A 56,940-nucleotide genomic window follows, 5' to 3' on the forward strand; every position below is an offset into this window, starting at 1 on the left:
CAGCGGCCGGAATTGTTTGATCGGCTTCACCGACGTGGCGCCCGTGAAATGCATCTTTGGCGCGAGCGATGCCGCCAAGACCGTGGTGCTGTTCGGGGATTCGCACGCCGATCAGTGGTCCACCCCACTCGCCTCTTTAGCGAGCGCGCGCGGCTGGCGCTTGGTCACCGTTCTGAAGGCCTCTTGCGCAGTCTCGGACATCCCCTCCTACAGCCCTCGGCTGCGTCGAGACTGGCCGGAATGTGCCGAATGGCGCGCGCGGGCCATTGAGGAGATTCGCCAGTTGCAGCCCACCATGGTGATCGTCTCTCAATACTCGAGCGGCTACGTCCGTGGCCCGTGGAGCGCTCGCGGCAAGCACGCCGTCACGCACGACGCCTGGGAAGCCGGCTTGCGCAGGACGTTGAGTCGACTGCGAGAAACGAATGCCTCCATCCTGCTCTTGCGCGACAGCCCGTCCCCCGGAAGAAACGTCGGTACATGCATCGCACGTTCGCGCTGGCGCGGGCTATCCGAGTCGAACTGCGACACGCCTCGGATCGACGCACTCGACCCCGCGATATCGCCGCTCGAGCGCGCCGTGGCCACCTCGATGGGGGCCCGCTTCGGCGATCTGTCGGCCCAGTTCTGCGATGACACGACCTGTCCGAGCATGCGTTCAGGCATCCTCGTTTATCGGGATGCGAATCACATGACCACGGCGTTCGCCGCGCGCCAGGCGGCGAACTTGGAACCGATGCTCGAGCCGATGCTCGAGGGCACGTTGATGAGTCAGGAAGCGCCGAGGTCCTCGGGGTTGCCGCGAGACTCGCATCCGCGAGCCAGGTGATATTGCCCACACCGCCGCCCAGGCTGTGCAACTTTCGCAATGCCTCGATGTAGACGGGCACGAGTTTCGAAATCCGTGTGCTCCGGCAGTAAGCCGCGTCCGCGCGCTTCTTCCCCAAGGAAACATACGTCAGCGGTCCTACCAGCACCGGACGCGTTTGAATCCCGAGCGCCCGCGCCTGCGAGTATTCGTCGAATACCTTGGACGACGACAGTTTGAATGTTTGATTGGCCGCGAACTCCGGCACCAGATAGTGATAATTGGTGTCGAACCACTTCGACATTTCCATCGCCGTCACATCCCGGGCGCCGCGAGCCATGGTGAATCCCGCGAGCAGGATCGGACCAAAGCGAGGATGCGACGGAGTGCCGGCGGAAAGAACGTATCCGCGAGCAAGACCCGCCAGCTCCACCCCTCGAGAGCCCGACAGCCGACATCGCGCAATGGTTGTTACGCGACGGCCAGGGCAGGTCTTCGGACTCTCAGGCGGAAATCATCGCGAGCATGATTCGATCTAGTGGCGGTCGCTTCCCAGGCGCTTGCGCCCAGTGCCATGACCACGGTCGTTCCTGAATACCGCTGCGGGGCAGTTCCGGCATTGGGTTCATATAACAACCCGCACCGGATTCCCTATTAAGTCCGCTCGTTGAGGGCGGACACCGCTGGCGGGAGGAAAGATAAAGTTGCCGTCGGGGCCGCGGCAATGCGCGCTCTGTTCCGAATCCGCGCGACGCCACGTTATGCCGGGCATAAAGAGTTTTCATCGCGCCCGGCCGGTACTTTGATTGACCGTCCCGCCCGCGGGTCGGTATCATTTTGGTCGCTGAGGTGCCGTCCGGGGTCTTCGACCCCGACGGTGAAACGGGAAGCCAGTGACGTCCATCGAGGGCCATTCTGGCGCTGCCCCCGCAACGGTAAGCGAGTCGATGCGAATCACGATGCCACTGCCCGGCCGCCGGGTGGGAAGGCGATTCGAATCCATACTCGCGAGTCCGGAGACCGGCCTCATGCATTGGCACTGATCTGCGGTGGGCAGGCGTCGGCCGGCGTCTGCATCCCGCGCACTTCGCCTATCCGATCTCCCCGCCTCCGAAGATTCAGTCGACTTGGCTGGTTCTGTCGTTCGGAGCGCTTCATGGCTTCCAAAGATCTCTTTGCCTCTCCCGCCGTCGGTCAACAGGCCACCCGGTCGCTGGCTCAGCGCAAGGTCGTGGGCCTGGTGTCGTTGTTTGCCGGCTTGTTCTGCCTGTATTTCGTGGGCTTCGCGCCGATGGCTGCGGTTCACAACGCAGCTCACGACACTCGCCACGGCGCCGCTTTTCCCTGCCACTGATTCGCCATGCTACGAGACACCCTGCTAGCGGCGGCTCTTTCCGGGCTGGTCGCCGCGCTGCTGCTCACTGTCGTGCAAGCGATGTGGGTCACGCCGTTGATCCTGGAAGCCGAGACCTACGAATCGGCGGGCGCAGCTCCACCGCACGGTGCCGAGTCGCATGATCATGAGCACGATCATGGCGACGCCGAGGAGTGGGAGCCTGCCAATGGATGGGAGCGCACGAGCTTCACGCTCGCGGCCAATCTCGTGATGGGATTGGGTTATGGCCTGGTGCTCATCGGCGTGTATTCATTGTGGCGTCAGCCGGGTGGACTCTGGAGTGGCGTGGCCTTCGGCGTCGCCGGCTTCATCGTTTTCTTCGCAGCCCCGTCGCTCGGCCTGCCTCCGGAATTGCCGGGCACCGTCGCAGCTCCAGTGCAGGAACGCCAACTGTGGTGGGCCATGACCGCGCTGCTCACCGGCGGCGCGCTGCTGCTGGTGTTCTCCAGCCCGTTTTCGTGGGTCAAGGCGGCCGCGGCTGTCGTGCTGGCAATTGCGCCGCACGTTCTCATCGTCGCACCGACACCCGAAGTGCACGCCGCGCTGGCACCGGAAGAATTGCAACATCGCTTTCAGCTTGCGACCACCTTCGCGAATGCCGCCTTCTGGATCTTTCTCGGCGCGGCATCGAGTCTCGCGTTTCACAAACTGACGTCGTCGCATGGACGGCTCAGCGAGGCCTGATCGCTCCACGGAGCGCGAACCGGTGGCTGTCGAGGCTGCGATCGAGCTCTTTGTCTGCGACACCTGCCGCTATCGGCCGGACCAGCGCGAATGCGAAGGCCGCAGCGGCGGCGTGCAGCTTGCCGAGCATCTCGAACGTCAACTGAGTGACGCGCCCATGGCAGGCGTCCAGCTCCGTCGCGTCTCGTGTTTGATGGCGTGCTCACGTCATTGCACCGTGCACATTCGCTCCGCCGGAAAGTTTGGCTATCTGATCGGCGACTTCCCGCCGGACGCGGCGAGCGCGGCGACCGTGCTCACCTACGTGGATCTGTATCGGCAGTCCGACACCGGGCAAGTCCCTTATCGATCCTGGCCTCAGGCCATCAAGGGCCATTTCATCGCCCGCACTCCTCCCTGATTCGAACCGGACGCGCCATGTCACAATCCGCCAGCGCCACGCGCATTCCCGTCACCATCGTCACCGGCTTCCTCGGCAGCGGCAAAACCACGCTGCTACGGAATGTCTTGCAGATGGAGCACGGCAAGCGCCTGGCCGTCATCATCAACGAATTCGGCGAGCTCGGCATCGACCGCGAAATTCTCAAGGGCTGCGATATCGGCTGCGAGGAGCGCGAGCGTGCCGGCACGCTGTATGAGCTGTCGAATGGCTGCCTGTGCTGCACGGTGCAGGAAGAATTTCTGCCGGTCATGCAGCAGCTGGCCGAACGGCGCGCCGAGATCGATCACCTGCTGATCGAAACCTCGGGACTGGCATTGCCCAAGCCGCTGGTGCAGGCGTTCAACTGGCCGACGATCAAGAACGCGTTCACGGTGGACGCGGTCGTGACCGTCGTCGATGGCCCCGCAACCGCCGCCGGTCAGTTCGCCGAGAGCCCCGCGGCCGTGGACCAGCAGCGGCGCGCCGATCCGAACCTGGATCATGAATCGCCGTTGCACGAGCTGTTCGAGGATCAGCTGATGTCCGCCGATCTGGTCGTCGTGTCCAAGTCGGATCTGATGACGGCCGATCAAGGCGCGGCCGTCGACTCGATCATTCGTGAAGAAATCCCGCCGACGGTGAAGATCGTCCGTTCCCAGAGCGGCCGGGTCGACCTGAACGTGTTGCTCGGCGTCGGCGCCGCCGCCGAAGAAACCATTCATCTGCGTCCGGATCATCACAGCGGCCACACGGACGAGAACGGCGAGCACGATCATGACCATGACGCGTTCGATTCGGTCGTCGTGCGCCTCGGCACAGTCGATCCCGAACAGCTCGTGACCCGGCTCAAACGGCTGGCCGAGCATCATCAGATCTATCGGATCAAAGGATTCGCTGCCGTGCCCGGCAAGCCGATGCGGCTGGTGATCCAGGGCGTCGGTCGTCGCTTCGACACCTACTTCGATCGTCGCTGGCGCGACGACGAGGAGCGTCGTACCACGCTGGTGTTCATTGGCGAAGATCTGGACGCCACCGCGCTCGATACTGCCGTCGCGGACGTCGCGCTCGCCAGCTGATGCATCTGTTATCTGCCAAGGCTGGTGGATATACCGATGCGACGGTCACCGTTCGCATCGAGCAAGAGCCTGCGGACATCGTCATTCTGAGCGCGGCCGATACGACACTGTCGTTGTTGGCCGCGGCCGCCCGGCGCTTGCCGAATGGCTTTCCGTCGATCCGCATTTGTAACCTCATGCATCTGCGGGCGCCGGCATCGGTCGATTTGTATGTCGACGAAGTGCTACAGCACGCGCGCGTAGTCGTCGTCGACCATGTCGGCGGCGAGTCCTATTGGGCTTACGGCCTCGAACGTCTGGTGACTCTGTCGAAAGAGCGCCCGCAAACGTTGGTGTTGTTCTCGGGCGATCGTACCGAAGACCCGAATCTGACCAGCAAGAGCACCGTTCCCTGGCAGCAGTGCGAACAGTTGTTGCGCTATCTGCGCGAGAGCGGACCGGAGAACGCGGTCGAGTTCTTTGTGAGCCTGGGACACGACTTTCTCGGCTGGCAGCAGCAGCCGCGCCCGCCCCGCCCGTTCCCGGAAGCGCTCGTCTACGTTCCCGATCATGCAGCGGCAGGGATCGACGCGTGGCGCGCGCGGTGGGTCGCAGGCGCTCCGGTCGTCGCAGTCGTCTTTTATCGCTCGCATCTATCGGCCGGCAATACCGAGGCCTTCGATGTCTTGATCGCATCGATGCAACGCGCCGGCTTGAATCCTCTGCCGCTTGCGCTGAACTCGCTCAAGGACCCGCTGTGCTTGCAGGTATTGCGCACGCTATGTTTCGAGCACGACGTCGCGCTCATCCTGAATACAACCGCGTTCGCCACTGCTGCGTTGGATGATCCAGAACCCGCTCCGCTGGCCGGCACCATTCCAGTGCTGCAAGTCGTGCTCAGCGGCGGCAATCGCGAGGACTGGCAGGCGAACGATCACGGCCTCAGCCCCCGTGACATCGCCATGCAAGTGGCGCTGCCTGAAGTGGACGGCCGTATCGTCACTCGCGCCATCAGTTTCAAAGGCGCCGCCTATCGTTGCGAACGAACTCAGTACGAGCTCTCGAAGTATCAACCGGATCTCGAGCGCGTCGAGTTCGTCGTCGAGCTGAGCCGACGCTGGTGCCGGTTGCGACAGCTTGCGAACGAAAAAAAGAGGGTCGCGCTGATCATGGCGAACTATCCCTCTCGGGAAGGACGCATCGGCAATGGCGTGGGTCTCGACACGCCGGCCTCGGTCATCGCGATCCTGCGCGACCTGCAATCTCAAGGCTACGACCTCGCAGATATTCCCGACGATGGCGAGCAATTGCTCGCTCGGTTCCGCGACGGCGTGACCAACGATCCAGCGAGCTGGAGCGCGCGTTGGGCCTTTCAGAGTGTCGCGCTCGACGACTATCTCTCCTGGTTCGCACAGCTGCCGACCGAAAACCAACGCGCGGTGACCGAACGTTGGGGCGATGCTTCGACCGATCCCATGCTTCGGGAGGGCCGATTCATGATCTCCGGCCTGCGGCTGCACAAGATCTTCATCGGCCTGCAACCCGCCCGTGGTTATGAGATCGATCCGCACTCGACCTATCACAGTCCGGACCTGGTCCCGCCGCATCACTATCTCGCCTGCTATTTCTGGCTGCGCCATGGCTTCGAGTGCGATGCCATCGTGCACGTCGGCAAACACGGCAATCTCGAATGGCTGCCCGGTAAGAGCGTCGCGCTCGGCAACAGCTGCTGGCCGGATGTGCTGCTCGGCCCGATGCCGCACTTGTATCCGTTCATCGTCAACGATCCCGGCGAAGGCAGTCAGGCGAAGCGTCGTTCGCAAGCGGTGATCGTCGATCATCTGATGCCGCCGCTCACTCGCGCCGAGACCTATGGTCCGTTGCAGGACCTCGAGCGACAGGTCGACGAATACTACGAAGCACTGGTCATCGATCCGCGCCGTGCGGATATGCTGCGATCGACGATCCTCGCGAATGTCATCTCACAGAATCTGCACCAGGATCTGGGCATCGGCCGACCGGAGAATGCAGAGGCCGAGCGCGCCCTGCTCGTCCGGACCGATGCCTACTTGTGCGATCTGAAGGAATCGCAGATTCGCGATGGCCTCCATATCTTCGGCTGCTCGCCTCACGGCACTCAGCGGCGCGACACGTTACTGGCGCTGGCCCGATTTGCCGTGGGCGACGGCAGGGGTCGCAATGCCGGCCTGCTCGCCGCGCTATCGGCGGATCTGGGCTTGGAAGGATTCAATCCATTCGACTCCGACTGGACTCGCGAATGGACCGGGGCTCGTCCGGAGCTGCTGATGCGGACGAGCGACAGCGCGTGGCGTCACAACGGCGACACCCGCGAGCGGCTCGAAAAACTGGCTGCGACGTTGATTGAGCAGGTCGCGCCTGAGACCGATGCCACACCGCTCGACCTTCAAGGCCAATTGCCTCGCACCTTCCAGGTCATGGAACGCTTGCGAACGCATCTGCAGCCGTCGCTCGACAATTGCGGCGCGAGCGAGCTGCAAGGCTTGCGCGATGGCTTGAACGGCCGCTTCGTTCGCTCCGGTCCGAGCGGCGCGCCCTCTCGCGGTCGACCTGACGTATTGCCCACGGGCAAGAATTTCTATTCCGTCGATACGCGCGCCGTTCCAACGCCCACCGCATGGCGGCTCGGCTTTGCATCGGCGGCGCAAATGATCGAGCGCTATCTGCAAGAGCATGGCGACTACCCTCGCACCATCGGTTTGTCCGTCTGGGGCACGGCGACCATGCGCACCGGCGGCGACGACATCGCTCAGGCGCTCGCGCTGATGGGGGTTCGGCCCGTGTGGGCTCAGGGCAGCCATCGCGTGGCGGACTTCGAAATCCTGCCCGTCTCGATCCTGGACCGACCGCGCATCGATGTCACATTGCGGGTCTCGGGTTTCTTTCGCGACGCCTTCACCAACGTCATCGAGCTGTTCGATGCGGCCGTGCAAGCCGTCGCCGAACTGCCGGAAAGCGAGCATGACAATTTCATCCGCGCTCGCATTCTCAAAGACACTCAAAAACTCATCGAGGCCGGCACCGACCGGGACGCAGCTCGCGCGCAGGCAGGTTGGCGGGTCTTCGGCTCCAAGCCCGGCGCTTACGGCGCGGGCCTGCAATCGCTGATCGACAGCGGCAACTGGTCGACCGACGCCGACTTGAGCGATGCCTATTGCACCTGGGGCGGTTACGCGTACGGCCGCGGAGTTGCAGGTGTGCCCGCAGTGGCTCGCTTCAGCGAACGGTTGTCGGCCATGCAGCTCGTGGTCCAGAACCAGGACAACCGCGAGCACGACGTGCTCGACTCCAACGACTACTACCAGTTTCACGGCGGCATGGCCGCAGCCGTGCGTCACCTGAGCGGCTCCGCGCCAAGCGCCTATCACGCCGACCACAGCAATCCGGAAGCGCCACGCATCCGCACGTTGCGTGAAGAAATCGGCCGGGTGATCCGCTCGCGCGTGGTGAATCCGAAATGGATCGCCGGCGTGAAGCGCCATGGTTACAAGGGCGCCTTCGAGATCGCCGATACCGTCGACTATCTGTTCGCCTTCGACGCCACCGCGCACGTGCTCAGCGACTATCAGTACGCGCTGGTCGCCGACGCCTTCGTGAACGACGTCGACACGCGCGAATTCATCCTGCGTCACAACGCCAACGCCATGCACGACATCTGCGAACGATTGCTCGAAGCCATCGATCGCGAGCTGTGGGAATCGCCCGGCGAGTTCGAATCGACCCTGCGCCGGCACCTGCTCGACGCCGAAGCGCAGCTGGAGACTGTTTCATGAGCGACGCCATCCGCCCGGTGTTTCCTTTCTGCGCCATCGTTGGACAGTCGCGGCTGCAGCTGGCGCTGACACTCATCGCCATCGACCCTCGCATCGGCGGTCTGTTGATCGACGGGCCGCGTGGCACGGCGAAGTCCACGAGTGCCCGCGCGCTCGCCGAGCTGCTGCCCGGCGGCGCATTCGTCACGCTGCCGCTCGGCGCCACTGAAGAAATGCTCATCGGCTCGCTCAGCGTCGACGCAGCCCTGCAGTCCGGCAAAGTGACGTTCTCCCCCGGACTGCTGGCCAAGGCTCACGGCGGTGTGTTGTATGTCGACGAAGTGAACCTGCTGCCCGACGTGCTCGTCGATCAATTGCTTGACGTAGCCGCCAGCGGCGTAAACTTCATCGAGCGCGACGGCGTCTCGCACAAGCATGCGGCCAGCTTCGCCCTCATCGGCACGATGAATGCGGACGAAGGCGAGCTGCGGCCACAGCTGCAGGATCGGTTCGGTCTGGCACTATCGCTCACCGACTGCACCGATTCAGCGATGCGCGCGGATATCGTGAAGTCGCGGCTGGCGTTCGATCTGGATCCCGACGCGTTCCGTCATCGCTTCGCCGAATCGCAGAGCCGGCTACGCGACACCATCGCGGCTGCGCGGGCAGCGCTGCCTTCGATCACACTGGGTGACGCGTTGATCACCGAGGTGAGCGAGCTGTGTCTCGCCGCCGGCGTCGAGGGTTTGCGTGCCGATCTCGTGATCGTTCGTGCCGCTTGCGCCCTCGCTGCCTGGCAGCGCGATCCGCAGGTCACCATCGAGCACGTAAAGCAGGTCGCGCCGCTCGCTCTTCATCACCGATCGAGCAAGGGAACATCGCAGCAACCGCAGTCGACGCAGCGACCGTCGAAGTCGCAGGAGCAACCGCGCTCGAAGCCGGACGATGCCAAATGGGGCGCGATGGCCCCCGCTCCGGTCTCGGCCCTTGCGGCGCCTGCCCTTCAGCCTCCGGCTCAAAAAAAAAGTTTCTGAGCAGCGGGCCGCGAGGCACGAAGAGCCGTACTGGCATGGCGCCCGCCACCCGACAACTCACATCGATCCGTAGGCGCGCCAGCCGGCGCGTGCACTGGGTGCGCACGCTGGCGAGCAAGGGCCCGGAGCCTCTGCGATGGGAGCATCTTCGGTTCCGTCCTGGCGCCAGACAGATTCGAACCTTGCATTGTCTGCTGATCGATTGTTCCGCCTCGATGCTCCTGTCCCAACAACTCGCTGCTGCCAAAGGCATGCTGATGCAGCTCATCCAGATGGCGTACGACCAGCAAGCGGATATCGCCATCATCGGCTTTGCTGGCGCTGAAGCCCGCGTGTTCGTCGGCCCGACGCGAGCGCGCCCGCCGACATCGATCCATGCCGAGGAATGGTTGAGACCGGTCCGTGGCGGAGGCGCTACTCCACTAACGCGCGGCATTGCCGCTGCTTCCAGGCTGCTCGCGCAGGCCAAGCAGTCGCGATCTCAGCAAAACACCTGGCTCTGGCTGCTGACCGATGGCCGAAGCACCGAGTCGCCGCCACGCCCGACCGCAGCGGACAACATCGTCGTCATCGATTGCGAACGCAGCCGGGTCCGATTGCGAGGCTGCCTGACGCTGGCCGAGCGTTGGGCGGCCCAGTACATCGATCTCGGCAACCGCCCTTCGCGGCAGACTGCCAGCGTCGAGGCACAGCGAGGCATCGAGTCTTGAGCGAGATGACCTGGCGCGCGGATGTCGACTCGCTGGCGTTTCAGCCGCCGGATCATGCTGGCCATTGTTTCATTCATCGGCGCGCATTCGTCACGCTGTGCGCGGCGGAGACGATCGAAGATTGTGCGCGCTACTACCAGTCGAATCGAGCCGCGATCTTTCAGGCAGCGGCGGCCAAGATACAGCGTGACAGTTTGAGTCTTGAGGCGAACTTCCATTTGAACAGCCGAGACATCGCTCGCGTCGTGCGCTCCACCACCGACATCGAAGGCGCGACATGAACATGCGCTGGCTCGCACTCGCGCTCCTGACGCTCGCCGCGCCCCTGGCGCTGGCGAATGATGCGCCGATGCGAATCGTATCCATCAATGCCTGTCTCGATCCGATGCTGCTGGAACTGGTTCCCAAGGAGCGCATCGCTTCGCTGAGCCGCTATTCGAGCGATCCGTACCGTTCGGCGATTGCAGACGCCGCCAGGGAATTCCCCGCGACCCGCGAGTCCGCCGAAGAAATCGTGCTGCTGAAACCCGATCTGGTGTTGGCCAGCCGGCATACAGCGATGTTGACCCGCAACGCGCTGGGGCGCGTCGGGGTTCGCTTGGAGCTCTTCGAAATACCGCGAACCGTCGAAGCCAGCCTTGCCCAGGTGCAGCGGCTCGCCGAGCTCGTCCAGGAACCCGAGCGAGGCCGCGAGTTGGTCGCTCGCATCCAACGAGCCATCGAGGACGCCAGCCCGCCGCCGGGCGCCCAGCCATTGAGGGCCGTCATCTATCAGGCCGCCGGACTGAGCGCGGGCAAAGGAACGATCACCGACCAGCTCATGAGCATCGCGGGCCTCACGAACATCGCGGCACAGGCGCAGTTGAAAGGCTATCGCGTGCTGCCGTTGGAGTCTTTGATCGGCGCCGAGCCCGACATCGTCCTGCTCGGCGACACTTTGGGAGGCGCGACCCGCGCGGAGAAGCTGGTTCATCATCGCGCCCTCCGCACGCTCGAGCCCCGGAGCAGCTTCGGATCGTTTCCCGCCAAATATATGAATTGCCCGGGCCCGGTCATGATCGCCGCGCTGGATGCGCTGGTTGCCGCCAGGGATCAGGCGCTGAGCCGGGCTCGTGGGGGCCAGCCTGTTCTGCGAACCATGCGAGCGTCGCCGTAATCAGCACGAGTTCGCCGGCACATCCATCGCAGCTTCGCCTGCCATCACGCTCTGCTGATCTCCGACGGGAATACGCGCGAACAGCGTGAAGCCCTGGCCGTGGCCGGTCATGACCTTCCATTCCCCGCCGAGCATGTCCACGCGTTCGCGCATGCCGATCAGTCCCAGCCCGGGATGAGTCTGGTTTGGATCGGCCCCCTCGCCGTCGTCGCTGATACTGACCTCCACGGCATCGGCAACGCCGGCACCCGGCTCGGTACGCACCACGCGAACCGCGACATGGCTGGCTCGTGCATGACGGGACACGTTTGTCAGCGCTTCCTGTGTGAGCCGGTAGATGACCAGATTGAGCGGCTCGCTGAGCGAGTCGAGATCGCCATCCAACGTGACGCTCAACTGCACCTGCGACAGCCGTTGCCGGCAATGATCCAGGTAATGCTCCAGGGCCGCTTGCAGACCGAGATCGTCTAGAGCGATCGGTCGCAGTTCCCGGATCAGATCGCGTACCACCGCATGCAGATGATCCGCGTGCTGGATGATCGCGGCCACCGCCACCGCCGGCGGTCCACTCATCCGGGCCTGAATCGATACCGCATCGGTCTTGATCGCATTCAAATACTGGCCGAGCTCGTCGTGCAATTCGCGGGCGATGGACTTGCGCTCGGCTTCCTGGGCACGCAGATACTGTTGCGCCAGGCGGCGATTCTCGAGCAGCAGCGACTCCAGGCGCTGTTCGGCGGCGCGCCGCTTGATGAGCTCGCCGAGCATCTCCCGATATCTTCGCCACGCAAACCAGCATAGACACGACGCCAGCACGATGAGCGTGGGAAAGGCTTCGTCGACTTGCATCGACTCCCAGGCGCGCGTATGCGCAAACAGCCACTCGTTGAATTCGAAGTGCGTGAACAGCAAAACTGCCGCGAGCACCGCGAATGCCACGCAAGCAAGGTCTCGCCACAGCGCCGTTTTGTCCCCGGAGAACTGCCGGTCCACGCCACGACCTGAATTCATTGCCGCGCCTCCCTTCGGATGGTGTCACCTGTGTCACGCCCGGCCGTGAGCCTTTCCCAAGCGGCTCAGGAACATTTCTACACCTGTCGAGGGCTGCGTGTGAAATTCCAGGCCCCGCGGCGCCGGCTATAGCGCCGGGCCGCCGTTTGGCACGTGGCTGAGCGTCCGGGCCAAACTGTAGGCGATCGGGAGCTCATGCGAGTACCCTGCGATTGCGACAGCCCCGAAGCGGTCGCCTGGGGGTACCGTTCATGCTCGAGGCGTTTGCCGCACTACTGAAAGCTCTGCTGTATGCGGGAGTTCTGCTCTGTGCCGGCGCCGTCTTCGCTCAGGCCACGCTGCGGCCGCCACCCAACAGCAGCCATCTTCTCTCGCGACTGGTACGCCCCGGTGCCGCACTCACGATTTTCTCGGCGCTGGCTCACGTTGGATGTTTGTTCCTGCGACTGGGCGCGGGATTCGATACGGTCACGCTCTCGGCCGTGTTCCTGTCCGGAGTCGGTGCCGCGATGTGCTTGCAGATTACTGGTGCAGCACTACTTCTCATCACCGACCCGAGCGACGAGACCGCTCGCGGCACACAACTCAGCAATGCCGCTCTCGTCACTGCATCATTCGCCTTCAATGGTCATGCCGCCGCGGAGGGCCTCACCTCAGGGCTCGTTGCATTCCTGCATGTATCGTTCGCAGCTTGGTGGTTCACCGCGCTGTGGGTCCTGCGGGATGCGTGCATTCGTATGGAATTCCCGGCGGTCACGGCGCTGGTGATGCGATTCAGCGCCATCGCTTTCGGACTGGTTGGCGGACTGGTGATCGCCGGATTGCTGCTGATAGGAATGCTGGTGGAGTTCGCCAACGATCCGTGGCTGTCGGGCTACGGCCGATTGCTGGCCCTCAAGATCTTCCTGGCCCTGCTCGCTCTGGCGCTGGCAAGTTATAACAAAGTTCGCCTCACCAAGCGCCTGGCAGCAGGCGATGCGAGCGCCATTCGCTCGCTGCGCACGACGGTTGGCGCGGAGCTCACCTGCATCGGCGCGGTGCTCGTCGTCACCGCAGTTCTCACGACCTACACCTCGCCGCACCAGTAGGCACATCGCGAAGGAGACCTCTCAAGGCGCCTTTGCGGCCCCTGTCGCCGGCTGCACGGTGAGGACGATCGTGCCGCTGATCGGGTGCCCGTCCCTGGATAACGCCCGCCATTTGATTTCATTGCGCCCGGGTTCCAGTTGCGGCACAGCGGTGGTGAACGATGTGGCTTCGGCTTCGGGCGCGAAGGTCAACTTCCGTTCCGGCGCGCCGGCGTGCACGACGCTCACCGACACCAGACGAGCGGGTTCGTTGAAATTGATGACCACCGCCGGCGGTGACGCCGGCAGCACCGCCTCGTTGGCTGGAACCGTGTTCTTGACGGTGGAGTGAGCCAAGGCCGTTGTCGCAATACCTAGCATCGCGAGCGCTGCAAACATACGGGTCGACATCGCCGTCCTCCTGTTCGAGTGCTGACAACCGCATTTCACGAAGAATCGGCAAAGCACGGTTGCTCGAGAAAGGCATCATCGGCCGAGGAGTGTAGAAATGCCAGCAGATCCCGGACATTCACATTCCGCTCGGCAACCCGACTTGCCATGCGAGAGCAAGGCGACTACGTTGTGGCCATGAGCGAAGCCAAACAAACATCCAAGCGTATGTTATTCGCCATTGCACTGGCGGCCTTGCTGCCAATGAGCGCCCCGGCGCGGGCGGCGGACAGCTACCAGATCTACGTCAGCAACGAGCGCTCCGGCGATGTCACGGTCATCGACGGCGCCAGCCTCAAAGCGGTCGCAACGTTTCCGGTCGGCAAACGGCCGCGCGGAATTCATGCCAGCCCGGACGGCAAGACGGTCTACGTCGCGCTCAGTGGTACGCCCATCGAAGGCCCGCCGGAACTGGATGCCCAGGGCAATCCGGTATTCAAGCGAGACAAGGATGACGACGACGATGACGTGGATGCCGATAAAACGGCAGACGGCGTCGGCGTCGTGGATGTGGCGACACGCAAGCTGGTCAAGAAGATCGCGGTCGGCTCGGATCCCGAAGAGTTCGACCTCAGCCAGGACGGCCGGCGTCTGTATGTCTCCAACGAGGACGTGAAGACCGCCAGCGCCGTCGATGTCGCCAACGGCAAGGTCGAGAGCATCGTCCCGCTGACTCAGGAACCCGAGGGCGTGGCCGTGTCGCCCGACGGCAAGACCCTGGTCGTCACCTGCGAGACCGGCGGCGATGTGTTCTTCATCGACCTCGCCACGTTCAAGGTGAAAGGTCACGTCAAGGTCGGTCCCCGGCCGCGCTCGGTGGCGTTCCTGGAGGGCGGCAAGCTGGCGGTCGTTCCTTCCGAATCGGCGGGCAATCTCTACGTCATCGATACGGCTCAGCTCGAGCTCGTCAAAACGTTTGCCCTGCCCAAAGGCTCGCGCCCGATGCGCCTGCGTGCCTCCGCCGACGGCAGCAAGCTATACGCGAGTACGGGCCGCGGTGGCACGGTCGCAGTGATAGATGCCAAAAGCTTTGCAGTGCTCGCCAACATCGCCGTGGGCAAACGGCCCTGGGGCATCGTGCTGTCACCGGACGGCAAATATCTGTTTTCCGCCAATGGCCCTTCCAACGACGTGTCGGTCGTGGACCTCGCGAGCAACCGCGAAATTGCCAAAGTGAAAGCCGGCGACAGTCCCTGGGGGCTGGCGGTCGTGAAGACCGGCGCTAAGGACTGATCACATAGATCTGCTGTGCGACGACGCTGCGTGTGAATCCTTCCTTGTACACACGGGCTCGCAGTACGGCCGGGCCGTCAATGTGAATCGGCCCGTCGTAACGGGCGTCTTTCGGGCCCGGCACGCTGCCATCCAGTGTGTAGCGAATCTCGGCACCCGGTTCGCTACTCGTCAGCATCACACTCAGGGAATGTTCGAAGTTACCGCCGCTCGGTGAAATCGACGGGGGCGGCAGCACGTCGCGGCCCGGCAGACTCTCGATCCACTGACGTATCAGATTCACGCCTTGGGCATCGATGACATTGCGCGCGAGCGGCGGCATCCGAATCTCGCCATTGGTATCGATACGCATCAGCGCGACCGATCGCCAGGGATCGTGTGGCGAAATCACACGCGCACGGTCGATGTTCTGATCGATCAATACTGGACCGTCGATGAGCTGCTGCTCCGACAACGGCGTCTGGTAGCGCGCGTCGAAATTCGCCACGGTGGCACCGGGGCGATGACAATTTGCGCAGTTGGCGTCGAGCCAGGAGCGCGCGCGGTCCTCAACGCTGCAAGTCGTGTCGTCCGGTCGCGCCAGCGTCGGGAACGATGCGATGTCGGGGTCATTCAATTTCGTATCGAACAGACCGAGCCGGTTCCAGTGACGCAGCTGGTTTTCGCTCGACCCATCCTGGTAGCGTAGATCGCGATTCATCTGCCGCGTCTTGGGCCCCAGCGCACCTGAAGTGTGACTGTTGTGACACTCGAGACAATCCTTGCGGCTGGGGTAGTACCACGATTGAACATGCGTTCCGGCAGCGTCGCGGATCGTGATGTCTTCGTGCAAACCCTCCTCGGGCACCAGATCGGCGTCACTCAGATCCGGACGCCACTTGTAGGTGACACCGTAAACGCCGCCTGCCCGATCGAACACCAGCAGGCGTGTTTCCAGTCGCCGCGCGAGGTGTGGCTGAGACGCGTCGGTCGGCAGTTCGAACGTTTTGACGAAGACCGTACCGGGGGGAAACGTCCAGTCGCCGGCCGGTGAGAAGCCTACCTTGCCCTCGGGAATGGCCACGAACCGCGTCTTCCGTGCGCCATCGGACCAGAAGGCGAGCACCAGATCATAAGGAAGCAACGTTCTGGCAGGCTCGAGTTGCCTCAAATCGGCCAATGCGCCCGTCTGGGACAGCACCGGCGGGATCTTGCCGCTGGCGGTATCGGGCATGCCGAGCCAGGGCTTCGAAGGGACGCGAGAGGACGCAGGTGACACCGCGTACGTGCAACCCGCGAACCAGACCGCCAGCAGACATGCGACCACTCGATGAAGCATTGCCCGGAATCATGCCACGACTGGAACAGTGTATTAGCGTCGCGAGACCGCACCAGTCAGCATATTCAGGATAACTCACTCATGAAAATCTTTTTTTGCACAGGACCGGCCCGCCTCGCCATTCGACAGCGGGCCTCGAGTCGGCAATCTCACATCGCGCTTGGCCCCGCGGAACTTGCGGCCGTTCGCCCCAAGGACCCGCAGGGTCCACTCCCTCAAAACGCTCGAAGCACACCGATGAACAGACGCAACGACTGCCCCGACTCCAGCAGCGGGCTGTCTTCGAGCTTGCCCGGCAACGCGCGATACTTCAGGCCGCTCATCAGTACCCAGCGATCGGCGAAACCGTATTGCAGATCCAGCCCCACCTCCGGAATGACCGCTGTTCCGGGACGATAGCCACGCACACCGCGCGCGACTTCTTCGTCGAGGATGCCGTAGTAATAATCGGATCGGTCGGCGGACAACCAGGTCGCGCCGAGACTGGGCGTGAGCACGATGCTTTGCCCCAACTGGACGGGGTAGCCGTATGACACGCTCGCCTCGTAGCCGCCGCTGGCGCCGAGCACATCGGCGAGCGCCTGGAACTTCAGCTCGCCGTATCGACCGCTGAAGCCCACCTCGAAACCGGCATCCGCGCTGTCCTTGCGATCGGCGAGCAGGCTGCGATCGATGCCGTTGCGCGCGAGTCTCGATGCGCCGAAATCGTCGGCATCGATGCCATCGAAGTTGGGCGCCACGATCAGGTCGATCTCGAGCGCGCGGGTATCGAGCAGATGCACGCCGCCAGTGATGCCTTGGAAGAACAGGCGTGGGCTCTCATAGGTAATCAATGGAAAAGGCGTATAGCGCACTCCCCGGCCGGCGTAGGGGTTGTCGCTTGCGACCGCGCCGAGGCCGAGCCCCCATCGCGATGAGTCTTCCTCGGCGATCGCCTCGCCCGATGTCAAAGCGGCCAGCGACACGGCGAATTTCAATACAGTCGAAACGATGGAAACATTGGATTTCAAGACCGGGCTCTCCATGATCGAAACAGCAGAGACACAAAATCTTCGGTTGGACGCGCCCTGTCCGCTGTTTCAATCGCACGCGCATCAAAAAACTAACAAACACGCGCGCGAACCATCGCTCCCACGGATTGCAGCCAGGGTTGCTCTTCCCAATGCTTGCGCTCGAAGGCTGCAATTGCCTCGACGCTGGCCAGCGAGGCGCCGACCAGATCCAGCCCGTCCAGAAACATCTGCCGATGCCGCGCGGACATCGCGAACTTCGCGAGGTGCGTTCGGCTGCGCACCTGTAACCGTGCCACGTCGATGTCGATGCGGTTGGTCGCCGGATTGCGCACGTCGTTCATGAATCGATCGACATCCAATTGCGCGACCACGATCAGCAACAGGCCGTTGTTCATCGCATTCGAGTAGAAGATTTCGCCGAAGCTCGGCGCGATCACCGCGCGAATACCCAACTGCACCAGTCCCCAGACCGCGTGTTCCCGGCTGGAGCCGCAACCGAAATTCTGTTCGGCCACCAGGATCCGGCAGCCGGCATACTCGGGTTGGTTCAGAACGAAATCACTGCGTGGCGCGCCGTTGGCGTCGAAGCGCAGATCGTAGAGAACCCCGCGATCCAGCCCCGCCTTGTCGATGCCGCGCAGGAACTGCTTTGGCATGATCTGATCGGTGTCGAGATTCGGGATTGGCAATGCCGCCGCGACGCCCGCGATCGATGTGTCAGCGGACATGCGATGACTCCAAACGGCGGACGTCGGTGATACAGCCCGCGATGGCGGCAGCGGCGGCCATCGCCGGACTCATGAGATGAGTGCGGCCGGCGCGTCCCTGTCGCCCTTCGAAATTGCGATTGGTCGTCGACGCGCAGCGCTCACCCGGTCGCAGTACGTCGTCGTTCATCGCAAGACACATGGAACATCCCGGCTGGCGCCATTCGAAACCGGCCGCGATCAATCGCGCGGCAATGCCCTCGGCCTCCGCCTGATCGCGAACCGCACCTGAACCCGGCACGATCATGGCGCGCACGCGCGGATCCACCTTGCGATCGCCGACGATCTTGGCCACTTCACGCAAATCTTCAATCCGTGCGTTGGTGCACGAACCGATGAATACGCGATCGATCGCCAGTCCGTCCAGCGACGCGCCCGCCTCGAGTCCGATGTATCGAAGCGCGCGGGTTGCGGCCTCTCGCTGCTGCGGACTTCCGGCTCGAGCTGGATCGGGCACACGCTCGTCGATCGGAACGGATTGATCCGGACTGGTCCCCCAAGTCACGCGCGGCCCGACGTCACACGCATCGAACGAGAGCTCCACATCGAAGCGGGCATCATCGTCGGAGCGCAGTTTGCGCCACTGTTCGATGGCTCGTGGCAGATGCCGCTTCATATCAGGTGCGCGTGCCGACACGTATTCGATAGCTACGTCATCGGGCGCGATCAGCGCCCCGCGAGCGCCCGCCTCCACCGCCATATTGCAAATGGTCATTCTGGCTTCGACGGACAGCGCAGCAATGCCCTCACCCACAAACTCGACCACGTAACCCCGCGCGCCCTGCGCACCGATGTTCGCAATGATGTGCAGGACCAGATCCTTGGCCGTGCAGCCTACCGACAATCGCCCATCGACTCGAATGCGCATGTTGCTCGCGACTCGATGCACGAGCGTTTGCGTCGCAAGGACATGCTCCACTTCTGAAGTGCCGATGCCAAAGCCAAGCGCACCCAGCGCGCCATAGGTGGTCGTGTGACTGTCACCGCACAACACCACCATGCCGGGCCGGATCATGCCCAGTTCGGGCGCGATGACGTGCTCGATCCCCTGCAACGGATCGTTGGTATCGAACAGAGGAATGCCGTGGAGCTCACAATTGCGCGCCAGGTTGCTTGCTTGCAGCGCCGACGCGGGATCCACGATCACCCGATGTTTCAACGGATGGGTAGGAATGATGTGATCGACCACCGCGACGTTCTGCCAGGGACGGCGCACCGGCAAGCCTCGCTGCCGCAGCCCGGCGAACGCTTGCGGACTGGTGTACTCGTTCATGAGGTGCAGGTCCGCATACAGCAGGACATGCTCTTCATCGAGCCGTTGCACGCAGTGACTGTCGACCAGCTTTTGGTACAAAGTTCTCGACATGAGGATCGCGGCGCCGTCAGGTCGCGTAGGAAGGATCGATGCGATCCAGCATGCGAAGCAACCCGGGCCAGGCCAACAACCCGCCCAGCGATTTCGTCGCCACCGCAGCCTGCGCTTGCGCGCCCGCAATCATCTTCGCAGGGATCGGTGACAACGGAGTGCCGCCAGCCTGTGCGCGAACCTGGATGGTGCAGGCCGCTTCGAAGATATACATCGCGAGGAAGGCGTCGGCGATGGTCAGACCGACGGTCAACAAGCCATGATTGCGCAACATGAGGAACGTCTTATCGCCCAGATCGGCGACCAGACGCGGCTTCTCCTCGTCGTTCAACGCCACGCCTTCGTAGTCGTGATACGCCAGACTCGACAGAACGAACATCGACTGCTGCGAGATCGGCAGCACGCCATCGCGCTGAGCGGAGACCGCCACTCCGTTCAGACTGTGGACATGCAGGACGCATTTCGCGTCGTGACGCGCCGAATGCACCGCGGAGTGAATGACGAAGCCGGCGGGATTGACCGGAAAGGGCGAGTCGTCGAGCTTCTCCCCGGATACGCCGATCTTGACCAGCGACGACGCGGTGACTTCGTCGAACATCATGCCGTACGGATTGATCAGGAACTGATTGTCGGTGCCCGGCACGCGCGCGGTGATGTGCGTGAACACCAGATCGCTCCAGCCGAAGCGCGCGACCAGCCGATAGCAGGCGGCGAGATCGACTCGGGCCTGCCACTCCTCGGCGGACACGCGGTGCTGAACACTGGGAATCGACAGCTTGTTGGCACTCATGGACGACTCACCGGGTAACTGTAGTTCGACCGTCGGCAACGACACATTCCGACGGCGGATTCTCACCGTTCAGAACAGCAACGACACAGCGCGCGGCAATCATGTTGGTACGGTCCAGACCTTCCCGGGTCGACGCGCCGGAGTGCGGTTGCGCTATGACATTGGGCAGCGACGCGAGTTCCTGTGTCACGGACTGGTAACCGGAATCGGATTCGCTCATGAACACATCCAGGCCGGCCCCCGCCAGTCGCTGGTTCTGGAGCGCATTCAACAGATGCCGATCTTCGACCAGGCCGCCCCGCGCCGTGTTGATGACGAACGCGGTCGGCTTCATCGCGCGAATCGTCTCGTCGCGAATCAGAAAGCGGGTCTGTGGCGTGAGTGGCGCATGCAAGGTCAGGTAATCGCTCTGAGCTAGCACGGCATCGAGATCCACATACTCGAAGCCGAGCCGAGCAGCGAGATCCGCATCCTCACGAGGTGCGTGAACCAGCACTTTGCACTCGAACGCGGCGAGACGTTTGACGACGCTCCGACCGATCCGGCCGAGACCGATGACCCCTACGGTCTTGCGATAGAGGTCCGTGCCCAGCGGAATAGCCCACGAGCCGCGAGCAATACCCGCCTGCCCTTCGCGGAACCGTCGACCCAACGCGAGCATCATTCCGATGGTTTGGTCGGCGACAGTGGCATCGTTACCGCCGGCAGCAATCGTCGCGACCCGTCCGAGATCCCGAATCGCAGCGACATCCACCCGTTCGTAACCGACGCCTCGGCGCGAGACGATCTTCAACTGCGGCAACGCCAGGAGCAACTCGCGAGTCACACGCGCATGACCGACGATCCAACCCTTCGCGTCCTGCAACCAGTCTCGAAGCGTGGACTCCGGCACGTCGCCGTCCGCCTTACCGGCGGGCAGCTCGGCGATGACCACATCGCAGCCGTTGTGACGAAGGTAATCGATGGTGGCTTCGTCGAAGAAGCGCTGAGTCACGACCACCTTGCGCGCGCTCATGCCCTGTCGTCCAACTCGACGTCCAGCAGTCGCACGAACTGTTGTCCGCAATGCATGTCGCGCTCGACCTCGCCGCCTTGCACGTTGGTGCGGGCGTACGAGATCTTCACCATGTGCAGCTTCGGCACCGGATAACGTTTGACCAGGCGCGGATCGGCGCCATACAGGCGCTGAAACAGCTCCGGACCCAGCACCGGCGACTCGCCATAACGCCTGAAGCTCGCGTCGCCGTCGAAGAACAGATCGATGGTGACCCAGAACGGCCCGGCGTTCTTGGAACGGATGTGATGACAAACCTGTCTGAGCGTGGTCATGGCGCGCGCTCCTGCCTGGACAGATCGAGCCATTCGGTGCGCACCAGCGCCTGGGGGTCGTCGACTTCGACCACATGATTCAATTTGAATTCGTACACGGGGCCGCGCTCGATGTCGGCCGGCGAGAACGCGAATCCGTAGCTCGGCAGCTCCTTGTCGAGCTCGATGGGAAAGTGAAAAAAATAGGGATTGCACGCCTTGGCGATCTGCGTGGCCATCTCCTGCGTATCGGCGGTGGCAACGAACAACACCCCGATCTCACGCGGTGCCGGCGTGCCCGCCGGCGGCTTATCGCCCGACACTGCATTCCACCCGTACATGCGCAACGAGATATGAAAGTCGCCGGCGGCCGGACCGATGGTGTCCCTCGTGCGCCGATACAGCCATGCCAGCATCTTGTCGTGGAACTCATCGACGCGCGTCAGCACGTCGGGATCCTGAATACCGATCAACATGATCGTCTGGTAGCGACCGCGCCCCGCGCCTTCGAGCTTCATGGTGTACGGTTGCGGCTTCCACACCGATCCGGTGACGCGCACGGCGCGATGATCGATGGCCGTATAGTCGGCCTCGGTCACGTCGAGCGTGCCGCCTGGCTCGGTCAGCAGGAAAGGATTGCTGTTCTCGTACAGCATATGGGCCGAGACGCTGTGCGGGCTGCATTGATTCTCGAGCGACGGCGGCTCGACCTCGAACCCGTTGCGATCGATGCTGATCAGCACGCCCGCGCTGGCGAGACGATTCACTGCGCATTGACCGCCACACTCGGCCACCTTGGCGGCGTGCCATGCCGGACCGGGCGGCGCGCCTTTCCACAGCGCGTACGAAGCGATGACGGCAGTATCGGTCGTGCGTCCACCGATGATGATGTCCGCGCCCGCTTGCAACGCTGCGATGTAAGGTTCGGCGCCCATCACCGCGACGATGTGATCGCAGGAATCGATCGTCGCGTCATCCAGCGCGCCGAGCGGCGGCAACGCACGCACCTTTCCCAACGCATTGCGAGCCTTGAGCGTCGCCTTGTCGATCTCTGAATAAAGGATAGCGATGCGCGGCTTGATGCCCAACTCCGCGGCGACTTCGAGAGCGATCTCCTTGGTCCAATCGACGTTGGCATCGCCGCCCGCCTGGCCGGCACTGCCGATGATCAAGGGAATGCGCGCGTCCGACGCCGCCTTCATCAACACCGTCAGATCCCGCTTGACCGAGCCTCGATTGTTCTTAGAGATCCCCAGCGCGAGATACGCGGCGCCGCTATCGGTCGACCCCGCGTCGGTGGCAATCGCGTGCATGCCGCGAGCCATGGCATAGCGAATCTCTTCCTCGCGCGCCCCCGCACCCAGCGATCCCGTGGGCACGAGTATCCGGATCGGACCCGCAAACGTTTCTGTGGTCTCAATACGCATCAATAATTCCAATAGAAAGTTGCGCCGTAGGTGCGCGGCGGGTTGTAGGCACCGAAGTTGGCGCCGAGAAACACAGCCTGGAAGGTCCGCGTGAGCTCATCGGTCAGATTCTTGCCCCACACCGAGACTGCCCATTTGTCGTTGGCGCTCGTGTACACCATGCGAGCGTCCAGGAAGTGCGTCGGTTCGCGAAACTCCGGCCCCACATTGGAGTTGTCGTCGAAGATCTTGCTCTCATAGCTGTAGTCGGCCGCGAAACCGAGTGTCGCGCCCTGAGACAACGTCCAGTCATACGCGGGCGATACGACGAGTTTGTGCTCCGGCGTGCGCGATACACGATTGCCCGCGTAGTTCACTCCGGGCTCCGGCGTGAACTTGTCGAAGGTCGCGTCGGTGTACGCATAGCTCAACGTCAGACGCGCGCCGTTGAACGGCCGCCAGCGCAGATAGGTTTCGTAACCTTTGATGGTCGCCTCGCCGGCGTTGTCCGTCACGATGGCCAGATTGGGCAGCGTGCGGCGCGTCTGCAGGTCGGTGTAGTCCATCCAGAACACGGTGTTGTTCCACACCAGCGAGCCGCCCGCGAAGCTGCTCTTCTGACCGAGCTCGTACTGCGTGGCGTACTCGGGTTCGAAATCGTCGGCCGCATCGGCCGCCGAGGACGGGTTGTCCTGAAAGCCGCCGCTCTTGAAGCCGCGCGAAATCATCACGTACAGCAAATGATCGTCGACCGGCGTGAACGACGCGCCGACTCGATAGGTCAACGCGTCGTAACGCTTGCCCACGGTCACATCGAATCTTTCCTCGGCGCGCACGATGTCGGCGCCCGCCGTGTTGGAGACGCGATAGTCCTTGTCGTCTTGCGAGTAGCGCACGCCGCCCGTGATGGAGAATCGCTCGGACACGGGCATGCTCACGTCGCCGAACACAGCGTAGCTGTCGAGCGTGGCCCGCTGCGTGTAGGTCTCGTTGAGCGCGTTACCCGCGAGATCCAACGCCAGGGTGTCGAGCCGGTCGGTCTCGCTGCCGAAGTTATAAAGACCCGCGACCCACGACACTCGCGAGCCCGCCAGCGAGCTGATCCGGAATTCATTGCTGTAGAAACTGCTCTGCTCGATATTGCCGCCGGCGATGTCGATGAAGTTGGTGGTCGGATTGCCACCGTCGAAGTCATAGGCCACGTCGTAGTCCAGATCGCGATAGGACCCGAGGTAGATCAGCGTCGCGAACGAAGTGTCGTAGTCCACCTGGACGCGCACACCCCAGGTATCGCGGTTCTGATAGCCATCCGTCGAGCCCGCGGTATGGTCTCTGTCGCGGTCGACGGTCCAGAACATCGCTTCGTCGGCGTCTTGGTCGAGATCGAACACGTGCTGCGCCGGCCCGGTGGCGCGATCCCGAGTGCCGTCGAGCGCCAGCGACAGACGCAGCTTGTCGTTGGGTTCGCCGAACAACTGGATTCGCGCACTGGAGGTGTCCTGGTCCTCGACGCGGTTGCCAGTGAAAGTGTTGCGAACGTAGCCGTCGTGCGTGCGCCAACTGCCGCTGGCACGTAACGCCGCCTTGCCATCGGCGAACGGTGCGTTCACGAAGCCGGCGCCATCGAGTCTTTGATAATTGCCGGCAGTGAATTCGGCGCCGGCATCGAACGAGGAAACATCGGGGCGGCGGCTGATCACATTGACGGCGCCGCCGACCACATTACGACCGTAGAGCGTGCCTTGCGGTCCCTTCAATACTTCGATGCGCTCCACGTCGAAGGCATCGAAGGCCACGGCCGCGGGTCGGCCGAGATAGATTTCATCCAGGAACACGGCGGCACTGGGATCGCCGGCAGCGCCGCGATCGTAGGAACCGATGCCACGAATGGCGAGCCGAGGTTGCGAGGCCGGATAAGCATCCATACTCAACCCCGGCGTGCGAGCGGCGACATCGCCGATCTGTTGCACGCGAGCCTGCCGGACCTGCTCCGCGTCCAGCACGGTCACTGTAATAGGAACGTCCTGCAGGCGTTCGCCACGCCGTTGGGCGGTGACCAGCACCTCTTCCAAGGCATTCGGCGAGTCGCTCGTCGACTGCGCCCGACTCGGACCCGCCACCGCAACCATCGCACCCGTCACTCCGCAAACCAGCAGTCCTCGGCCGATTGCACGCATACCGCCCCCTGGGATTGCCCATAAAAGTCATTGTTCTAGTCCGCTCCGGAGTAAGAGGCCCTCAATCGCCGTACGGCTCGGAACGGATCGGTCCGAGCCGTACGGCGACTGAGGGCCTCCGAACGGGGCGGGATGGGGGGCACGATACGGCGACAGGATTCAATCTGTCAATATTTTGGATGCAAAACTATTGTTCTTTGGATTTTATTCTTGACAACATTGGATTCGACGACGGAGCATCTCTCAACGCAAAGTGGCGATGGCGTGCAGTCGGGTCTTGGTGGCCAGGACGTGCGCGGACATCAACCGCCCCGCCTCCTCGCCGTCACCGGCGCGAATGGCCGCGAGCACGTGCTCGTGATCCGTTTGTGAAGCCCGGATGTGATCGGGGACCGTGGCGGAGAGTTGTCGATCCCGCTGGGGGACGTGGGCGGCGACGCTGGGACAGATGCGAGCCACGTCGCCCATCAGCGGATACACCAGCGTCATGCGGATGGAATTTCTCAGCACAGCATTGTGCGTGTTGAAGTGAATCGAGCGATGAAACAATCGATTGATGCCATACCATTCGAGCTCGATGGCCTCGGACCACTCGCCTCTATCGACAATGGCGCGCGATTGCCGGACCGCGGTGTCGAGCTTGTCCAGTTCCCTGTCGCTCCAGCCCCGCTCCACCGATTGCTGACACGCCAGCGCTTCGAGCGCGGCTCGCACGTCGATCGAATCGAACACATCGCGAATGGTGACGGCGCGAACGGTGTAGCCGCGATTCATGCTGTAGCTCACCAGGCCTTCGGCCGAGAGCAACGCCAGCGCACTGCGCACCGGCGTGCGCGAGACCTCCAGTTGTTCGGCCAGCGCCTCAGCGCGCAGCCGGGTGTCCGGCGCGATGTTTCCAGTCACGATCAATTCGCGCAGCTTGGACAGCACCGTGTGCGTCGCCATCTCGGCGTACTGGGGATCGGCCAACACGTCCGCGCTTTCATTCGTCTGCCCGACCATCGTCGTTACGTCCTCCAGGAAAACTAGCCCTTGAGCGCCACTCTGCTGCACCCGGCCGTGCTCGGCACGGCGATGGTCGTCACGTTCATGACGCTCATCATGACCAAACGCCTGTCCGCGATCGCGGCGCTGATCGCCGTGCCCATCGCGTTCGGCCTCATTGCCGGCGCGGGCGAGGGGCTCGGCGACATGATGTTGGAAGGCGTCGCACAGGTCACGCCCACCGCGTTGATGCTCTGCTTCGCCGTGCTGTACTTCGCCATTGTAATGGATGCCGGACTGTTTGATCCGCTGGTGCGCAAGGTCCTGGCGGTGGTCGGAGAAGATCCTCTGCGGATCAGCATCGGCACCGCGGTGCTGGCCATGCTGGTCTCGCTCGACGGCGACGGCACGACCACGGCGCTGATCGTCATCACGGCGTTTCTGCCCGTGTATCGACGGGTCGGCATGAATCCGCTGATCCTGGGCACGCTGCTGGCGTTGAGCAATTCGCTCATGAACTATTTGCCGTGGGGTGGCCCGTCGGCGCGAGCGGCAACCGCGGTCCATGCCGATCTCAACGACGTGTTCCTGCCGCTGCTGCCGGCGATGGGCGTGGGACTCGGGGCCACGCTGTTCCTGGCATGGCGCTTCGGCCTGGCCGAAAGACGCAGGCTTGCGATCAGCCCTGTTGTCATCCAGAACGACCCTGCGCAAATACCTGTATTGCCCGCGTCAATGACGGATGAGAGCGCGCGCCGGCCTCGCCTGTTCTGGCTCAATCTCGTGCTTACGGTCGGACTGGTGCTCGGCATGCTGTTGAGTCTGGCTCCGTTGCCGGTGCTGATGATGGGCGCGTTCGCCGCCGCGATCACCGTGAACTACCCTCATCTGAAGGAACAAAAGCAGCGACTGGCCGCGCACTCCGAAAACGTCGTCAACGTCGTGGTGCTGATCTTCGCGGCGGGCGCCTTCACCGGCATCTTGAACGGCACCGGCATGACGGATGCGATGGCCAGGGCCGCGTTGTCCATCGTGCCCGCCAGCGTCGGCCCGCTGCTCGCGCCGATCACGGCCCTGGTCAGCATGCCGCTGACTTTCGTGATGTCGAACGATGCTTATTACTTCGGTGTCGTGCCCGTCATCGCGCAGACCGCCGCGATGTACGGCATCGAGCCCGAGGCGATTGCCCGCGCCTCGCTGATGGGGCAACCAGTGCACTCGTTGAGCCCATTGCTCGCGCCAATTTATCTGGTCTGCGGGCTGCTCAAAGTCGACGTGGCCGACGCCCAGAAATTCTCGTTGAAGTGGGCGGTGTTCATCGGCTTGATCACGCTGACTGCAGCCATCGTGACGGGCGCCATTCCACTCGCGGGTGATGGCGTCGCGCTGGCGCCGAAGTGACATTCGCGATGAGTGACGGTATGCGCCGGGTGGCGACGTGGCTGGCGCTGATCGCGCTGGCGTCTGTGTTCATCGTCTTGCTGCGCGCGGCCGAAATGCCCGCGGCATTTCTCTTGGGCCCGATGGTCGCGGCCATCGTTCTCGCCGTCAGTGGCGCTCGCCCGCGCTTGCCTCGCTTCTTCATCATCGCGGCTCAGGCCGTGCTGGGTTGTCTCATCGCGGCGGCCCTCGACGATGAGCTCGTCCACGTGATCGCTGCGAGCTGGGAGATCTTCGTCGCCTTCAGTCTGGCTACCATCGTTATCACAGCGGTGCTGGCCGTACTGGTGACACGGACCGGCTGGTTGCCTGGAACGACGGCGATCTGGGGCCTGTCGCCCGGCGCCGCTTCAGCAATGGTCTTGCTTGCCGATGAATACGGCGCGGACAAGCGCATGGTTGCGATGATGCAGTACTCGCGCATCGTCCTGGTTGCGATCGCCGCGATTCTGCTGGCGAAGGTCGTTGGACTCCCGGGCCTGCCGAGTCAGGTCACTACGGCAGGCAATCTGCCCCCACAGTGGTTCACGCTCCCGCCGCTCATGCCATTTCTCGAAATGCTGTTGCTGGCCGCGAGTGGCATCGCTATCGCCATCTATTCCGGCAAAGCCAGCGCCGCGCTGTTCGTGCCAGCCTTCGCCGGCGCAGCGCTGCAGGCAGCGGGAGCCATTCACATCACCGTGCCGCCGATGCTTGCAACGCTGGCGTTCTGTGCCGTGGGCGTCTATGTGGGTTCGAGTTTTACACGCGAAGTGCTGGTGCATTCGTTGCGGGTCATGCCGGCCATGCTGGTCGCCATCCTGGCGATGATCCTGTTGTGCGGATTGTTGTCCCTTCTGTTCGGCCTGCTGCTGCCCGGCACGGACCCGTTGACCGCCTATCTCGCCATGAGCCCGGGCGGCATCGACGCCGCGGTGATCATCGCGAGCCAGGCGAGCGTATCGCTGCCGTTGATTCTTGCATCCCAATTCACGCGCCTGCTCTTCGTCATCGCCGGTGCGCCGACGCTGGCAAAATGGCTGGCACGACGACATCAACGACGCATGGGATGAGTCATGGCTCAGTACGGCGACTATCAACTGGAAATCTATCGCGCCGGACTGCGCGGCGTGGTACTCGACGTTGGCGCCGCCGGCGCGAAACGAGCTCCCTGCTAAATTCGTCCCATCAACAACAGAACGATCAAGACGATCAGCACCACGCCCAACAATCCGCTCGGCCCATAGCCCCAACTGCGGCTGTGTGGCCAGGTCGGCAGCGCGCCGACCAGAATCAGGATCAGGATGATCAGCAGAATCGTGCCCATTCGTGCAACCTCGATGACCGGATGTCGTAGCGAAACAATGCCTGCCTGTCGGCAAAAGTTTCGCCACCCGATCGAGAAGAGTTACACGGTTCGGGCCCGTTCAGCGCGCCTTGGCCATCAGCTCCATCACTTCGCGATGCCGGCCCTCATCCGCGAGCTCACGCCCCGGCCGGGGCGCCGCGCCGGCCGCGCGCTGCAGGTAGCGCAAGGCGTCGCGACATTCATTGCGATCGCAAAGATACTGGGCATAGAAATAATTCGGATCGATGCCATCGGGATTGAGCTGCAGCGCCTTGGCAAACAGCTCCTGCGCTTTGTTGTCGCTGCCGAATCCCAACGGAAAGCCGGGCACCTTGGAGTACAGGGCGCCGAGGCTCGTATAGGCCGAGCCATCCAATGCCCGGTCGTCGATCTTGAGCGCCGCTTCGAGCACGGCGCGGGATTTCTTCGCCAGGCTCAGCGCACCCAGGCCACCCTTGGCGCCGGCATAGGTGCTCAGCACGATGCCTTCCCAGATCAACGGTTCGGCGCGTTGCGGATTGTCGGTCGAGAATCGATGTGCCTCCGAGCTCAGTGCCTCGAACGCCTTGATCTTCTCGTCCTTCGAGGTGAGCTGATAATTCGCCACCGCCCACTGCTGTTGAATATGGGCGAGCTCGGTGTCGAACGGCGTTTGCGCCTGAGCGACACCGAGCAGCAGACCGACCAGCGGCACGATGCCGCGAAGGATGCGAGCGCTCATGAAACTTTCCTCGACTGGACTGTGCTGTTGACGAAAGCGGGCGTGGCCCGCGCCAAGGGTATCGACGCAGATCGGCTGCGGCTGGCGAAGTCGCGGATCGTGGCCAGCTTCTGCAACAGCGCCCGGTCGACCAGACGCGGCAACAATGCGTTGATACGAGCGAACAACTTCTCCGGCGTGCCGAATACCAGTTCGGTCTCATCGTCGCGCAGTGCCTGTACGATGCGATTGGCGACTGCCGCCGGCTCATCCGACACATTGCCGAGCGCTTGGTTCAGACTGTTGACCAGATCGTTGTTGAAGGCAGTGCGCGTGGCCCGGGGCGCGAAATAGTGAACGCGAATGTTGGTATCGGCGAGCTCGCGCCGGAGCGCTTCGGAGAAGCCGCGCAGTCCGAACTTCGTAGCGCTGTAAGCGCAGTTGCCCGCGAAGCCGATGGTGCCGAATACCGATCCAATGTTGACGATATGCGCCTCCCCGCTCAGCTCCAGGCGCGGGACCAGACGACGGCACAAGTCGATCGGAGCGGTCAGGTTGGTGGCAATCGCAGTCTCGATCGACTCCGCAGATTGTGCCGCCAGAAAACCAAAGTCGCCGACCGCCGCGTTGTTGACGAGCATGTCGATGCCGCCACCCCACCGCGATGCGAAGTCACATAGCCTCGCCCGATCCGACGCGCTGGTGATATCGGCGGCAAAGACTGCCGAACGCTCGCGGTCCGCGTGATGTTCGACCACGCTTGCGAGCGCCGCATGATCGCGGCCGGTCAGCAGGACCCAGGCGCCCTCATTCAGCAACGCGACGACCAACTCCCGTCCGATCCCGCCGCTTGCGCCGGTAATCAATATGCGTTTGTCTGTCAGATTCATGCTGCTCTCCCCGCGGTGGCTGCCAGGGACGGTTCATCCAGCTCGCGAAAGACATTCCCATACAACCGAAACATCACTTGCGCGCACCGCTCGACGGCCGCGCGATCCTGATCCTCGTCGAAGCGATTCAGGATCGCGTAGAGATCCTGAATGTGTTGCTGATCCAGCTGCCCGTGGCTGCGCAGATAGGTCAGCGCCTTGTTCGGCACTTGCAACGACGCCTGAATGCGATCCGCCGCATTGCATGCCAGCGCGATACTGGCGCCTTCCAGAACGAAGACCATGCCGAAGAAGCCAGCCGGATTGCGCCGCATGGCCGTGTCATAGGCGTATGCAACCATCGCATCGGTAGCAGTCGACGGCGGACTGCTCTGCGCCACTGATGGGTCGCCGCCCGCGGCCGCGATGTCATTCAAGATCCACTGATCGTGGCCCTCCTCCTCTTCCGTGTAATGAATGATCTCCTTGCGCAACCAATCGAGCCGCGCGGGCAGACGCGAGCCCACCGCCATCATCAACGGCACGGTGTGCCGCACGTGATGAAAGGCTTGAGTCAGAAAGGCGATGTACTCCTCGCGCTGGATCTGACCCGCGAGCGCACGGCGAATGATGGGCGCGCTCGTCAAGTACTCGCGGCCGTGCGCGGTCCGCGATGCGAGCTGCTCATGAAACTTCAGAGAAGTGATCGATTGCATGATCGTAGAGGGACTCGATGAGTTGGTGATATCTGGTCGCGATCTCCGCGCGACGCAGCCGCCCGTTGGCGGTCGACAAACCGTTCGCTGGCGTGGGCGCTTCAGGAAACACGGCCCAATTGCGTACCCGCGCATAGTCGGGCAGGCGTGAGTTGGCTCGGGCGATGGCCTCATCGACGGCGCTTTCATCCGCCGTGGGATGGGCGACGATCAGCGCCACGGGGTGCGCCCGTGCTTCGCCGCTGACCATTGCCACAGCGAGCGCCGGCTCGGACAGCAGTTCGCTTTCCACCCATTCGGGCGTGATATTTCGGCCCATGCTGGTGATGAACAGGTTCTTCACACGGCCGCGCACGTGAACGAAGCCGTCCGCATCGATCTCGCCGAGATCGCCGGTGCGCACTTCAGCGCTGTGCTGCTGTCGAGCACCGAGATAACCCGCCATCGTCGCGCCGCTGACGCAGATTTCACCGCTCGCATCGATGCGCACCTTCGCATGCGGCAAGGGACGCCCGACGCTCTCGGGCTTGTCATGGTCTGGCGTGTTGAGACACACGACCGAAGCGCACTCACTCAAGCCATAGCCCTGAAACACCGGCAGGCCGGCGCGCCGCGCCTGTTGCAGCAATTCCGTGGACACCGCGCCACCACCGACAGCGATGAACTTCAAAGATGCCGGCGCTCGCCAGCCGGCTCTGACAGCGTGAAGCAGAACGCGCAGCAGCTCCGGCACGAGAATCAGGCTTTCGGGCGTCGCTGCATCGATGGCCCGCAACAGCAGCGGCACTTTCAGGCCGGCATAGCCGACCCCCATCGTGTGGCCGGGAGGCACCACCACCTTCGCGCCCATCGTGAGCGGCACATACACGCCAGCGATGTTTTCGAGCAACGTCGCGAGCGGCAGCAAGCACAGGTGTGTTCGCACGCCCAGCCCCGCGGTTGCCGCGACCAGCGAACCGGTGACGGATTCAACGGTGCTTTGTCTCAGGCATACGCCTTTGGGCGCACCGGTGCTCCCCGAGGTGTAGGTCACTTTGCTGATGCCGGTCGATGGCGCGGTCTGGATGAAACATTGCTCTCGTCGTAGCAATGTCAGCCCGGTTCGAGGCGAGGTGGCGACATACGCAAATGTCGGGTGATCCCGTGTCAGTCGCTCGGGCGCATCGGTGAGTAGCCACTCGATACCCGCATCCTCGAACACATGCGCCACTTGTTCGCGGCTGAAAGATGGCGGCAATGGCACATTCAACGCCTCGCATGCCAGCAGCGCGAGGTCGCTCAGAATCCAAGGAGCGCCATTCTCGGCGAGCAGAGCGCATCGACGTACTCTCATCGACTGGAGCCAGCGTTGCTCATCCGCGACGAACTGCCGAACCTCGGCGTAGCTCAGCCGCAGCGTGCCGTCATCGATTGCCGGCAACGCGCCCTCGATCGCGCTCAACCTGTCGAGCATCGTGGTCGGCATGCTCATTGTCTCCGGCGACGGCGCAAGCTCAGGCCATCGGGGAGATAACCCACCATCACTCGCGGATGGCTGTCGTAGTAGCGTCCCCATTCATCGCCGGTACTCTGCGCGCGAGACGCTGTGGCCGCAGCGAGATCCAGCAACGGAGCGTGATAACTCGCAAGTATTCCGCGCACGGTGTCGGTCGCCGTGAACACCATCCATCGATGGCCGCGATCCAGCAGAATGCGCGGCAGATCGAGCACCAGGCGCATCGCCGAGCGACAATTGAGACCCGCAAGATTGCCGACTTCGACGATCTGAGAACGACTGACCTGCTGTCCGCAGGAGGATGCAATCGCGCGCTCTATCGGCTCGTCCAGATAGCGTTCGAGGAACAGCGCTTCATCGGCGGCGCATCGGAAGCCGGCAACGCTACAGATCGCCCCGCCGTCGTTGCGCATGGCCAGCAGGCTGGGCATGAACGAGCACACGCGTGCGCCGTGCCTCGCTGCAAATACCTCATGAACGAATCGCTCCAGAGCCTCGCGGCCAGGATCGTTCGCGTGATGAAGCGAGAGCTCATGACCCTGGCAACGACGCCTTTCATTGGCGTGCACCAGCGCCGGCCCCGCCGACAGCCGCGCTTCCGACATCTTCGCGCCCACCTTAGTGCTTGGATGCCAGGTAGGACGCGGGGTCCCGGCTTAATCAATCGGCGCGGTGCGACAGATGAGGTTTCATCCCCCGAAGAGTGAGCCGACAGCCGCGGTCGCGGCCATTGCCAGAGCGCCCCAGAATGTGACCCTGGTCGCGGCCGGGCCAATCGGCGCGCCCCCCGCTCTCGCCGCAACCGAACCGAGGACTGCGAGACATAACAGAGAACCCAGAGGCGCGACCCACAACAACGAGGACATTGGAACGAACAGGACCATCAGCAGAGGTAGAGCAGCCCCAGTGGCAAACGTCACAGCGGATGCCATTGCCGCCTGCACCGGTCGCGCGGCCAAGGCATCGGAAATGCCCAGCTCGTCGCGTGCGTGCGCTCCCAAAGCATCGTGCCGCATGAGTTGCGTGGCCACCTGCGAGGCAAGCTCGGGCTCCAGTCCACGCTTGACGTAAATTGCCGTCAGCTCCATCTGTTCCTGCGCGGGACTCGTCGCCAACTCCTGTCGCTCCCGGGCCAGGTCGGCACGTTCGGTGTCGGCTTGCGAGCTGACCGAAACATATTCCCCGGCGGCCATCGACATCGCGCCGCCGACCAGCCCGGCGATTCCGGAAAGCAGGACGCCGGAGGAACTCGTTCCTGCGGCGGCCACGCCCACGATCAGACTGGCGGTTGACACGATGCCGTCGTTCGCACCAAGCACCGCGGCGCGCAGCCAGCCGGTCCGCTGCGTTCGATGTCTTTCGGAATGGGCCTTCTTCATACGCGACCTGCCGAGCTGTTGAGGCGTCTTATTCTACAGAATAGGAACGCCCCCTCGAACTAGGTGCGCTCCCCGCCCAGGTCGAAATTCCAACGGAACGCCAGGGAGAGCGACGGGTCCTTCAGGTCGCCGCTGAAATGTTTCAGCTCATAAGGAATGGGACCGTCGGGGCCTGAAGAATCGGCGGTGATATCCCACTGCAGATTCGGTACATACAAGTAGCGATAGGTGAGATCGGCACTCAGTCGCGGCAACAGCTTCACCGTCAATCCTGCGAGCACTTGCGCGGCCGGCCTCACGACCATGTCGTCGGCGCCACCGAGAACCGGGAGACCGTCGCTCGATAGCCTTGCCAGCCGCCCGCCGATTTCCACTTGCGAGACAGCGACGCCAGCGCCCACGCCGATGAAGGGAGCGACGCGCCGCGCTTCACCCCAAGGAGCGTAGATCGCGTTCAGCATGGCCGTGGATGTATCGAACTTGCCGGTCATCGGCTTGCAACCGGGATAGCCCGGTGCGCCAGAACTGTTGGAGCAAAATCCCGACGGCCCTGCTTGTGGTGTGTAGGTGCTGTCGATATCCGTGGGCCGGAAGCCTGCCTCGAACTCCATGCGCCAGCGCTCGCCGAAGTGATGTCCGATGCGCCACAACGCGACGAAATTCGAGCTCAGCTGCCAATCCCACCGCTCACGCAAACCGCTGGCGTCACGCAGCGGCGACGTCGCCGAAATATCGGCGGGCACGTGCAGTCCGAGATCCAATACTGTGTACCAGCGGCTCGGGTCGCCCAAGGGGAAGTAGTCCGTCCGTGACGAACCGCCGCCCCATCGGCCGATCGAGACATCGCGCCATTTCACGTTGAGCGACACGTTGCGCGGCCGGCCGTAGTAACCGAAGTAGGTGTCCGACGAGGACAGATAGCTTTCATCGGTGACGTTCTCGGCCAGTAGCGACAGTTCAAGATTCGGCGTTATCTCGTAGCGCGCGCCGACATCGAACAGGTGATAGCCGGGCTCCGTGTAGTCGAAAGGCAGCGCGCCGATCAGCGCACCGGCGTCGTCGAACACCCGGCGCACGCCCGAGCTATAAATGTCGCTGCGATGGGAGTAACCGAGACTCAGGCTCAACTTCGGTTGCCAGCGCGGCGTCCAGCTGATGAACAGCTTGGCCAAGGACTCCGGTGATTGCGAATACACCGGCGCCCGCAGCGTCTTACGTTCGGTTTCGTTGTGGGTGTAGCTGAGCGACACGTCGAGCTGATCGAACAACTGCCCGGCGAATTCCAGCTCGTAGCCCGACGATGCGATCGTGGAGCCGCCCTCGTGATAGCACTGGCTGGTGCGGGTGGGCCCACAAGTGCTCAAGCCGTCGATGGGCTCCGCGACGTTGCTGTTGTCGGCGGTGTAGTAGCTGGCGCTCGCGACCCAGGCCGGCGTCGTATATCGCACCAGCAGTTCCTGGTTCTGATAAGCCATCGCCCCCAGTGGCCGGCCGGACAGGTCGTAATAGCTGTACTGGGAGGTGGTGCCTTCGGCGTAAGCCGGCGCGATACTCAAGCCACGCCACGGTTTGAGAACCACGGCATAGGTCGGTGTCCAGATGCCTGGTACGGGATAGTTGGCGACCGTCGTCGCATCGACGTAGTTGCTGCCGCCGGCCGAGGTCCAGGGATAGGACGGCGTGAACTGAAACTGATTGGAATTGAAGTAACTCAGGCCCAGCCGCAGATCGAGCTTGTCCCGCCACGCAATCAGATCCTCGACCGAGCCTCGCACGTTTCGCTGAGAGTACTCGGAGTGAAAGCCCCTGACGTTCGCCGGTACGCCGCTGTTGTCGTCGAACAGCTGTTCGACCGACGTCAAAGCCACTGGAAAGCGCCGCAACCGGATACTGTCATCGTCGAACTGCGCATCGTAATAACCTCCCTGCATGAGCAGGTTATGGGTGAGCCCCCAGGTTTCGAATCGGCCGCTGAGGCGCACGTCGCCAGCCAAGGTGGTGCTGTCGCTATCGGTGGCGAACATGGCACTCGGATTGGCGGGATACTGCGTAACGTCGCCATTGCTCAGGAAAGTGACGTTGCCGCTCTGAACTCTGTTCGTTTGAAAGTACGTCAGGACCGTGCGCGCAACGCCGATGCTGACATTCCAGTCCGCCGAGAAATCCGTCTCGATGCGCGTGAACAGTTCTGTTTCGTTGCTGTCCGAGCGTGCCCACTTCGGACCGAAATTGGTCGAGCGCGGCACATCGAATAGCGGTCCATCCGCGTATCGATAGATAGGCTGATACGGCGCATCCATTCTGGTCTCAGAGCGTCGCACGCCCAGTTCGCCGCGAGAGCTGGCCGAGAGCGGGATGTCGACGATGCCGTAGTAGAGCCGGCTCTCGCTCTTATATTTATCGTAAAAAGCGCCGGTGCTCTGCAGATTCAACACACCGCGCACGGCGATGTTCGAGCCGCCGACATCCGGCACGGTGACGTCATAGAGCCCTTCCATCCGATCCCAGCTGCCGCCGGTCAATGAGATCGTTTCGGCCGGCACGGTGCCGGGTCGCTTGCGAATCAGGTTGAGCGTGCCGCCGAGCGAGCCTTCGCCGACGGCGGCGGCATTACCTCCGCGTACCAGCTCGACCCGATCATAGGCGGCGAGATTGAAACGATTGCCGAATTCCGGTCCTTCACGTCCCATGACGAAGACCATCGGCAGCGCCACGCCCCCGTCGATCTGATAGGAGTCGATCGTCTGGCCGCGCGAGTACACGCCGTCCGATACCGCCACTCCTGGCAATCGCGCCAGCGCCTCGCCCAGATCGGTGACGTCCTGATCTTCCATCTGTTCACGCGTCAGCACCGACACGGCGCGCGCGTTGTCTTCGATGGCAATGGGACGGCCGCTGCCAACACTGGAGACCACCGGTCGATAGCCGACGGTTTCATCTTCCTGATGTCCACGCACGCCACCGAGCGACGCGACGCCATCACCGATTCTTGGCGGAGCTTCCGTTCGGGCGCCCTCGACACGCACAGGACCCAGCGTGCGCGGACCTCCGTCGCCCGGGACGCGCTGGATGGTCACGGTCGTCTCGTTGACGAAACGAAATGTGAGTCCGCTGCCGGCAAGGAGTTTTTGTAAGGCCGCCGCTGGTTCGAATACGCCGCTGAGCGCGGGTGCTTGCAAGCCGTCCACCAATCGGCCGTCGTAAACCAGCTGCAGTTTGCACTGGTCGGCGAGACTGTTCAGCGCCGCCGCCATCTTCTGTTGGGACACCTCCACTCGCAGCGGTTCCGCCGCGAAGCCCGCAACACTGAACACATTCAACAGGCCCGTCAGCACGGCTGTTCGCAGCCGCCGACTGCAATCTTTCTGTAACGAATTCCGCCGGGTCACGCTCGCTCTCCCCTTCTCATGGCTGCGATTTTTCGCCCCTCGCGGGATAGACGAACCGCCGGCACCAACCATGACAAGAAAGTCGCGCGTTGCGGTGTCGCGCGCCCACGCTCGTTCAATTGCGAGCAGCCATGCGCGACATCACGATCATCCCCCCCGGCCAGACCACGCGGGCCTTCAACGAGTACCGCCGCGAGGTTCGGGACTTCCTGCGCGGCCTGCTCAAATGCAGCCACACAGCGGACGACCTGACGCAGGAAACGTACTTGCGCGTGGCACGCCTGGACGAGACCACGGACGTCAAGAACTGGCGCGCCCTGATCCTGCGCATCGCGCGCAATCTCGCCATCGATCACCTGCGGGGGCGCGAGCGTCGTTTCGAAGTCGAACAGGAAATGGACGCTCTGTACGACGTCACCGACGAAGCCCCTGGCGCCGGTGAGACGCTGGCCAACGAGGAAAGCCTGCGGCTGCTCGAAAGCACCTTGCTAGAGCTGCCGCCCGTGCCTCGCCGCGTGCTGGAGTTATATCGCCAGCATGGCTATTCCCACCCGGAGATCGCACGCGAACTCGGGCTCTCTGTGCGAACCGTCGCGCGGCACATGGCGTTCGCCGTGAGCTACCTGCGGGAAAGGATGCACCGGTGATCTCTAACGATGGCGATCGAAGCAGCGTCGACCGGGCCGCCGACGAATGGATGGCGCTGCTCACATCGGGCACTGCCAAGGCCGAAGACTTCGCCGCCGCTCGCGAATGGTGCAGCCAGAACGACGAACATCGCGCCGCCTTTCAAAGAGCACGGCAGTTCTGGGATGCCTTCATCCGACCGCCGGCTGCAGCGCCTGCTGCCAAACCGACCGGACTCAGACGACCTCATCTGGCTGCGGCAGCCTGCGCTCTGCTCGTGGTGGCGGCTGGGTGGCAGGTTCGGGAGCAGCAATGGACCGCCGACTTTCGAACCGCGACCGGCGAGCAGAAAAGCATCGCATTGGAAGATGGCTCGACCGTAGTGCTGGACTCCGCCAGCGCGCTGGATGTGCACTACTCCGCCACGACGCGGGTTCTCAGCTTGCGCCGGGGCCAGGCGATGTTTCATGTGGCCCACGATGCGCAACGGCCATTCGTCGTGCATGACCGCGACGTGACGGCAACAGCGCTCGGCACTGTTTATGCGGTCTCTCGCCTGGATGAAGGCGCGCAAGTCAGCGTGCTCGAGGGGCGCGTCGCGGTGTCCAGGCAGGGCGCCGATCTCGTTACGCTGACCGCCGGACAGCGCGTCAGCCTCAGTTCAACGGGTGCGATCCACACCACCATCGATGCGGACAGCGAACTGGCCTGGGAACGCGGCATGCTGGTGGCGCAGAAACGTCCGCTCGATGCAGTGCTCGAAGACCTGGATCGCTATCAGCCGGGCGTGATCCTGCAGGCCGACGATCTGCGCGACCTGCCGGTGAGCGGCACGTTTCGCCTGGACACACCGGGAGCCACCCTCGGCGCCCTCGCCGCCGTCTTTCCCATCGAGATCACCAGACTGACGGACTACGTCACCATAGTCCGCCGGCGCGTCGACTGATCAAGCTTGCCGGGTCCGCCAGCCGGTGTGGTAGGTCTCACGGGCATCGCGCGAATAGGGGATTTCCGCCACTTTGACGCGGACCTCGCATTGACGATGGCGCTCGACGGTCGGCTTGCTGGTGCCGCCGTTCTCCTCGCCCCAGATCAGCGTCAACACGTCGCCGACATTGATGTTGTCATCGACCACGCCCAGGGACAGGCCACAACGCTCGTTGTGGCTGTAGCCGGTGAACATGGAGAGCCCGACGACCTTACCTCCCATGGTCACCGCGTCATAGGACGAGGACGCATAGTTCGCGATGGGCAGATCGAAGAACTTGTATGGCTTCTGCTCCGGCTCGGTCAGCGAACCCAGCACTTGCGCCAGGTCGGCGCCGTTCCATTCGAAAGTCACTTTCTTACGCCGTGGGCCATTCTCCTGGAGGCGACGCTCGAGCGCCTCGCGCCCCACGAAATCGTGATCGAATTTCACAAAGGGCCCATAACCCAGCTCATGCGGAGTGAGGTAATAGTCCTCGATGCGGTTCGAGACGAAGCTGCCGCCGATCGAGCCGGTGCCCTCGTAGCCGTTCGCCGGCAACCACTCCCGATATTTCTTCATCTTCTCGCCCGTATAGACCGCGGGCAGCGGTGAGGGAATCCAGCCGGACTCGAGGGTGTTACTCGCGTACGTTCGCGAACCCACCGCGACGATGCCCACGTCCTTGCCGGCTTCGAGGATGGCCGCCCGAATCTCGTCTCGCTGCTCGTAGGGACCCCACAACTCCAGACCGGGCTCGCCCGCCATGCCGTGGCGCAGAGCGCGCACCTTGCGCCCCTTGATGGTGATCTCATCGAAGTTGAAGAACTTGATCTCCGGCAACGGACCGCCATTCAAGCGCTCCAGCACCTGGGCTGCCTTCGGCCCCTGCACTTGATAGCGATAGTGGCGCCGGGTGACCGCATTGCCATTCGGATGCGACGTCGATCTGTCGTCCCGGATCACCGCAACGTTGAACCCGCCGGTCTGCGCATGGAACTGCAACCAGTTCACCGTGGGCGCCCGGCCCACGAACAGCAACTCCTGCTCATCGACATAGAACAGAATGCCATCGCCGATCACATAGCCGTCGTAGCTGAGCGGCACCATCTGTTTGGCTTTGCCGGGCGTGAAATTCTTGAAACTGTTGATCGTTGTATACGAGCACAGCTGCAGAGCGTCGGGCCCTTTGAGCGTGATCTCGGCCATGTGATGCGACTGGTCGAACAGCACCGCCGTCTCGCGCCAGGCCCGCTGCTCGGTCCGCCAGTTGCTGAACTCAGTCGGCACGACCGGATAGACATAGGCGCCGATCTGCGAGTTGCGCAGCATCGTCACCGGATTGCCGGTGCGAGCGAGAAGACTCTCCAACGATTCTTGTGCCATGTGCAGTGACCCGTCGATGAAATGGAACGGAGTTTCAGCGCAATACAATGGTGCCGTTGTCGGTGGGCCGGCAACACGACAATCCTGATTGTCTGTATTCGTTTCTCTGATACAGGTCGCAGGGTACAATCTACGAATGAACAAGCGCGCGGACAGGATCGCTATCGTCACGGGTGCCAGCAGTGGCATCGGTCAGGCCACCGCGGTGGCGCTGTTTGCAGAGGGTTGGCACGTCGTGTTCGCCGGGAGACGATTGGATCGCCTGGAGCAGGCCATCGTTGCAGCGACGCAGGCGCGGCGCGCTCAGGCAGGCGAAGCCGCTGCCCTGCCCCGTGCCCTGGCCGTGCAGACGGACGTGACCAGCGAAGATTCCGTGCGCAACCTGTTTGCGCGCACGTACGCGACTTTCGGGCGGCTGGACCTGCTATTCAACAATGCAGGAATCAGCGGTCAGGAAGTGCCGGTCGAAGACCTGTCGATCGACGTGTGGCGTTCCGTCGTCGACACCAATCTCACCGGCATGTTTCTTTGTATTCAGGAAGCCGTGCGCCTGATGAAACATCAGACGCCGCGCGGCGGCCGGATCATCAACAACGGCTCGATCTCCGCGCAGGTGCCACGCCGCAACTCGATCGCCTACACAGCGACCAAACATGCGGTCACCGGGTTGACCAAGTCGATTGCGCTCGACTGTCGCGACTTCGACATTGCCTGCGGCCAGATCGACGTCGGCAGAATCGATAGCGAGATCGGCGCCAGCTCGCCGACCGCAACGGCCAACCCGAGCTCGATCCCCAAGCTGGATACCCAGCTCGCGGCTCAGGCCGTCCTGCAAATGGCGAACCTGCCGATCGAAGCGAACATGTTGTTCACGACGTTGCTGCCGACGAAGATGCCATTCGTCGGCCGCGGCTGAGCGAAGCTCGACGCATCAGGGCATCGGGTACTCGTCGGCGTTTTTCACCCAGCCCTGCTGCTGTGAAAAGTCGAGCCGCGGCGGCGCGAAGATATCGGCCATGCGATTGCCTTCCGGACCCGGTGCCTGCGCTTCCGAGGTATGAATGATCCGAGCCGGGATCATGGTCGCCGACGGCGCTCCCACCTGAGCATGCTCATCCTCGCGCCAGTCGCTCTTGTTGGGGCCCCACGGCCAACGCAGGTGATGCACATAATTGCCCGCGAACACCAGCGAACATTGATCGAAGTCGTAATGGCTGTGCGGCGACATCTTGCTCGCGTCGCGCGCACGGCGGCTGGTGGGAGGAAAGCTCACCATGATCGTGGTACAGCGCCACATCGGGCCCATCTGTCCCGGCGTTCTCTCTCCTCGTTGCAGTTCATATTGTCGCAGCTTGTAACCCGCGGGCGGCGCCGGCCAGGGTTGGAAAGGAGGATGCGATGGATCGGGCTGCGCATAGGTCGCGGCGTTCGCGCACTTGGCATTCAAATCCGAGGACTGCGTCGAGAACAGCCGAACGATGCGCCCGCCTTTGGGCAAGCTGATCTTGCTGTCTCCGGGCGGCACGATGAGCAGCTGATGCCCCTCACCGCGCACTGACTCGCCGCCCGCCGTAATCTCATAAGGCGTGTCGTCGTCGGGCACGATGATCATGTACTCATCCGCCTGCGCGGTACGCGAGAAGCTCGCGCCCGGATTGGCTTCGATCCAATGGACGATCAGATTCTGGCTGCGGGTATACCAACCGCGGCCATTGGCATCGTTATCGATCGCGCTGTCCAGGTAGTAACGCCCGTACGACGCCGGCATCGCCGTCGTGCCGGACTGCGGATTGCCTTTCGGCGCCGCTAGCGCCGCGCGCGGATCTGACTTTTCGTACATACGGTCACCGGGGAGCGGCCCCTGCTTCGAGCGTCGATTTCAGATAGTTGGCCAGCCCGCCGAGCTGAAGAATTTTTGCCACTGACTCGGGGATGCGTGGAAACTCATAATCGCGGCCTGAGTGTGAAATCAGGCCGGCGGCGAGGTCGATCGACAGCTCATCGCCCTCCGCGACCGCATCGTACACCGCCGGGCATTCGAAGATGGGCAATCCATCGTTGATAGCGTTGCGATAGAACGTGCGAGCGAACGACGCCGCCACGACTGCCTTGATGCCGAGCCCCTGGATGGCGGTCGAGGCCTGCTCGCGAGCGCTGCCACAGCCAAAGTTGCGACCGGCCACCAGAATATCGAAGCTGCGCAGCCTGGCCGGAAAGCCCTCGCCGAGCATTTCGAAAGCATGCTCGGCGAGCTTCACCGGATCGATGTAAATCAAATAGCGGCCGGCGATGATGATGTCCGAGTTGACGTTGTCGCCGAACTTATAAATGCGGCCGGTAATCTTGTCTTGCATCTCATCCTCGCTCGGAAAGACTCATCGAAGGAACTCGCGCGGATCGGCGATCGCGCCCTTGAGCGCGGAGGCCGCGAGCGTCGCCGGGCTCGACAGATAGATACTGCTCTTGTTGCTTCCCATGCGACCGACGAAATTCCGGTTCGCCGTGGACAGCGACACTTCGCCGTCGGCCATGGTGCCACCATCACCCGCGCAGGCACCGCACCCCGGGTTCGTCACCAACGCGCCGCTTTCGATCAACGTCGCGAGCACGCCGGTGCGCATCGCTTCCAGCATGATCTCTTTCGATCCGGGCGTGACGATCAATCGCACGCGGGGATCGATCTTGCGTCCCGCCAGAATGTCGGCCGCAACCACCAGGTCCTCGTACTTGCCATTGGCGCAGGATCCGAGAAACGCCTGGTCGATGCGCGTGCCCATCACCTCGGCGACCGGTTTCGTGTTCTCCACCTGATGGGGACACGCGATCATGGGCGTGAGCTTCGCGAGATCGATGTCGATGCTCTGCTCATACACAGCCTCCGGATCGGCAAACACCGGCTGGTAACTCGCCGGATCCTTCAGACGCGGCAGCAGCCATTCGCTGGTCTTCTCGTCGGGCGGAATGAACACGCACTTCGAGCCCATCTCCATCGCGAGATTGGCCATGGTCATGCGCTCGGAGACGCTCATCTGGGGCAAGGCGCTGCCGTAGAACTCCACCGACTTGTATCCACAGCCATCCGCGCCGAGGGTACCGATGAGATACAACATCAGGTCTTTCGCGCTGACGCCGGCGGCAAAGCGGCCGTTCAGTGTCAACTTGATGGTGGTCGGCACCTTCATCCACAACTTGCCGGTCACCCACACGGAAGCAACTTCGGTGTAGCCAATGCCCGATCCCAGCGCTCCCAGCGCGCCATAGATCGTGCAGTGAGAGTCTGTGCCGACGATCAGATCCCCGGGCTTGACGTGCCCGTGCTCCATCAGCACCAGATGCGCGATCCCGGCATCGACGTCGTAAAACTTCTCGATGCCGTACTCCCGCGCAAAGTTGCGCGAAGTCTGCTGGTCGGCGGCGTACTTCTCGGTCTTCGCCGGCGAGATGTGGTCGAGAACGATGGCGAGCCGGTTGGGATCATACAGCCGCTTCGCGCCGATCTTCTTCATGACACTGACGGAGCGCCACGTTGCCGTGTGGCTCATCACGAGATCGGGATACGCATCGACGATCTGTCCCGGCTTGACGCGCTCGAGGCCTGCCTTCGCTGCCAGAATCTTTTCCGCGATCGTCTGACTCATCGCTCCTCCTTTCTTACCACCCAGATCTGGACATTCCTGGCAAAGAATCTGCTGCGGGCATGGTCTGCCGGGCAGCGGGTTTGTCCACGGCAGGGTAGTCGCCCTGTTCGGTTGCGGTTCATCATCTTAGGGTACGCGGGTCGGTGATTTTGCCGGTGAGCGCCGAAGCTGCCACGGTGAGCGCGGAAGCCAGGAAGTGACGGGCTTTGGGATGGCCGTTACGGCCGGGAAAGTTACGGGCCTGCGTCGAGATCATGACCTCGTCCTCCGCCAGCGCGCCCATGTTGAAAGCCTGATTGGAGCCGGCGCTCGGCGGGAAGATATTGGCACCCGCGACATGCAGCGTCTCGAACAAACCTTCCTTGAGTGCGGCAAGATAGATATCGCGCGACGCCGGCACGACCTGCAGACGCACGCCCGGATGAACACGCCGATTGGCGAAGCAACGAGCGAGCGTGCGTATGTCGCTCAGCCGTCCGCCAGTGCTGCCGCCCGCCTCCGCCACGTTGATCGGCGTTCCGACCGCGACATCGATGGGATGCACATTGCCGACCGTCGGCGGACACGCCACCTGAGGTTCGATCCGGCTGACATCGATATCGACGACCTCGGCATAGCGACAATCGGCATCGTTCTGGAAGAGCTCGAACTGCGGAGTGCCCGGCTTGTTCCCAAACAACGCCCGCACGTGACGCAGCGTCTTGTCGTCCGGATTCACGAAGCCGCATTTGCCGCCCACGTCGATCGCCTGCAACGGGAACAGGGCGCGATCGTTAACGTCCAGCGATTCGATGTAAGGCCCTGCGTACTCCAACGCCTTGTAGATGGCGCCGTCCTCGCCGAGCTTGCCGACCAGGAACTGCGAGATGTCACGCGGCTGAACGGCCGTCATCGGCGTGCCATGGAAATGAATCTTCACGGTCTCGGGAACCTTGAACCATCCCTTGTTCTGCGTGAAGCCCAGCGCGGCCATCGAGTTGTTGCCGACACCGGTGCTGAAGGCACCGAGCGCGCCATAGATGGGTGTGTGCGAATCGCAGCCGATGACGATCATGCCGGGCGTGACCAGCCCCGCCTCCATGACGACGTGATGGATGCTGCCGCAACCGCTGTCGAAGAGATTCTTCACGTTGTGTTTGGCCGCGAACCTGCGCACGGCCGCGAGCGCTTCGGCCGCGTCGCGCGTGGCCGGAGCGAAGTTGTGGTCGAAGGCGAAGACCAGCTTGGACGGGTCGGCGATGCTCGCGCCTTCCATCTCGTTCTCGAACACCTTCATGACGAAGTTGGCGCTCAGATCGTGCATCAACATCAGGTCGATGTCGGTGAGCACGACGTCGCCAGGCGCTACGCTCTTCTGGCCGCTCTTGCGGGCCAGGATTTTCTCCACCATGTTCATAGCACACGCAGTCCTTCCTGACTCTGCAGACAGGTATCGCCGTAGTAGAGCTGTCGACCGGCAGCGGGGATCTGCACTTGCAGAGAGACGATCGCGGTGGCCGCGGTATCCTCGAGGCTCTCCCACGAGTAAGGCCCTGAAAGGATCTCTCGCAGCTGTGTCTCGCTATCGGGCGAGCTCAGATTCGCGGTCAGCCCCGCGAAGTTGCGAGTGACTTTCGCCCAGTGGCCGTTGTATTCGATAGCGACCACCACCGAGGAATGCGGACCGATCGGGCGACCTTCCGCCGGAATCGGCGGCCCTTCGCCATCGGACACCAGAATGACCACGTCCTCCGCGCCGGCACGACGCAACACGCGTTCGAGCTGCCCGGTGAGCTCGTGGTCGCTCTGTTCCTCGAACGTCGCGATTTCCTGCTCCAGCACCTCGCGCGCCATCGAAGCGGCGCGCCCATGCATCCGGACTTCGACGTCGGCGGGCGCCGGGTGAATTTCACTGCGAGGCAAATCGATGAGTTCGACCTTGCCGGCAGTCATCTCGGCATGCAGATCGGTGGGCAAGCCTTCGAGATCGCCTACTCCCACCCGCTTCCAGCCACGCTCTTCGCAGAGCTTGAACAGGGCAGCCGGCGGGCTCGGGCTTGCGATGATTGTTTCGTGCACAGTCACCGTCTTGATCCACGGATAGACCCGAGGCGACAGCGCGCACAACAAGATGGGCGGCTCCTCGAGGGGCACGACCACGAAGGCCCGATTCCAATACGGCATGTAGTTCGACACGTAGCGCGCGTCGTTCGAGCGCCACACATCGGAGTACACCACAACTGCATCGACGCGCTTGCTGCGCGCGATCGCACGAATCGAAGCGAGCCGGGCCGCGAGTTCTTCGGGGGGCAGCTCTTTCTTTTCCCAACTGACGAGTCCTCGTTTCATGCCTGGAACAGCCTCTTTTCGGTCTGACTCAGCGACACGCACCCCGTTTCTGTCACCAGCAGCGTGTCACCGAACACCATGTATCCCGACAGCGGCAGATAGGTGTTGGGGTGACAGATGATCACCATGTCCTTCTTGCAGGTGTAATGCGTGCTTTCGAGAACGTGCGGCAACTCATCGGGATACAGCCCCAGGTTGTGACCTCGCACGCGCGTGTACTTCGAACCGGTGTACTCACCGTAGCCATGTTTGCGGAAGACATCGTTCTGCACGCGAGCCACATCCGAGATATCCACCCCGGGGCGCAGTAGGTCCTGCGCGGCTTGTTGTGCCTCGGCAAAAATGGCGTATGACTCCAATTGTTTCTCCGAGGGCGGGCCGATGATGAGCGTGCGACAGATCTGCGCGTAGTAGCCGTTGATCTGCGGTGTGAGCTCGGTGATCACTGAATCGCCATTGCGGAGCTTGCGAGCGGTAGGCGGTTTCATTGCCGTCACCTCGATGCCTCCGGAGGCCACCAGCATGAAGTTGTCTTCCGCGCCGTGCGCCTTGACGAAGCCCTCCACTTCCGCGACCAGCTCGTATTCCGTCATCCCGGCGCGGGCCACGCTCACGAAGTGTTCGTAACCTCGATCGGCCAACCGCGCGGCCTTGCGAATCCACTCGATCTCTTCCTGGGTTTTGACTCGGCGAATTTCCTCCACCGCCGCGGTCGCCGACACGGGCGCCGCGCTCGAGCTTTCTTTCACGGCACGTGCGAAACGCGCCTCCATTTGTTCGAGGCCATTGACGGCGACCACCGCAGAGCCGGCGTCGTGCAACAGCGTCTTCAACCCCTCGACGAGTTTGGGTACATAGGTGACGGAGCCACCCGTCCCCGCCTTCACGGGTTCCACATCCCAGGGATGAGTCACGACGGCGCGCACCTCACCCTCTTTGGTCAGCAGCGCGACTGCTTGCGGGCCGGAGAAACATACGCTGACCAGACAGCGGAAATGGTCCTTGCGCCACGTATCGCCGTAGAACAGCAGCATGTCCCAGCCACGCTGCGCCATCAGATCCAGAAACTCTCGCTTGCGCTCGGGATTCAACTTCAGCATGGGTCGTTCACCGTGTCGCCGAGCCGGGAAAACTTCCGGACTTCAAGAGCGGAATGAGCCCGCCCGCTTGCAGCATGCCCAGCAGAAACTGCGACGGCGGCGCGCCTTGCAGGCGCTTGCCAGTGGTGAGGTTCTCGAGCGTCGCCGCCTTGATGTCGACGCGCACTTCATCGCCGTCGTTGACCAGCGCATGCACACCGGTCGCTTCCAGCAGTGGCAAGCCGATCTCCAAACAGTTGCGATAGAACGTACGAGAAAACTGTTCCGCGACGACAGCGCCGATGCCGGTGGCTTTGAGTGCCTTGGTGGCCAGAGCGCGCCCCGACGAACAGCCGAAGTTGCGACCCGCGACCAGAATGTCGCCCGGCCGGACCTGTTTGGGAAACTCCGGATTCAGGGTTTCGAGCACGAAGGCCGCCATTTCTTGCGGCGACTTGAACATGACGTGCGTGGGAGTCAGGGCGTCGGTGGGAATATTGTCACCAAACTTCCAGCACCGCCCTTGAAAGATCCAGTTCGTTGCCAAGCGCCTCTTCCTGTCCACATGCCGTGGTTGCCTCTGACAACAAACATTCTCAAGGGCCCGCGCCCATGCCGTCCATTAGCCCTTGCTCAACGAGTCATAGCGAGTCGCTATGACTTTGAGTGAGCCGTTGGAGTTAGCAGTTGGAGATAGCTCCTGCACCGATCCATTGACCGCCGGCCCTTCTGAGCCGTACGGCGATTGAGGGCCTCCGTTATTCCTTTCGTACGATCTAAGAAGCCCTCAATCGCCGTACGGCTCGGAGCGACTGTGGCTCAGGATCTCCCGCGTCGGGAGGCCTTTCGCCTCGGAAGCAGTGGATATCCCAGCGTCGGACACAGCGCATAGATTTCCTTCTGCAACACCCGTGCAAGCTCGGACAGCTGCGCGTCCGCGCGCATTAGAAATCCCATGGGCCGCTCCACCGCCGCCGTCGCCACCTGCGCTCGCTGCGATGGTTTCAACACCACCTCCAGCAGCTTCCCGGCAATCACCTGATCCTCCACCGAATCCATCGATAGAATGCCGATGAACTCGCTGCCGATAGTTGCGGCGTTCAGATAGATCACCGAATTGCTGGTGATAGTCGTCGCTCGCGGCTCCACGCCGCGACTGTGCGCGAGCGCGCAAAGCGCGTCGTAATAGGAAAGAACGTCCGCGGAATAGAGCCAGCAATACTTCGTGAGCTGCTCGATACTCACCGCGCCGACGCTGGCGAGCGGGTGATTCGCATCGACGAACAGCCCGCAGCGATCATGAAACAACGTCTCCCCCACGAGATCCGGCTTGCCCACGATGGCATCCAGCGGCGCGATAGCGAAATCCAGCTCGCCCAGTTGCAGCGCTGGCACCAGTTCCTCCGCCACGCCACTCACCACGCTGAGCCGCACCGAATAGCGGCTTTGCGACAACTTCGCATTCGCCGCCGGAATCACGCGGCCCAGAAACCCCGTGCCACGAGCAACGCCCACCGTGACATGGCCGGTGAAGCCGCCGGAAATGGCGGCGCGCTCGTTGTCGAGTTGACGCCATTCGGCAAGCACGCGCTTGCCGCGACGATAGACGGCCTTGCCGAGCTCCGTCGTCGTCACGCCTTTGGTGCCTCGATAAAGCAGCGGCTCGCCGAAATAGGCCTCCAACTGATGGATGCTCTTGCTCAAGCCAGGCTGCGACAGGCTGAGACTCTCGGCCGCCTTGCCGAAGCTGCCCCCCTCGACCACGGCGATGAAACGTTTGAGCTGTGCGAAATCCATGAAGTCACATCCTTTGGCTATGACCTGTATCGGGCGGGCTATTGGACAGTGAGGGGCCAGTCGACCAGAATCGCGCTGGCAGCAGCATGCGAGGGGGAACAATGGCCGCGAACCTCAAACCCGACAGCACCGATGAAGCGCTCGAAGAGCGCATCTCGCGCCTGCTCGTGGGCGCCGTGGACATGCATTGTCATTCCGGCCCATCCGTGATGGCCCGTGACATGAATCACATCGAGGCCATGCAGGAAGCGTCCGCGGCGGGCTTTCGCGCAATGCTGATCAAGGACCACTATTACTCGGCGACCCCCGTCACCGAGATGCTCAATCAGACGCACGGACATCTGAAAGTCACGATGTTTTCCGGCGTGCCGCTCAACAATGCGCTGGGCGGCTTCAACAAGCACGCGGTCGATCATGGCATCGCGCTCGGCGCCAAACTCGTTTGGCTGCCGACTTTCTCCTCGAAGAATCACTGCGAATCCCGCTACGGCATCAGGGCCGGGTTCCCGCACACGAAAAAGAAGCTGCTGCCGATCGACCAGCTCACGCCGCTCGACGCCAACGGCAACGTCAAGGATGAGGTGAAGGAGATTCTGGATCTGATCGCGCAAAACGACGTCATCCTGGCCGGCGGTCACTGTCATGTCTCGGAGATCTTCCCGGTGTTCGAGGAGGCGAAGCGGCGCGGCGTGAAGCGGCTGCTGGTCAACCACCCGAGCTTCATCGTCGATGCCTCGCTCGAGGATGTGAAACAGTTTGTCGCGATGGGGGCCTATATCGAGCATTCGCTATGCATGTTCATTCCGGTTGCCAGAAGAAAAAGAGATCCGTTTCCGCCCGAGGAGCTGGACCGGTTGATCAAGGCGGGCACGGTGGATCGAACCATCCTCGCTTCGGACCTCGGCCAGCAAGGCGCTGATCATCCGGTCGTCGGATTTCGGAACGTGATCAGGATTTGCATGGGGTTGGGGTATTCGGATGAGGACATTCATAAGATGGTGTCGCGCAATCCGGTGGAGCTGTTGGGGATATAAGAGAGTCGGACCGGAGGCCCTCAATCGCCGTACGGCTCGGAACGGCTTCGTTCCGGCCTCCGCTTCAGGTCTCGGGTTTCGCCAGTTTCCTGAAATGCTCCAACTGCGTCAGCGCCCCCGACCTCAGCAGGCCTTGATCGCTCGCAACCATCAACGCCGTAACCCCAAGGTCGATCATCTTCTTGGCATCGTCCGAGGCCATATTCTGCGTGACCGCGCACAGGGCCTTGCCACTGTTGAGCACCGCTTTCGCAACGATACGCACAGCCTCTTCCACGCTCGGCGCAGGGCCGGTCGCATTACTTAGCGACAGGCCGAGATCGCCGCGTCCCAGAAAGAAACCGTCGATGCCCTCGACAGCCACAATCTCATCGATGTGCTCGAGCGCCTCGCGGTCCTCGATCATCGCAATCACCGTAGTGGTCGCATCCGACGCTGCGTAGTGAGCTTCGAACGACCGGCCGCCGTAGTCACCACCGCGACCGACACCCGAACCTCGCGTGCCGCCCTTGTAACGGGCCCATGACGCAATGTTTCGAGCCTTCTCCACCGAGGCGACGTGCGGAACCATGACCCCGATAGCTCCATCGTCCAGCGCGGAGAGGATGCTGTTCGCATCGGGCCGTGCAACGCGCACCAGCCCCGCGGTGTTGAAAGCCCGGGCGCCGAGGAAACCGACCTCGAGCGATTGCCGTGTCCACGGCGCATGCTCCTCGTCGAGCATGACGAAGTCATAACCCAGCGACCCCAGGATCTCCGTCGAGTGCGACGTGGGCGTTTTGCAGAACGTGCCGATCAGCAACTCGCGGGCGAGCAGGCGCTTGCGGAAGTCGCGTGGCGCGGGGCGTGGCAGTGAAGACGTCATGACGAGCGATGCCTCGATTCAAACCCAAGAAAACTGGCGAATCCGCTCGCCCCCTGCCAATCCCTTGCACGAATATTTTTGTCGAGCCGGTTCAATCGACCGATCTAATCAGCTAGGCTTATCTAAATTAGACCGATCGCCCTCGCCTGTCAAAGGAGTCGTTGCATGAGCCGGAAAGTGGTCCTCACCTGTGCCGTCACCGGCGGCGGACGCCCGCATCCCCGTCATCCCGCCATCCCGATCACCCCGGCCCAGATCGCGGACAGCTGTCTGGAGGCGGCGAAGGAAGGCGCCTCCGTCGTTCACATCCACGTGCGCAATCCCGAGACGGGAATGAGCTCCGACGACCCGCGGCTGTTCGACGAAGTGGTCGATCGCGTGCGTTCGAGCGGCGTCGATGTCGTCATCAACCTGACCTGCGGCATGGGTGCGCTGTTCGTGCCCGATCCCGAAGACGAGTCGCGCCCCGGGCCGTACTCCAAAATCTACCCCGTTCCCAAGCGGATGCGCCACATCGAGCGCAATCTGCCGGAGCTGGCGTCGTTCGATATCACCGCCGGCAACCGTCACTATGGCCGCTTCGAAGCCATCTACATGAACACGCCGCACTCCATGCGCCTGATGGCCAGGCGCTTCAAAGAGCTCGGCGTGAAGCCGGAGCTGGAAGTGTTCGACGCGGGCAACATCGTGCTCGCCAAGGAACTGATCGCCGAAGGCTTGATCGACGGCCCGCCGCTGTTTCAGATGGTGTTCGGCGTCAAATGGACCGCGCCGAGCGGCATCGAGCCGTTGCTCTATCAGCGCAACCTGTTGCCGTCCGACGCCGTGTGGCAAGCATTCGGCATCGGCACCGAACAGATGCCGATGCTGGCGCACACAGCGCTGCTGGGTGGACACGTCCGGGTGGGCCTGGAAGACAACTTGTATCTTTCGCGCGGCGTCTTCGCCACCAACGGTCAGCTGGTCGAACGCGCCCGCAAACTCTTGGAGTGCCTCGATCTAACCGTCGCGACGCCCGAGGAAGCGCGACAGATCTTTCATTTGAAGAAGCAACCCGCGCTTACAGAGCCAAGCCTGCCACGCTAGCTTCGCGATAAGCGGCCTGTGCCTCGGCGGTCAACGGAATGGACCGCCGGGCATCCAGATCCAGCGCGATACCCACCGTCCTGACGGCTGCCCAGGGCGCACCCGTCTCCGGGTCGAGCAGCCAATGTGAAGCGTGGGTGACTCGGTCCGTGCAGCCCGCGAGCGCCGAACGCACTTCACAACCGTCGCCTGCCTTGGGCCAGCGTACGTGCACGGTCTGAAACTCGATGAGCGCCGAGCCGACTCGCGATGTTCCGCCTGGCATCGTGCGCGCGAGCACGTCGCGCCAATCGCCATTTCGCAAGTGAGGAATGCTATCGGCAACACGCCCCATGAATGACGACATCCGCCAGTAGCCGTGGACATCGCAGCCGTCCGGCATGATCGTGCCGACGCCAGTCGTACGCATTCCCAATTGCCGCGCCCGTTCCAATGAGGCGGTGACCTCGACGTGATCGAGAACCAGGCTGCGCGGCTTCGCTTCACTGGGCGCTTCGCAAATCAAAGCGCTGGCCGCACGCGTCGCCTGTGCGGGCCAGGCTTCAGGCCGGCCACTGTCGCGCTCGATGTAACCGATCGAAAGCCGGAACGTCGCGGCCATCTTGCCGGAATTGGAGTGATGCAACAGAAACAATACCACCGCATCGTCGTGGCCCCAGCTGAGCACTTGCGCTGTCGCATGCAGGGCCGCGCCGGCTCGCGCCTCATGCAAAAAGCGCATGTGCTGTGCTTTGATGAATAGATGATGTGCGCCCGAGCCGTCATTGACATCCGTGAGCCCGAGCCATCGCGCGAGACCGGCAAGTGCCTGCTCCACGCGCGTCACGTAGTAGCGCGTGTTGAAGTGACCGACGTGGTCGCACTCCCAGGCATTGGCGCAACCTCTCCAGACCTCGATGGGCGCGCCGTTCATGAGTTCCCCACGACGAACAGCGCATCCAGCACAGTCGCTCCCTGCCCTCGTGGATGAATCCTGACCGGATTCAGATCCGCTTCGACGATCTCGGGATGCTGGAGCAGCAACGTGCTCAGGATTTCGACCACGGTGATGGCCGCGTCGAGATCCGCGGGCGGCGCGCCCCGATAGCCGTCGAACAGCTTCGCGCCCTTGAGTGAGCGCAATGCCTGCTCGATCTGCGCACGTCCCACGCCTGCCGGAATGAAGACCACATCCTGCAGCAACTCCGTGAGGATGCCGCCGAGCCCGACCATGATGACGGGACCCCAGCCGGCCTCGTTGCGCGCACCGATGATGATCTCGATGCCCGCCTCGCTCATGCGTTCCAACAGCATGCCATCGATCGACACGCCGGGCCGTTCGAGCGACAACCGTTGTTTCATCGCAGTCCACGCCGACCGCAACGAGGCGTCGTCGCGAATATCGAGCGCCACGGCGCCCGCTTCGGATTTATGCGGCAGCTGACTCGACTGTGCCTTCAGAGCGAGCGGAAAGCCGAGCTCGTCCGCAGCCTTCAGCGCCTCTTCGAATGACACGACGAAGCGGCTCGCAGGCATCGTCAAGCCGCGACGCGCGAGCAACTGCTTCGCACGGTATTCGGGAATCATCCCCGCATCGAGCGGCGCTTCGAGAGCGCGCGCAACGGCGGGCGTGACGTCAAACGAACGCGCCAGTCGCTTCACGGCCGCCAGCGCTCTGAACGCGCGCTCGGGCGATCGAAAGAACGGCGTGCCTGTGCTTCTGATCTGCTCCACGTACGTCTGCGGGATCGGACAGTCCTCGCCCAACATGGCAAAGACCACATCCGGTTTGCCATCGAGCGAACGCAAGGCCTCGATGATCAGCGGCAACTTGCGATCGGCCGACTCGGCGCTCGGCAACGATAGGGTGAGGACGACACTGCCGAAGGCTGCATCGACGGCGATCAGCTCCAGCACTCTGCGGTACAGGCCGGTGTCGCTCATGGCCTGCGCCGTGAGATCCAGCGGATTGCTGGGCGGAGAAAAAACCGGCAGCTGACTCACCAGCGCTGCATGAGTCGAAGCGGACAACGGCGGCAACTGCAGCCCGACCGTCTCGCAGAAATCGAGCGCCAGACCCTTGAAGGCTCCAGATTCGCCGACGATCGCAGTCCCTCCGGCGGCGCGCGGATTCCGCAAACGGATCAACAGCTCGGGAACATCGATCAACGCTTCGAGGCTATCGACCAGACAAACCCCACGCGCCGTCACCTGCGCCGCCATGACGGAATAATCACCGGACAACGCGCCGGTGTGAGTCTTGGCCGCATCACGCCCAGCGGCGCTGCGCCCGAGGTGATGCAAGACGACGTACTTGCCGGCCTCGCGCGCACGCGTGGCCAGATCCAGGAATCTCGCCGGCCGACGGATCTGCTCCATCAACATGGCGATGACTCGCGTATGAGGATCGCCGATGAACTCTTCGAGGAAGTCCTCTGCGCCGAGCGACGCTTCGTTGCCGGTCGACACCGAATATGACACACCGACGCCGCGTGCCTGCAGAGCAACTCTCACGGCCGAAGCCATCGCGCCACTTTGTGAAACGACTGCAACGCCCGGTCGATCGCCGAGCGCCTCGAACGGCGCCACGCCGAACATCAACGGGACGCTGTCGACATAGTTGATCGATCCGAGGCAGTTCGGCCCCTGCAGAGCGATGCCAGCGCTCTGCGCGATGGCCGCGATCTCCTGCTGCGCACGCTTGCCCTCTTCGCCAGCTTCAGCGAAACCGCCGGCAAGCACGATCAAGCCGCCGATGTTTTTTTCGGCGCAGGCACGTACCGCATCCGCTATGTGAGCTTGTGGAATGGCCAGTACCGCGCAGTCGATGCCGTCGGGGAGCTCGGCGATGGAACGAACACAGCGACGATCCCCGATGCGGTCGTAGCGGGGATTCACCAGATGCAGGGGTTTGGCGAAGCTGAATCGATCGAGGTTCGCCAGCACGCCCGCGCCGAGCGAGCCCCGAGTCGAAGATGCACCTACGATCGCCACGCTGCGAGGACGCAGAAGCCGACTGATCGACACGAGTTACTCCGGTCGCTTGTAACCCGACAGGCCGGGCCGATAGCTCTTCTCGTCGAGGAACTGCGTCAGCCCCTGACTGCGACCCCGCTCGGGATCGTGGAACTGCGATTCCGCGCTCTTGGCAAACAAATAATCGTTCGATACTTCCCACGGCATCTCTTGCACCATGCGCACGGCCATCTTCGTGCCACGCAGGACCGTCGGGTTCTTGCTGCGCAGGAGCGTCGCGAGCTCACGGGTATGCTGCTTCAGCTCGCTGAGCGGCACGGCCTCGTTGACCAAGCGCATCTCCGCAGCTTTGCGGCCATCGAACGTCTTGCCGGTCAGGGCGTAGTACATGGCATCCCGATGCGACATCACGGCAGTGATCGCCTTGGTCACCTGGCCGCCAGGCAGGATGCCCCAGTTGATTTCAGAGAGCCCGAACTGCGCTTCTTCGGCGGCGATCGCCAGATCGCACGCCACCAGCGGTGTGAACGCTCCGCCGAAGCACCAGCCGTTGACCATGGCGATGGTGGGCTTCGGATAAGTCAGCAGCATCTTCCATTGCCACTGCCACGCGGAGCGCTTGATGCGCATTTTCTTGGAATACGGCAGCGGATCCAGATCGCGGAAGAATTCCTTCAGATCCATGCCGGCGGAGAACGCATCGCCGGCGCCGGTCAACACCACCACCGCGACCCGATCGTCGATCTCCAGTGCATCCAGCACCCGCACCATCTCGTCGTTCAGCGCCGGACTCATGGCATTGCGCTTGTCGGGCCGGTTGAGAGTGACCCAGGCGATGCCTTCGTCGATTTCCACCAGCACAGTGGCCAGCGGTGGCTGCAACACGAGTTGCTCAGAGGTAGTCAACTTATATCCCTCCTGAAGGGAAACGCGAACCCATGAGCGCCACCATAATTCAATCAGCCTGGCTGATCAAATAAAATCAGCCAAGCTGATAACTTATTCCTCATTCCTCCTCGTTGTCGGGAATGTCGTGCAGCCCGGCCAGCACCTTCTCCATGAGCGCGCGATACGACTCGAGCTCGCCTGGCTCGAAGCTGGCAAAAATGGCCGCTTCCACCGCCGTGGCCGCCTTGTCGCAGGCGCGCAGAGTGCCCCGGCCCGCCTCGGTCATCGAAACTTCCAGAACGCGCTTGCTGCCCTTGGCGAGATTGCGCTCGATCAGGCCATTGCCCTCCAGATTCACGATCTGCTTGATCATGGTCTGCGGCTTGACGCCGAACAGGCGCGACAGCTCCGCCGAGGAGCGTTTGTTGTCGCCGCGCGAGAGCGCCGTCAGGATACGGAACTGGGTGGTGGTGACTCCCAGCGGCTGCAGAGCGGCCTCCAGGCGCAGGAACGTTTTGTACTGAACCTGCTTGACCAGGTAGAGGGTGCGGAACGGGGCCCGGGCGGCACCGCTGCGCGCGTTTTTCGAGGGTGGCTGTTTTTTCGCCATGCCGGTCATCGTGCTCCAATCGTGTCGGTTCGGAGCAGTATATAACTCCGGCGCGCTCATCCACTCATGGGAGATACGAGACACGCGGTTCTACGTATGACTTCAGCCCCATCAACCCCATGCCGCGGCCGATACCGGATTCCTTGCAGCCGCCGAAAGGAATTTCCGGCAAGGAACCGCCGTGAGAATTGATCCAGACTGTGCCCGCCTCGAGCCGCTGCACGATCTGCACGGCACGTTCCGGATGTCCGCTCCAGACCGAGGCGCCCAGACCGAAGCGAGTCGCGTTGGCGCGGGTCACCGCTTCATCGATCTCACTGAACGTCATCAGTGGCAGCACCGGTCCGAATTGCTCCTCGTCCACGAGGGGCGTGCCTTCGGCAACGCCGGTGATGATGGTTGGCGCAATGAAGTAGCCGG

54 protein-coding genes, 1 pseudogene and 2 riboswitches (1 of these 57 only partly in view) are annotated in these 56,940 nt (G+C 62.8%); of the genes and pseudogenes, 19 read left to right on the forward strand and 36 right to left on the reverse strand.

All coding sequences use genetic code 11. The annotated features are described in order from the left end of the window. The coding region (locus EKO19_RS39005) for an SGNH hydrolase domain-containing protein (RefSeq protein ID WP_246038800.1) at positions 1-829 on the forward strand (829 nt) is incomplete at its 5' end. A 28-nt stretch (positions 830-857) separates the two neighbouring features. Here EKO19_RS39005 and EKO19_RS39680 read toward each other — a convergent pair. Further along, a pseudogene (locus tag EKO19_RS39680) lies at positions 858-1,148 on the reverse strand (5-methyltetrahydropteroyltriglutamate--homocysteine S-methyltransferase); the annotation flags it as partial. A gap of 129 nt (positions 1,149-1,277) precedes the next feature. After that, positions 1,278-1,509: riboswitch (cobalamin riboswitch) on the reverse strand. Between the two features lie 129 nt (positions 1,510-1,638). Beyond that, positions 1,639-1,851: riboswitch (cobalamin riboswitch) on the forward strand. A 113-nt stretch (positions 1,852-1,964) separates the two neighbouring features. On the opposite strand from EKO19_RS39680, the gene EKO19_RS00010 reads away from it, so the two are divergent. From EKO19_RS00010 to EKO19_RS00050, 9 genes are read left to right on the forward strand one after another with little or no spacing between them, the layout of a single operon-like run. Further along, on the forward strand, positions 1,965-2,162 hold the full coding sequence (locus tag EKO19_RS00010; RefSeq protein ID WP_129774350.1) for a CbtB domain-containing protein: 198 nt from the start codon (positions 1,965-1,967) through the stop codon (positions 2,160-2,162). 6 nt (positions 2,163-2,168) lie between these two features. After that, entirely contained in the window at positions 2,169-2,888 is a 720-nt protein-coding gene (locus tag EKO19_RS00015) for a CbtA family protein (protein ID WP_129774352.1), read from the forward strand. A gap of 22 nt (positions 2,889-2,910) precedes the next feature. Next, positions 2,911-3,288 carry a DUF1636 domain-containing protein gene (locus EKO19_RS00020; protein ID WP_217705049.1) on the forward strand — a complete coding sequence of 126 codons (378 nt, stop codon included), beginning with the start codon at positions 2,911-2,913 and terminating at the stop codon, positions 3,286-3,288. A gap of 17 nt (positions 3,289-3,305) precedes the next feature. After that, positions 3,306-4,385 carry a cobalamin biosynthesis protein CobW gene (cobW, locus tag EKO19_RS00025; protein WP_129774356.1) on the forward strand — a complete coding sequence of 360 codons (1,080 nt, stop codon included), beginning with the start codon at positions 3,306-3,308 and terminating at the stop codon, positions 4,383-4,385. Then, a complete protein-coding gene (cobN, locus tag EKO19_RS00030) occupies positions 4,385-8,176 on the forward strand; it encodes a cobaltochelatase subunit CobN (protein ID WP_129774358.1) in 3,792 nt (1,263 codons plus the stop codon). Before cobW ends, cobN begins: the two co-directional genes overlap by 1 nt. Continuing rightward, positions 8,173-9,189 carry an ATP-binding protein gene (locus EKO19_RS00035; protein WP_129774360.1) on the forward strand — a complete coding sequence of 339 codons (1,017 nt, stop codon included), beginning with the start codon at positions 8,173-8,175 and terminating at the stop codon, positions 9,187-9,189. Before cobN ends, EKO19_RS00035 begins: the two co-directional genes overlap by 4 nt. 35 nt (positions 9,190-9,224) lie before the next feature. After that, entirely contained in the window at positions 9,225-9,899 is a 675-nt protein-coding gene (locus tag EKO19_RS00040; RefSeq protein ID WP_157995027.1) for a vWA domain-containing protein, read from the forward strand. Continuing rightward, a complete protein-coding gene (locus tag EKO19_RS00045; protein ID WP_129774364.1) occupies positions 9,896-10,180 on the forward strand; it encodes a hypothetical protein in 285 nt (94 codons plus the stop codon). Before EKO19_RS00040 ends, EKO19_RS00045 begins: the two co-directional genes overlap by 4 nt. Continuing rightward, on the forward strand, positions 10,177-11,055 hold the full coding sequence (locus tag EKO19_RS00050) for an ABC transporter substrate-binding protein (protein WP_129774366.1): 879 nt from the start codon (positions 10,177-10,179) through the stop codon (positions 11,053-11,055). The genes EKO19_RS00045 and EKO19_RS00050 overlap by 4 nt, the downstream gene beginning before the upstream one ends. Here EKO19_RS00050 and EKO19_RS00055 read toward each other — a convergent pair whose 3' ends face one another. Next, entirely contained in the window at positions 11,056-12,066 is a 1,011-nt protein-coding gene (locus EKO19_RS00055; RefSeq protein ID WP_129774368.1) for a histidine kinase, read from the reverse strand. Between the two features lie 251 nt (positions 12,067-12,317). Here EKO19_RS00055 and EKO19_RS00060 point away from each other — a divergent pair, with 251 nt between their 5' ends. Then, positions 12,318-13,154 carry a CopD family protein gene (locus tag EKO19_RS00060; protein ID WP_129774370.1) on the forward strand — a complete coding sequence of 279 codons (837 nt, stop codon included), beginning with the start codon at positions 12,318-12,320 and terminating at the stop codon, positions 13,152-13,154. Between the two features lie 21 nt (positions 13,155-13,175). On the opposite strand, the gene EKO19_RS00065 is transcribed toward EKO19_RS00060, so the two are convergent. Beyond that, positions 13,176-13,532, reverse strand: coding sequence for a copper resistance CopC family protein (locus tag EKO19_RS00065; protein ID WP_157995028.1), 357 nt, complete (start codon positions 13,530-13,532; stop codon positions 13,176-13,178). A gap of 189 nt (positions 13,533-13,721) precedes the next feature. On the opposite strand from EKO19_RS00065, the gene EKO19_RS00070 reads away from it, so the two are divergent. Then, positions 13,722-14,816: a YVTN family beta-propeller repeat protein gene (locus EKO19_RS00070; RefSeq protein ID WP_175596907.1), complete on the forward strand. Its 1,095-nt coding sequence runs from the start codon at positions 13,722-13,724 to the stop codon at positions 14,814-14,816. Here the strand turns inward: EKO19_RS00070 and EKO19_RS00075 are convergent. The 10 genes from EKO19_RS00075 to EKO19_RS00120 form a co-directional block, all read right to left on the reverse strand. Then, positions 14,806-16,134 carry a chitobiase/beta-hexosaminidase C-terminal domain-containing protein gene (locus EKO19_RS00075; protein WP_129774376.1) on the reverse strand — a complete coding sequence of 443 codons (1,329 nt, stop codon included), beginning with the start codon at positions 16,132-16,134 and terminating at the stop codon, positions 14,806-14,808. The genes EKO19_RS00070 and EKO19_RS00075 overlap by 11 nt on opposite strands. A 215-nt stretch (positions 16,135-16,349) precedes the next feature. Next, positions 16,350-17,159 (reverse strand): MipA/OmpV family protein, encoded by an 810-nt coding sequence (locus EKO19_RS00080; protein ID WP_129774378.1) that lies wholly within the window; start codon positions 17,157-17,159, stop codon positions 16,350-16,352. 77 nt (positions 17,160-17,236) lie between these two features. After that, complete coding sequence (gene leuD / locus EKO19_RS00085; protein WP_129774380.1) at positions 17,237-17,875, reverse strand: 3-isopropylmalate dehydratase small subunit; 639 nt, start codon at positions 17,873-17,875, stop codon at positions 17,237-17,239. Further along, positions 17,865-19,280 (reverse strand): 3-isopropylmalate dehydratase large subunit, encoded by a 1,416-nt coding sequence (gene leuC / locus EKO19_RS00090; RefSeq protein WP_129774382.1) that lies wholly within the window; start codon positions 19,278-19,280, stop codon positions 17,865-17,867. Before leuC ends, leuD begins: the two co-directional genes overlap by 11 nt. 16 nt (positions 19,281-19,296) lie before the next feature. Further along, the gene (locus tag EKO19_RS00095; RefSeq protein WP_129774384.1) at positions 19,297-20,070 is read right to left on the reverse strand and encodes a class II aldolase/adducin family protein; all 774 of its coding nucleotides are present in this window, start codon (positions 20,068-20,070) and stop codon (positions 19,297-19,299) included. Between the two features lie 7 nt (positions 20,071-20,077). Then, complete coding sequence (locus EKO19_RS00100; protein ID WP_129774386.1) at positions 20,078-21,085, reverse strand: phosphoglycerate dehydrogenase; 1,008 nt, start codon at positions 21,083-21,085, stop codon at positions 20,078-20,080. Beyond that, entirely contained in the window at positions 21,082-21,399 is a 318-nt protein-coding gene (locus EKO19_RS00105) for a DUF4387 domain-containing protein (RefSeq protein ID WP_129774388.1), read from the reverse strand. The genes EKO19_RS00100 and EKO19_RS00105 overlap by 4 nt, the downstream gene beginning before the upstream one ends. After that, complete coding sequence (locus EKO19_RS00110; protein ID WP_129774389.1) at positions 21,396-22,805, reverse strand: acyclic terpene utilization AtuA family protein; 1,410 nt, start codon at positions 22,803-22,805, stop codon at positions 21,396-21,398. The genes EKO19_RS00105 and EKO19_RS00110 overlap by 4 nt, the downstream gene beginning before the upstream one ends. After that, positions 22,805-24,961 carry a TonB-dependent receptor gene (locus tag EKO19_RS00115; RefSeq protein WP_129774390.1) on the reverse strand — a complete coding sequence of 719 codons (2,157 nt, stop codon included), beginning with the start codon at positions 24,959-24,961 and terminating at the stop codon, positions 22,805-22,807. The genes EKO19_RS00110 and EKO19_RS00115 overlap by 1 nt, the downstream gene beginning before the upstream one ends. Positions 24,962-25,204: 243 nt before the next feature. Continuing rightward, a complete protein-coding gene (locus EKO19_RS00120) occupies positions 25,205-25,963 on the reverse strand; it encodes a GntR family transcriptional regulator (protein ID WP_129774391.1) in 759 nt (252 codons plus the stop codon). Between the two features lie 72 nt (positions 25,964-26,035). Here EKO19_RS00120 and EKO19_RS00125 point away from each other — a divergent pair, with 72 nt between their 5' ends. Beyond that, positions 26,036-27,346, forward strand: coding sequence for a CitMHS family transporter (locus EKO19_RS00125; protein WP_407676630.1), 1,311 nt, complete (start codon positions 26,036-26,038; stop codon positions 27,344-27,346). 8 nt (positions 27,347-27,354) lie between these two features. Further along, positions 27,355-28,437, forward strand: a complete 1,083-nt coding sequence (locus EKO19_RS00130; protein ID WP_246038801.1) for an AbrB family transcriptional regulator — start codon at positions 27,355-27,357, stop codon at positions 28,435-28,437. Positions 28,438-28,538: 101 nt separating this feature from the next. On the opposite strand, the gene EKO19_RS00135 is transcribed toward EKO19_RS00130, so the two are convergent. From EKO19_RS00135 to EKO19_RS00170, 8 genes are all read right to left on the reverse strand, one after another. Continuing rightward, positions 28,539-28,691: a DUF3309 family protein gene (locus EKO19_RS00135; protein ID WP_129774393.1), complete on the reverse strand. Its 153-nt coding sequence runs from the start codon at positions 28,689-28,691 to the stop codon at positions 28,539-28,541. Positions 28,692-28,791: 100 nt separating this feature from the next. Further along, positions 28,792-29,433, reverse strand: coding sequence for a tetratricopeptide repeat protein (locus EKO19_RS00140; protein WP_129774394.1), 642 nt, complete (start codon positions 29,431-29,433; stop codon positions 28,792-28,794). Continuing rightward, a complete protein-coding gene (locus tag EKO19_RS00145; RefSeq protein ID WP_129774395.1) occupies positions 29,430-30,302 on the reverse strand; it encodes an SDR family oxidoreductase in 873 nt (290 codons plus the stop codon). Before EKO19_RS00145 ends, EKO19_RS00140 begins: the two co-directional genes overlap by 4 nt. Further along, positions 30,299-30,979 (reverse strand): TenA family transcriptional regulator, encoded by a 681-nt coding sequence (locus tag EKO19_RS00150; protein WP_129775927.1) that lies wholly within the window; start codon positions 30,977-30,979, stop codon positions 30,299-30,301. The genes EKO19_RS00145 and EKO19_RS00150 overlap by 4 nt, the downstream gene beginning before the upstream one ends. Further along, positions 30,966-32,468, reverse strand: a complete 1,503-nt coding sequence (locus EKO19_RS00155; RefSeq protein WP_157995030.1) for an AMP-binding protein — start codon at positions 32,466-32,468, stop codon at positions 30,966-30,968. Before EKO19_RS00155 ends, EKO19_RS00150 begins: the two co-directional genes overlap by 14 nt. Then, positions 32,465-33,097, reverse strand: a complete 633-nt coding sequence (locus EKO19_RS00160) for a thermostable hemolysin (RefSeq protein ID WP_129774397.1) — start codon at positions 33,095-33,097, stop codon at positions 32,465-32,467. The genes EKO19_RS00155 and EKO19_RS00160 overlap by 4 nt, the downstream gene beginning before the upstream one ends. A gap of 84 nt (positions 33,098-33,181) precedes the next feature. Next, complete coding sequence (locus tag EKO19_RS00165; RefSeq protein ID WP_129774398.1) at positions 33,182-33,871, reverse strand: VIT1/CCC1 transporter family protein; 690 nt, start codon at positions 33,869-33,871, stop codon at positions 33,182-33,184. Between the two features lie 59 nt (positions 33,872-33,930). Beyond that, complete coding sequence (locus tag EKO19_RS00170; RefSeq protein ID WP_175596908.1) at positions 33,931-37,260, reverse strand: TonB-dependent receptor; 3,330 nt, start codon at positions 37,258-37,260, stop codon at positions 33,931-33,933. A 131-nt stretch (positions 37,261-37,391) separates the two neighbouring features. On the opposite strand from EKO19_RS00170, the gene EKO19_RS00175 reads away from it, so the two are divergent. Together EKO19_RS00175 and EKO19_RS00180 are read left to right on the forward strand one after the other, a co-directional pair. After that, complete coding sequence (locus EKO19_RS00175; protein WP_129774400.1) at positions 37,392-37,907, forward strand: RNA polymerase sigma factor; 516 nt, start codon at positions 37,392-37,394, stop codon at positions 37,905-37,907. After that, on the forward strand, positions 37,904-38,833 hold the full coding sequence (locus EKO19_RS00180) for a FecR family protein (protein WP_129774401.1): 930 nt from the start codon (positions 37,904-37,906) through the stop codon (positions 38,831-38,833). Before EKO19_RS00175 ends, EKO19_RS00180 begins: the two co-directional genes overlap by 4 nt. Here the strand turns inward: EKO19_RS00180 and ligM are convergent, their stop codons facing one another. Beyond that, the gene (gene ligM / locus EKO19_RS00185; RefSeq protein ID WP_129774402.1) at positions 38,834-40,240 is read right to left on the reverse strand and encodes a vanillate/3-O-methylgallate O-demethylase; all 1,407 of its coding nucleotides are present in this window, start codon (positions 40,238-40,240) and stop codon (positions 38,834-38,836) included. Positions 40,241-40,376: 136 nt separating this feature from the next. Between ligM and EKO19_RS00190 the strand changes: the two genes are divergently transcribed. Continuing rightward, positions 40,377-41,156 (forward strand): SDR family oxidoreductase, encoded by a 780-nt coding sequence (locus EKO19_RS00190; protein WP_129774403.1) that lies wholly within the window; start codon positions 40,377-40,379, stop codon positions 41,154-41,156. A 15-nt stretch (positions 41,157-41,171) separates the two neighbouring features. On the opposite strand, the gene EKO19_RS00195 is transcribed toward EKO19_RS00190, so the two are convergent. The 8 genes from EKO19_RS00195 to EKO19_RS00230 form a co-directional block, all read right to left on the reverse strand. Next, positions 41,172-42,080: a hypothetical protein gene (locus tag EKO19_RS00195; protein WP_129774404.1), complete on the reverse strand. Its 909-nt coding sequence runs from the start codon at positions 42,078-42,080 to the stop codon at positions 41,172-41,174. Between the two features lie 4 nt (positions 42,081-42,084). Further along, positions 42,085-42,594, reverse strand: coding sequence for a LeuD/DmdB family oxidoreductase small subunit (locus EKO19_RS00200; RefSeq protein WP_129774405.1), 510 nt, complete (start codon positions 42,592-42,594; stop codon positions 42,085-42,087). A gap of 21 nt (positions 42,595-42,615) precedes the next feature. Continuing rightward, positions 42,616-43,878 carry a 3-isopropylmalate dehydratase large subunit gene (locus EKO19_RS00205; protein ID WP_129774406.1) on the reverse strand — a complete coding sequence of 421 codons (1,263 nt, stop codon included), beginning with the start codon at positions 43,876-43,878 and terminating at the stop codon, positions 42,616-42,618. A 121-nt stretch (positions 43,879-43,999) separates the two neighbouring features. After that, on the reverse strand, positions 44,000-45,274 hold the full coding sequence (locus EKO19_RS00210) for an aconitase/3-isopropylmalate dehydratase large subunit family protein (RefSeq protein ID WP_129774407.1): 1,275 nt from the start codon (positions 45,272-45,274) through the stop codon (positions 44,000-44,002). Beyond that, the gene (locus EKO19_RS00215; RefSeq protein ID WP_129774408.1) at positions 45,271-46,206 is read right to left on the reverse strand and encodes a hypothetical protein; all 936 of its coding nucleotides are present in this window, start codon (positions 46,204-46,206) and stop codon (positions 45,271-45,273) included. The genes EKO19_RS00210 and EKO19_RS00215 overlap by 4 nt, the downstream gene beginning before the upstream one ends. Continuing rightward, positions 46,203-47,306, reverse strand: a complete 1,104-nt coding sequence (locus tag EKO19_RS00220; protein ID WP_129774409.1) for a M24 family metallopeptidase — start codon at positions 47,304-47,306, stop codon at positions 46,203-46,205. Before EKO19_RS00220 ends, EKO19_RS00215 begins: the two co-directional genes overlap by 4 nt. 7 nt (positions 47,307-47,313) lie before the next feature. Continuing rightward, a complete protein-coding gene (locus EKO19_RS00225; RefSeq protein WP_157995031.1) occupies positions 47,314-47,832 on the reverse strand; it encodes a LeuD/DmdB family oxidoreductase small subunit in 519 nt (172 codons plus the stop codon). A gap of 272 nt (positions 47,833-48,104) precedes the next feature. After that, positions 48,105-49,082 carry a LysR family transcriptional regulator gene (locus tag EKO19_RS00230; RefSeq protein ID WP_129774411.1) on the reverse strand — a complete coding sequence of 326 codons (978 nt, stop codon included), beginning with the start codon at positions 49,080-49,082 and terminating at the stop codon, positions 48,105-48,107. Positions 49,083-49,183: 101 nt separating this feature from the next. Between EKO19_RS00230 and EKO19_RS00235 the strand changes: the two genes are divergently transcribed. Continuing rightward, the gene (locus EKO19_RS00235; RefSeq protein ID WP_129774412.1) at positions 49,184-50,116 is read left to right on the forward strand and encodes a DUF6282 family protein; all 933 of its coding nucleotides are present in this window, start codon (positions 49,184-49,186) and stop codon (positions 50,114-50,116) included. Positions 50,117-50,180: 64 nt separating this feature from the next. On the opposite strand, the gene EKO19_RS00240 is transcribed toward EKO19_RS00235, so the two are convergent. Continuing rightward, positions 50,181-50,981: an HpcH/HpaI aldolase family protein gene (locus tag EKO19_RS00240; RefSeq protein WP_129774413.1), complete on the reverse strand. Its 801-nt coding sequence runs from the start codon at positions 50,979-50,981 to the stop codon at positions 50,181-50,183. Positions 50,982-51,146: 165 nt separating this feature from the next. Between EKO19_RS00240 and EKO19_RS00245 the strand changes: the two genes are divergently transcribed. Next, positions 51,147-52,067, forward strand: coding sequence for a beta-keto acid cleavage family enzyme (locus EKO19_RS00245; protein ID WP_129774414.1), 921 nt, complete (start codon positions 51,147-51,149; stop codon positions 52,065-52,067). Here the strand turns inward: EKO19_RS00245 and EKO19_RS00250 are convergent. The 5 genes from EKO19_RS00250 to EKO19_RS00270 all read right to left on the reverse strand — a co-directional run. Then, positions 52,042-52,980, reverse strand: coding sequence for an acyl-CoA thioesterase (locus EKO19_RS00250; RefSeq protein WP_129774415.1), 939 nt, complete (start codon positions 52,978-52,980; stop codon positions 52,042-52,044). The genes EKO19_RS00245 and EKO19_RS00250 overlap by 26 nt on opposite strands. Continuing rightward, a complete protein-coding gene (locus tag EKO19_RS00255; RefSeq protein WP_129774416.1) occupies positions 52,977-55,073 on the reverse strand; it encodes an acetate--CoA ligase family protein in 2,097 nt (698 codons plus the stop codon). The genes EKO19_RS00250 and EKO19_RS00255 overlap by 4 nt, the downstream gene beginning before the upstream one ends. A 3-nt stretch (positions 55,074-55,076) precedes the next feature. Beyond that, the gene (locus EKO19_RS00260) at positions 55,077-55,928 is read right to left on the reverse strand and encodes a p-hydroxycinnamoyl CoA hydratase/lyase (protein ID WP_246038803.1); all 852 of its coding nucleotides are present in this window, start codon (positions 55,926-55,928) and stop codon (positions 55,077-55,079) included. Between the two features lie 100 nt (positions 55,929-56,028). After that, positions 56,029-56,529: a MarR family winged helix-turn-helix transcriptional regulator gene (locus tag EKO19_RS00265; protein WP_157995032.1), complete on the reverse strand. Its 501-nt coding sequence runs from the start codon at positions 56,527-56,529 to the stop codon at positions 56,029-56,031. A gap of 55 nt (positions 56,530-56,584) precedes the next feature. Next, positions 56,585-56,940, reverse strand: partial view of an aldehyde dehydrogenase family protein gene (locus tag EKO19_RS00270; RefSeq protein WP_217705050.1) — the 3' end only. The gene runs 1,054 nt beyond the window's last position; the window shows 356 of its 1,410 coding nt (coding positions 1,055-1,410); its start codon lies off the right edge, out of view; it ends in the stop codon at positions 56,585-56,587.

This window comes from Peristeroidobacter soli (assembly GCF_004138485.1).
Taxonomy (GTDB): Bacteria; Pseudomonadota; Gammaproteobacteria; order Steroidobacterales; family Steroidobacteraceae; genus Steroidobacter; species Steroidobacter soli.

What these genes read in the sequence shown, in the direction of transcription:
- EKO19_RS00010 (WP_129774350.1), top strand. Translation starts at nt 1,965, where the DNA reads ATGGCTTCCAAAGATCTCTTTGCCTCTCCCGCCGTCGGTCAACAGGCC.
- EKO19_RS00015 (WP_129774352.1), top strand. Translation starts at nt 2,169, where the DNA reads ATGCTACGAGACACCCTGCTAGCGGCGGCTCTTTCCGGGCTGGTCGCC.
- cobW (WP_129774356.1), top strand. Translation starts at nt 3,306, where the DNA reads ATGTCACAATCCGCCAGCGCCACGCGCATTCCCGTCACCATCGTCACC.
- cobN (WP_129774358.1), top strand. Translation starts at nt 4,385, where the DNA reads ATGCATCTGTTATCTGCCAAGGCTGGTGGATATACCGATGCGACGGTC.
- EKO19_RS00035 (WP_129774360.1), top strand. Translation starts at nt 8,173, where the DNA reads ATGAGCGACGCCATCCGCCCGGTGTTTCCTTTCTGCGCCATCGTTGGA.
- EKO19_RS00040 (WP_157995027.1), top strand. Translation starts at nt 9,225, where the DNA reads ATGGCGCCCGCCACCCGACAACTCACATCGATCCGTAGGCGCGCCAGC.
- EKO19_RS00050 (WP_129774366.1), top strand. Translation starts at nt 10,177, where the DNA reads ATGAACATGCGCTGGCTCGCACTCGCGCTCCTGACGCTCGCCGCGCCC.
- EKO19_RS00055 (WP_129774368.1), bottom strand. Translation starts at nt 12,066, where the DNA reads ATGAATTCAGGTCGTGGCGTGGACCGGCAGTTCTCCGGGGACAAAACG.
- EKO19_RS00060 (WP_129774370.1), top strand. Translation starts at nt 12,318, where the DNA reads ATGCTCGAGGCGTTTGCCGCACTACTGAAAGCTCTGCTGTATGCGGGA.
- EKO19_RS00065 (WP_157995028.1), bottom strand. Translation starts at nt 13,532, where the DNA reads ATGTTTGCAGCGCTCGCGATGCTAGGTATTGCGACAACGGCCTTGGCT.
- EKO19_RS00070 (WP_175596907.1), top strand. Translation starts at nt 13,722, where the DNA reads ATGAGCGAAGCCAAACAAACATCCAAGCGTATGTTATTCGCCATTGCA.
- EKO19_RS00075 (WP_129774376.1), bottom strand. Translation starts at nt 16,134, where the DNA reads ATGCTTCATCGAGTGGTCGCATGTCTGCTGGCGGTCTGGTTCGCGGGT.
- EKO19_RS00080 (WP_129774378.1), bottom strand. Translation starts at nt 17,159, where the DNA reads ATGGAGAGCCCGGTCTTGAAATCCAATGTTTCCATCGTTTCGACTGTA.
- leuD (WP_129774380.1), bottom strand. Translation starts at nt 17,875, where the DNA reads ATGTCCGCTGACACATCGATCGCGGGCGTCGCGGCGGCATTGCCAATC.
- leuC (WP_129774382.1), bottom strand. Translation starts at nt 19,280, where the DNA reads ATGTCGAGAACTTTGTACCAAAAGCTGGTCGACAGTCACTGCGTGCAA.
- EKO19_RS00095 (WP_129774384.1), bottom strand. Translation starts at nt 20,070, where the DNA reads ATGAGTGCCAACAAGCTGTCGATTCCCAGTGTTCAGCACCGCGTGTCC.
- EKO19_RS00100 (WP_129774386.1), bottom strand. Translation starts at nt 21,085, where the DNA reads ATGAGCGCGCGCAAGGTGGTCGTGACTCAGCGCTTCTTCGACGAAGCC.
- EKO19_RS00105 (WP_129774388.1), bottom strand. Translation starts at nt 21,399, where the DNA reads ATGACCACGCTCAGACAGGTTTGTCATCACATCCGTTCCAAGAACGCC.
- EKO19_RS00110 (WP_129774389.1), bottom strand. Translation starts at nt 22,805, where the DNA reads ATGCGTATTGAGACCACAGAAACGTTTGCGGGTCCGATCCGGATACTC.
- EKO19_RS00115 (WP_129774390.1), bottom strand. Translation starts at nt 24,961, where the DNA reads ATGCGTGCAATCGGCCGAGGACTGCTGGTTTGCGGAGTGACGGGTGCG.
- EKO19_RS00120 (WP_129774391.1), bottom strand. Translation starts at nt 25,963, where the DNA reads ATGGTCGGGCAGACGAATGAAAGCGCGGACGTGTTGGCCGATCCCCAG.
- EKO19_RS00125 (WP_407676630.1), top strand. Translation starts at nt 26,036, where the DNA reads ATGGTCGTCACGTTCATGACGCTCATCATGACCAAACGCCTGTCCGCG.
- EKO19_RS00130 (WP_246038801.1), top strand. Translation starts at nt 27,355, where the DNA reads ATGAGTGACGGTATGCGCCGGGTGGCGACGTGGCTGGCGCTGATCGCG.
- EKO19_RS00135 (WP_129774393.1), bottom strand. Translation starts at nt 28,691, where the DNA reads ATGGGCACGATTCTGCTGATCATCCTGATCCTGATTCTGGTCGGCGCG.
- EKO19_RS00140 (WP_129774394.1), bottom strand. Translation starts at nt 29,433, where the DNA reads ATGAGCGCTCGCATCCTTCGCGGCATCGTGCCGCTGGTCGGTCTGCTG.
- EKO19_RS00145 (WP_129774395.1), bottom strand. Translation starts at nt 30,302, where the DNA reads ATGAATCTGACAGACAAACGCATATTGATTACCGGCGCAAGCGGCGGG.
- EKO19_RS00155 (WP_157995030.1), bottom strand. Translation starts at nt 32,468, where the DNA reads ATGAGCATGCCGACCACGATGCTCGACAGGTTGAGCGCGATCGAGGGC.
- EKO19_RS00160 (WP_129774397.1), bottom strand. Translation starts at nt 33,097, where the DNA reads ATGTCGGAAGCGCGGCTGTCGGCGGGGCCGGCGCTGGTGCACGCCAAT.
- EKO19_RS00165 (WP_129774398.1), bottom strand. Translation starts at nt 33,871, where the DNA reads ATGAAGAAGGCCCATTCCGAAAGACATCGAACGCAGCGGACCGGCTGG.
- EKO19_RS00175 (WP_129774400.1), top strand. Translation starts at nt 37,392, where the DNA reads ATGCGCGACATCACGATCATCCCCCCCGGCCAGACCACGCGGGCCTTC.
- ligM (WP_129774402.1), bottom strand. Translation starts at nt 40,240, where the DNA reads ATGGCACAAGAATCGTTGGAGAGTCTTCTCGCTCGCACCGGCAATCCG.
- EKO19_RS00190 (WP_129774403.1), top strand. Translation starts at nt 40,377, where the DNA reads ATGAACAAGCGCGCGGACAGGATCGCTATCGTCACGGGTGCCAGCAGT.
- EKO19_RS00195 (WP_129774404.1), bottom strand. Translation starts at nt 42,080, where the DNA reads ATGTACGAAAAGTCAGATCCGCGCGCGGCGCTAGCGGCGCCGAAAGGC.
- EKO19_RS00200 (WP_129774405.1), bottom strand. Translation starts at nt 42,594, where the DNA reads ATGCAAGACAAGATTACCGGCCGCATTTATAAGTTCGGCGACAACGTC.
- EKO19_RS00205 (WP_129774406.1), bottom strand. Translation starts at nt 43,878, where the DNA reads ATGAGTCAGACGATCGCGGAAAAGATTCTGGCAGCGAAGGCAGGCCTC.
- EKO19_RS00210 (WP_129774407.1), bottom strand. Translation starts at nt 45,274, where the DNA reads ATGAACATGGTGGAGAAAATCCTGGCCCGCAAGAGCGGCCAGAAGAGC.
- EKO19_RS00215 (WP_129774408.1), bottom strand. Translation starts at nt 46,206, where the DNA reads ATGAAACGAGGACTCGTCAGTTGGGAAAAGAAAGAGCTGCCCCCCGAA.
- EKO19_RS00220 (WP_129774409.1), bottom strand. Translation starts at nt 47,306, where the DNA reads ATGCTGAAGTTGAATCCCGAGCGCAAGCGAGAGTTTCTGGATCTGATG.
- EKO19_RS00230 (WP_129774411.1), bottom strand. Translation starts at nt 49,082, where the DNA reads ATGGATTTCGCACAGCTCAAACGTTTCATCGCCGTGGTCGAGGGGGGC.
- EKO19_RS00235 (WP_129774412.1), top strand. Translation starts at nt 49,184, where the DNA reads ATGGCCGCGAACCTCAAACCCGACAGCACCGATGAAGCGCTCGAAGAG.
- EKO19_RS00240 (WP_129774413.1), bottom strand. Translation starts at nt 50,981, where the DNA reads ATGACGTCTTCACTGCCACGCCCCGCGCCACGCGACTTCCGCAAGCGC.
- EKO19_RS00245 (WP_129774414.1), top strand. Translation starts at nt 51,147, where the DNA reads ATGAGCCGGAAAGTGGTCCTCACCTGTGCCGTCACCGGCGGCGGACGC.
- EKO19_RS00250 (WP_129774415.1), bottom strand. Translation starts at nt 52,980, where the DNA reads ATGAACGGCGCGCCCATCGAGGTCTGGAGAGGTTGCGCCAATGCCTGG.
- EKO19_RS00265 (WP_157995032.1), bottom strand. Translation starts at nt 56,529, where the DNA reads ATGACCGGCATGGCGAAAAAACAGCCACCCTCGAAAAACGCGCGCAGC.